Source organism: Arthrobacter gandavensis (assembly GCF_015355785.1).
Classification (GTDB): domain Bacteria; phylum Actinomycetota; class Actinomycetes; order Actinomycetales; family Micrococcaceae; genus Arthrobacter_B; species Arthrobacter_B gandavensis_A.
Window position 1 is genome coordinate 342,038 of sequence record NZ_JADKYW010000003.1, and the last position, 57,671, is coordinate 399,708.

The 57,671-nt window shown below is 65.5% G+C and carries 54 protein-coding genes and 1 tRNA gene (2 of these 55 running past the window's edge); 21 read left to right on the top strand and 34 right to left on the bottom strand.

All coding sequences use genetic code 11. The features are described 5' to 3' along the window. The 4 genes from ITX31_RS02875 to manA all read left to right on the top strand — a co-directional run. Positions 1-17: the 3' end of a 5-(carboxyamino)imidazole ribonucleotide synthase gene (locus tag ITX31_RS02875; RefSeq protein ID WP_194781969.1), read on the top strand. The gene continues 1,156 nt to the left of window position 1, outside the view; the window shows 17 of its 1,173 coding nt (coding positions 1,157-1,173); its start codon lies beyond the left edge, outside the window; it ends in the stop codon at positions 15-17. Further along, a complete protein-coding gene (purE, locus tag ITX31_RS02880) occupies positions 14-541 on the top strand; it encodes a 5-(carboxyamino)imidazole ribonucleotide mutase (protein ID WP_194781970.1) in 528 nt (175 codons plus the stop codon). Before ITX31_RS02875 ends, purE begins: the two co-directional genes overlap by 4 nt. A gap of 9 nt (positions 542-550) precedes the next feature. Continuing rightward, positions 551-2,179 (top strand): LCP family protein, encoded by a 1,629-nt coding sequence (locus ITX31_RS02885; RefSeq protein WP_194781971.1) that lies wholly within the window; start codon positions 551-553, stop codon positions 2,177-2,179. Positions 2,180-2,252: 73 nt separating this feature from the next. After that, entirely contained in the window at positions 2,253-3,572 is a 1,320-nt protein-coding gene (gene manA, locus ITX31_RS02890) for a mannose-6-phosphate isomerase, class I (protein ID WP_194781972.1), read from the top strand. A gap of 15 nt (positions 3,573-3,587) precedes the next feature. Here the strand turns inward: manA and ITX31_RS02895 are convergent, their stop codons facing one another. Continuing rightward, the gene (locus ITX31_RS02895) at positions 3,588-4,613 is read right to left on the bottom strand and encodes a lipid II:glycine glycyltransferase FemX (protein ID WP_194781973.1); all 1,026 of its coding nucleotides are present in this window, start codon (positions 4,611-4,613) and stop codon (positions 3,588-3,590) included. A 126-nt stretch (positions 4,614-4,739) separates the two neighbouring features. On the opposite strand from ITX31_RS02895, the gene ITX31_RS02900 reads away from it, so the two are divergent. Next, positions 4,740-5,594 carry a TspO/MBR family protein gene (locus ITX31_RS02900; protein WP_228528921.1) on the top strand — a complete coding sequence of 285 codons (855 nt, stop codon included), beginning with the start codon at positions 4,740-4,742 and terminating at the stop codon, positions 5,592-5,594. 76 nt (positions 5,595-5,670) lie between these two features. On the opposite strand, the gene glpX is transcribed toward ITX31_RS02900, so the two are convergent. Then, positions 5,671-6,711, bottom strand: a complete 1,041-nt coding sequence (gene glpX, locus ITX31_RS02905; protein ID WP_055240249.1) for a class II fructose-bisphosphatase — start codon at positions 6,709-6,711, stop codon at positions 5,671-5,673. A 198-nt stretch (positions 6,712-6,909) separates the two neighbouring features. Between glpX and ITX31_RS02910 the strand changes: the two genes are divergently transcribed. From ITX31_RS02910 to ITX31_RS02930, 5 genes are all read left to right on the top strand, one after another. Beyond that, positions 6,910-7,497, top strand: a complete 588-nt coding sequence (locus ITX31_RS02910; protein ID WP_323745560.1) for a DUF4245 domain-containing protein — start codon at positions 6,910-6,912, stop codon at positions 7,495-7,497. Positions 7,498-7,580: 83 nt separating this feature from the next. Then, positions 7,581-8,249 (top strand): carbonic anhydrase, encoded by a 669-nt coding sequence (locus ITX31_RS02915; RefSeq protein ID WP_194781975.1) that lies wholly within the window; start codon positions 7,581-7,583, stop codon positions 8,247-8,249. Positions 8,250-8,322: 73 nt separating this feature from the next. Then, positions 8,323-9,744, top strand: a complete 1,422-nt coding sequence (locus ITX31_RS02920; RefSeq protein ID WP_194781976.1) for a class II fumarate hydratase — start codon at positions 8,323-8,325, stop codon at positions 9,742-9,744. A gap of 229 nt (positions 9,745-9,973) precedes the next feature. Continuing rightward, on the top strand, positions 9,974-10,627 hold the full coding sequence (locus ITX31_RS02925) for a TetR/AcrR family transcriptional regulator (protein WP_194781977.1): 654 nt from the start codon (positions 9,974-9,976) through the stop codon (positions 10,625-10,627). Continuing rightward, the gene (locus tag ITX31_RS02930) at positions 10,624-12,345 is read left to right on the top strand and encodes an MDR family MFS transporter (protein WP_194781978.1); all 1,722 of its coding nucleotides are present in this window, start codon (positions 10,624-10,626) and stop codon (positions 12,343-12,345) included. Before ITX31_RS02925 ends, ITX31_RS02930 begins: the two co-directional genes overlap by 4 nt. 144 nt (positions 12,346-12,489) lie before the next feature. Here the strand turns inward: ITX31_RS02930 and ITX31_RS02935 are convergent, their stop codons facing one another. The 5 genes from ITX31_RS02935 to ITX31_RS02955 form a co-directional block, all read right to left on the bottom strand. Then, a complete protein-coding gene (locus ITX31_RS02935; RefSeq protein WP_194781979.1) occupies positions 12,490-12,960 on the bottom strand; it encodes an NUDIX hydrolase in 471 nt (156 codons plus the stop codon). A gap of 4 nt (positions 12,961-12,964) precedes the next feature. Continuing rightward, on the bottom strand, positions 12,965-13,477 hold the full coding sequence (locus ITX31_RS02940; protein ID WP_194781980.1) for an A24 family peptidase: 513 nt from the start codon (positions 13,475-13,477) through the stop codon (positions 12,965-12,967). A gap of 62 nt (positions 13,478-13,539) precedes the next feature. Continuing rightward, the gene (locus ITX31_RS02945) at positions 13,540-14,859 is read right to left on the bottom strand and encodes a PhoH family protein (RefSeq protein WP_228529017.1); all 1,320 of its coding nucleotides are present in this window, start codon (positions 14,857-14,859) and stop codon (positions 13,540-13,542) included. Positions 14,860-15,091: 232 nt separating this feature from the next. Further along, a complete protein-coding gene (locus ITX31_RS02950; RefSeq protein ID WP_194781982.1) occupies positions 15,092-15,784 on the bottom strand; it encodes a YoaK family protein in 693 nt (230 codons plus the stop codon). 14 nt (positions 15,785-15,798) lie between these two features. Further along, on the bottom strand, positions 15,799-16,560 hold the full coding sequence (locus ITX31_RS02955) for an isoprenyl transferase (RefSeq protein ID WP_323745563.1): 762 nt from the start codon (positions 16,558-16,560) through the stop codon (positions 15,799-15,801). Positions 16,561-16,804: 244 nt separating this feature from the next. Here ITX31_RS02955 and trhA point away from each other — a divergent pair, with 244 nt between their 5' ends. Further along, positions 16,805-17,455 (top strand): PAQR family membrane homeostasis protein TrhA, encoded by a 651-nt coding sequence (gene trhA, locus ITX31_RS02960; protein WP_323745588.1) that lies wholly within the window; start codon positions 16,805-16,807, stop codon positions 17,453-17,455. Between the two features lie 41 nt (positions 17,456-17,496). Here the strand turns inward: trhA and ITX31_RS02965 are convergent, their stop codons facing one another. Genes ITX31_RS02965 through mca form a run of 3 tightly spaced genes read right to left on the bottom strand, consistent with a single transcriptional unit; the run spans position 17,497 to position 20,885 of the window. After that, positions 17,497-19,596: a thioredoxin domain-containing protein gene (locus ITX31_RS02965; protein WP_194781985.1), complete on the bottom strand. Its 2,100-nt coding sequence runs from the start codon at positions 19,594-19,596 to the stop codon at positions 17,497-17,499. A gap of 5 nt (positions 19,597-19,601) precedes the next feature. Continuing rightward, on the bottom strand, positions 19,602-19,925 hold the full coding sequence (locus ITX31_RS02970; protein ID WP_194781986.1) for a hypothetical protein: 324 nt from the start codon (positions 19,923-19,925) through the stop codon (positions 19,602-19,604). 51 nt (positions 19,926-19,976) lie between these two features. Next, the gene (gene mca, locus ITX31_RS02975) at positions 19,977-20,885 is read right to left on the bottom strand and encodes a mycothiol conjugate amidase Mca (protein ID WP_194781987.1); all 909 of its coding nucleotides are present in this window, start codon (positions 20,883-20,885) and stop codon (positions 19,977-19,979) included. 60 nt (positions 20,886-20,945) lie between these two features. Between mca and ITX31_RS02980 the strand changes: the two genes are divergently transcribed. Next, the gene (locus ITX31_RS02980) at positions 20,946-21,434 is read left to right on the top strand and encodes a DUF4307 domain-containing protein (protein ID WP_323745564.1); all 489 of its coding nucleotides are present in this window, start codon (positions 20,946-20,948) and stop codon (positions 21,432-21,434) included. Positions 21,435-21,653: 219 nt separating this feature from the next. Beyond that, on the top strand, positions 21,654-22,166 hold the full coding sequence (gene greA / locus ITX31_RS02985; protein ID WP_194781988.1) for a transcription elongation factor GreA: 513 nt from the start codon (positions 21,654-21,656) through the stop codon (positions 22,164-22,166). 13 nt (positions 22,167-22,179) lie between these two features. Here the strand turns inward: greA and ITX31_RS02990 are convergent, their stop codons facing one another. The 6 genes from ITX31_RS02990 to ITX31_RS03015 all read right to left on the bottom strand — a co-directional run bounded on the left by ITX31_RS02990 (position 22,180) and on the right by ITX31_RS03015 (position 28,116). Next, a complete protein-coding gene (locus ITX31_RS02990; protein WP_194781989.1) occupies positions 22,180-22,788 on the bottom strand; it encodes a rhomboid family intramembrane serine protease in 609 nt (202 codons plus the stop codon). 3 nt (positions 22,789-22,791) lie between these two features. Further along, the gene (gene ilvA, locus ITX31_RS02995) at positions 22,792-24,033 is read right to left on the bottom strand and encodes a threonine ammonia-lyase (RefSeq protein ID WP_194781990.1); all 1,242 of its coding nucleotides are present in this window, start codon (positions 24,031-24,033) and stop codon (positions 22,792-22,794) included. Further along, a complete protein-coding gene (locus ITX31_RS03000) occupies positions 24,030-25,301 on the bottom strand; it encodes an AI-2E family transporter (protein WP_194781991.1) in 1,272 nt (423 codons plus the stop codon). The genes ilvA and ITX31_RS03000 overlap by 4 nt, the downstream gene beginning before the upstream one ends. Before the next feature lie 56 nt (positions 25,302-25,357). Continuing rightward, entirely contained in the window at positions 25,358-26,284 is a 927-nt protein-coding gene (locus tag ITX31_RS03005) for an aldose 1-epimerase family protein (protein WP_194781992.1), read from the bottom strand. Positions 26,285-26,330: 46 nt separating this feature from the next. Continuing rightward, positions 26,331-27,047, bottom strand: a complete 717-nt coding sequence (locus tag ITX31_RS03010; RefSeq protein ID WP_194781993.1) for a GAF and ANTAR domain-containing protein — start codon at positions 27,045-27,047, stop codon at positions 26,331-26,333. A gap of 220 nt (positions 27,048-27,267) precedes the next feature. Next, positions 27,268-28,116, bottom strand: a complete 849-nt coding sequence (locus tag ITX31_RS03015) for a Bax inhibitor-1/YccA family membrane protein (RefSeq protein WP_194781994.1) — start codon at positions 28,114-28,116, stop codon at positions 27,268-27,270. A 358-nt stretch (positions 28,117-28,474) separates the two neighbouring features. Here ITX31_RS03015 and ITX31_RS03020 point away from each other — a divergent pair, with 358 nt between their 5' ends. From ITX31_RS03020 to ITX31_RS03035, 4 genes are all read left to right on the top strand, one after another. Continuing rightward, positions 28,475-29,824: a branched-chain amino acid ABC transporter permease gene (locus ITX31_RS03020; RefSeq protein ID WP_416354782.1), complete on the top strand. Its 1,350-nt coding sequence runs from the start codon at positions 28,475-28,477 to the stop codon at positions 29,822-29,824. A 10-nt stretch (positions 29,825-29,834) separates the two neighbouring features. After that, positions 29,835-30,815, top strand: coding sequence for a branched-chain amino acid ABC transporter permease (locus tag ITX31_RS03025; RefSeq protein WP_194781996.1), 981 nt, complete (start codon positions 29,835-29,837; stop codon positions 30,813-30,815). A gap of 179 nt (positions 30,816-30,994) precedes the next feature. Then, a complete protein-coding gene (locus ITX31_RS03030) occupies positions 30,995-31,939 on the top strand; it encodes an ABC transporter ATP-binding protein (RefSeq protein WP_194782366.1) in 945 nt (314 codons plus the stop codon). Beyond that, complete coding sequence (locus tag ITX31_RS03035; protein WP_194781997.1) at positions 31,936-32,682, top strand: ABC transporter ATP-binding protein; 747 nt, start codon at positions 31,936-31,938, stop codon at positions 32,680-32,682. The genes ITX31_RS03030 and ITX31_RS03035 overlap by 4 nt, the downstream gene beginning before the upstream one ends. 143 nt (positions 32,683-32,825) lie before the next feature. Here ITX31_RS03035 and ITX31_RS03040 read toward each other — a convergent pair whose 3' ends face one another. The 18 genes from ITX31_RS03040 to ITX31_RS03125 form a co-directional block, all read right to left on the bottom strand. After that, positions 32,826-34,220: an ABC transporter substrate-binding protein gene (locus tag ITX31_RS03040; protein ID WP_194781998.1), complete on the bottom strand. Its 1,395-nt coding sequence runs from the start codon at positions 34,218-34,220 to the stop codon at positions 32,826-32,828. 190 nt (positions 34,221-34,410) lie between these two features. Next, positions 34,411-34,483 (bottom strand) — tRNA-Leu (locus tag ITX31_RS03045). Between the two features lie 177 nt (positions 34,484-34,660). Then, a complete protein-coding gene (locus ITX31_RS03050) occupies positions 34,661-36,043 on the bottom strand; it encodes an NAD(P)/FAD-dependent oxidoreductase (protein WP_194781999.1) in 1,383 nt (460 codons plus the stop codon). Positions 36,044-36,167: 124 nt separating this feature from the next. After that, a complete protein-coding gene (locus tag ITX31_RS03055) occupies positions 36,168-37,580 on the bottom strand; it encodes a S8 family serine peptidase (RefSeq protein ID WP_194782000.1) in 1,413 nt (470 codons plus the stop codon). 38 nt (positions 37,581-37,618) lie between these two features. Further along, positions 37,619-39,280, bottom strand: a complete 1,662-nt coding sequence (locus ITX31_RS16040) for a DUF501 domain-containing protein (RefSeq protein WP_194782001.1) — start codon at positions 39,278-39,280, stop codon at positions 37,619-37,621. Positions 39,281-39,364: 84 nt separating this feature from the next. Beyond that, a complete protein-coding gene (locus ITX31_RS15740; RefSeq protein WP_228528924.1) occupies positions 39,365-40,138 on the bottom strand; it encodes an FtsB family cell division protein in 774 nt (257 codons plus the stop codon). 171 nt (positions 40,139-40,309) lie between these two features. Further along, entirely contained in the window at positions 40,310-41,590 is a 1,281-nt protein-coding gene (gene eno / locus ITX31_RS03070) for a phosphopyruvate hydratase (protein ID WP_194782002.1), read from the bottom strand. A gap of 116 nt (positions 41,591-41,706) precedes the next feature. After that, positions 41,707-42,396 carry a MazG nucleotide pyrophosphohydrolase domain-containing protein gene (locus ITX31_RS03075; RefSeq protein ID WP_323745565.1) on the bottom strand — a complete coding sequence of 230 codons (690 nt, stop codon included), beginning with the start codon at positions 42,394-42,396 and terminating at the stop codon, positions 41,707-41,709. Next, positions 42,389-43,540, bottom strand: a complete 1,152-nt coding sequence (locus ITX31_RS03080) for an adenosine deaminase (protein WP_323745566.1) — start codon at positions 43,538-43,540, stop codon at positions 42,389-42,391. Before ITX31_RS03080 ends, ITX31_RS03075 begins: the two co-directional genes overlap by 8 nt. A gap of 33 nt (positions 43,541-43,573) precedes the next feature. Then, positions 43,574-44,218 (bottom strand): DedA family protein, encoded by a 645-nt coding sequence (locus ITX31_RS03085; protein ID WP_194782370.1) that lies wholly within the window; start codon positions 44,216-44,218, stop codon positions 43,574-43,576. A 153-nt stretch (positions 44,219-44,371) separates the two neighbouring features. Beyond that, positions 44,372-45,655 (bottom strand): thymidine phosphorylase, encoded by a 1,284-nt coding sequence (locus tag ITX31_RS03090; protein ID WP_194782003.1) that lies wholly within the window; start codon positions 45,653-45,655, stop codon positions 44,372-44,374. Beyond that, positions 45,652-46,074: a cytidine deaminase gene (locus tag ITX31_RS03095; RefSeq protein ID WP_194782004.1), complete on the bottom strand. Its 423-nt coding sequence runs from the start codon at positions 46,072-46,074 to the stop codon at positions 45,652-45,654. The genes ITX31_RS03090 and ITX31_RS03095 overlap by 4 nt, the downstream gene beginning before the upstream one ends. A gap of 35 nt (positions 46,075-46,109) precedes the next feature. After that, positions 46,110-47,399 carry an ABC transporter permease gene (locus tag ITX31_RS03100; RefSeq protein WP_194782005.1) on the bottom strand — a complete coding sequence of 430 codons (1,290 nt, stop codon included), beginning with the start codon at positions 47,397-47,399 and terminating at the stop codon, positions 46,110-46,112. Continuing rightward, positions 47,396-48,763 carry an ABC transporter permease gene (locus ITX31_RS03105; protein WP_194782006.1) on the bottom strand — a complete coding sequence of 456 codons (1,368 nt, stop codon included), beginning with the start codon at positions 48,761-48,763 and terminating at the stop codon, positions 47,396-47,398. Before ITX31_RS03105 ends, ITX31_RS03100 begins: the two co-directional genes overlap by 4 nt. Next, positions 48,760-50,304 (bottom strand): ABC transporter ATP-binding protein, encoded by a 1,545-nt coding sequence (locus ITX31_RS03110; protein WP_194782007.1) that lies wholly within the window; start codon positions 50,302-50,304, stop codon positions 48,760-48,762. The genes ITX31_RS03105 and ITX31_RS03110 overlap by 4 nt, the downstream gene beginning before the upstream one ends. 124 nt (positions 50,305-50,428) lie before the next feature. Continuing rightward, positions 50,429-51,541, bottom strand: a complete 1,113-nt coding sequence (locus ITX31_RS03115; RefSeq protein WP_416354771.1) for a BMP family lipoprotein — start codon at positions 51,539-51,541, stop codon at positions 50,429-50,431. Positions 51,542-51,758: 217 nt separating this feature from the next. After that, positions 51,759-52,955, bottom strand: coding sequence for an amidohydrolase (locus ITX31_RS03120; RefSeq protein ID WP_416354783.1), 1,197 nt, complete (start codon positions 52,953-52,955; stop codon positions 51,759-51,761). A gap of 100 nt (positions 52,956-53,055) precedes the next feature. Beyond that, a complete protein-coding gene (locus ITX31_RS03125; RefSeq protein WP_228528926.1) occupies positions 53,056-54,204 on the bottom strand; it encodes a mannose-1-phosphate guanylyltransferase in 1,149 nt (382 codons plus the stop codon). A 230-nt stretch (positions 54,205-54,434) separates the two neighbouring features. Between ITX31_RS03125 and sdhC the strand changes: the two genes are divergently transcribed. The 4 genes from sdhC to ITX31_RS03145 form a co-directional block, all read left to right on the top strand. Then, entirely contained in the window at positions 54,435-54,815 is a 381-nt protein-coding gene (gene sdhC, locus ITX31_RS03130) for a succinate dehydrogenase, cytochrome b556 subunit (RefSeq protein WP_091606843.1), read from the top strand. A 3-nt stretch (positions 54,816-54,818) separates the two neighbouring features. Beyond that, positions 54,819-55,286, top strand: a complete 468-nt coding sequence (locus tag ITX31_RS03135) for a succinate dehydrogenase hydrophobic membrane anchor subunit (RefSeq protein WP_194782009.1) — start codon at positions 54,819-54,821, stop codon at positions 55,284-55,286. A 64-nt stretch (positions 55,287-55,350) separates the two neighbouring features. Continuing rightward, positions 55,351-57,117 carry a succinate dehydrogenase flavoprotein subunit gene (sdhA, locus tag ITX31_RS03140; protein ID WP_194782010.1) on the top strand — a complete coding sequence of 589 codons (1,767 nt, stop codon included), beginning with the start codon at positions 55,351-55,353 and terminating at the stop codon, positions 57,115-57,117. Then, positions 57,117-57,671 carry the 5' portion of a succinate dehydrogenase iron-sulfur subunit gene (locus ITX31_RS03145; RefSeq protein ID WP_152228750.1) on the top strand. Its footprint extends 222 nt past the window's final position, so only the first 555 of its 777 coding nucleotides appear in the window; the start codon lies at positions 57,117-57,119; its stop codon lies beyond the right edge, outside the window. Before sdhA ends, ITX31_RS03145 begins: the two co-directional genes overlap by 1 nt.

Sequence of the window (57,671 nt, forward strand, 5' to 3'; positions counted from 1 at the left end):
ATGAGGAGAAGGCATGAGCACCGCCAACAAGCCGCTGGTCGGCCTGGTCATGGGGTCGGATTCGGACTGGCCTGTCATGGACGCAGCCGCGGCTGCCCTGGCCGAGTTCGGAATCCCCTACGAAGCCGACGTCGTCTCTGCCCACCGCATGCCCGCGGAAATGATCGCCTACGGCCAGGAAGCCCACCGGCGCGGACTTCGCGTCATCATTGCCGGCGCCGGCGGCGCGGCCCACCTCCCGGGAATGCTCGCCTCCGTCACTCCGCTGCCCGTCATTGGCGTCCCCGTTCCGCTTAAGTACCTTGACGGCATGGATTCCCTCCTCTCCATCGTCCAAATGCCCGCTGGTGTCCCGGTGGCAACGGTGTCCATCGGCGGCGCCCGCAATGCCGGCCTGCTGGCCGTGCGGATGCTGGCCGCCGGCACTGACCCGCTCGCCGCCAGCCTGCAGGAAAAGCTGATCGACTTTGCCGGCGGGCTGCGCCAGACTGCCATGGCCAAGGGCGCGCGCCTTCGCACTTCCGTTTCGGAAAGCGCCTAGGGCAGGCGCATGGCCAGCACAGTGCCAGGTCCATCCGGAGCCGTCTACACTGACCCGGTCCGTTACCCCCAGTCGGCGTCGCCGCACCTGCGCAGTAAACGGGCTTTCCTGCTCCTGTTCCTGACCCTCGTGCTGCCCGGCTCGGCCCAGATTGTTGCGGGAGACCGCAGGCTGGGCCGCACGGCCCTCCGCGTCACTTTCCTGGTGTGGGCAGCGCTGATCGCGGTCGCCGTGGTGGCGGTCACCAACCGGGTCCTGCTGGTGAGCATCTTCACCAACAGCTGGGCCTCGTTCCTGATCATGGCGCTGCTGGCCGGGCTGGCCGTGGGCTGGGCCCTGTTGTTCCTCAACACCTTCCGCATCATCCGCCCGCCGCTGCTGCAGCGGAACATGCGCCCCGCCGTCGCCGGTGCCATGGCCCTGCTCATGGTGCTTACGAGCGGCTCGCTGGCATACGGCGCCTGGCTGCTCAATGTCAGCCGGCAGACCTTTGACAATATCTTCGCGTCCGGGCCTGCCTTTGACCCGGTGGACGGACGCTACAACTTCCTGCTCCTGGGCGGCGACGCCGGTGCTGACCGCACGGGCCTGCGGCCTGACAGCATGTCCGTGTTCAGCGTCGATGCGGACACCGGCCAAATCGTGACGTTCAGCCTTCCCCGCAACTTCCAGAACACCCGGTTCACTGCAGGCTCCCCGCTCTGGCAGGTATTCCCCGAAGGCTACAACTGCGGCGACGAGTGCATCCTGAACAGTCTCTACCCCGTGGTCACCGAGCAGTATCCGGACCTCTATCCGGAGTCCGAAGACCCCGGGGCCGAGGCAATGATGGATGCGGCCGGCGGCATCCTGGGCCTCGAGATCCAGTCCTACGTCATCGTGGACATGGAAGGCTTCTCCAGCCTGATCGATGCCATGGGAGGGGTGAAGATCGACGTCGGAGGCTGGGTTCCCATCACCGCCGGAGAGATCCCCGGCACCAACCGCCATTACCCGCCGGACGGCTGGATCGCGCCCGGAGTCCAGACGATGGACGGTTACACCGCCCTCTGGTACGCCCGTTCACGCGAATTCGTGACCGACTTCCACCGCATTGCGCGCCAGCAGTGCGTCCAGCAGGCAATGGTTGCCCAGCTTGATCCGGCGACCCTGCTGACCCGCTTCCAGGCGATTGCCTCCGCCGGTGAAGAGGTGGTCCACACGGACATTCCGCAGGATCAGCTGGGCAGCTTCGTGGACCTTGCCCTGAAATCCAAGGACCACGAGGTCCAGCGGATGACCATCGGCCCGCCGGACTTCGGCACGGCAGCGGACAACTTTGCAACCTATCCGGACTTCGACCTCATCCACTCCCGGGTGCAGGAGAAGCTGGCCAAGTCCGCTGCTGCCGCGGAAGGGACCGCAGAGGAGCCGGCCCCGGAACCGGTGGAAGACGGCGCGATCGGCTCGTCGGATCCTGCCGAGCCTGAGGCCCCGGCGGAGGCACCGACGGCCCCGGCACCGGAGGAACCCCCCGTTCCCGCCGAAACCGCCGGACCGGAAATCACCGAAGATTACCTCCAGGAACTGGCGCGCATTGGGGACACCGATACGCTGGCCATGCTGCTGGACAACAACGGGGCCTGCAGCGTCGGCTGACCCCGCCGGTTCCTCATCCCCGCCGCGTACCGGTTCATCCGGACCGCGTCCACCACACACCGAAGAGAGAGACATGTATCTGCTTTCAGGCACCCTCCGCCCCTACGCCTGGGGTTCCCTGACGGCCATGGCTGAGCTCTTCGGCCGTGACCCGAGCGGAGAACCCGAAGCCGAACTCTGGTTCGGCGCCCATCCCGGCGCGCCTTCGCCGGTAGTGGGCCAGGAACCTGAGACCCTGGACGAGCTCATTGCCGGAGACCCGGAGCAGCTCCTGGGCAGGGAGACCGTTGCCGTGCACGGTCCGGCCCTGCCGTTCCTTGCGAAGGTGCTTGCTGCCGGATCACCGCTTTCGCTCCAGGTCCATCCCACCCGGGAACAGGCGCAGGCGGGCTTCGCGGCCGAGGAAGCCGCCGGGGTTGACCGCGCAGCGGCAGACCGGAACTACAAGGACGCCAACCACAAACCGGAGATGATCTTCGCGCTGACGGATTTCGAGGCGCTCTGCGGCTTCCGCCCTCCGGAGGACGCCGGCGCTCTGTTCCGCGCCGTCTCCCGGCTGGTCGAGGCAACCGGCAGCCCCGCACCCGAACTGCTGGCCCAGACCGCGCTGGACCTTGAGTCCGGGCGCCCGGAAACCGAACGGCTTGAAAGCGTCTTCCGCCGCCTCATCACCGGAGGCGAGGAAGTCCGCGAGGCTGTAGCCGCCGCGGCCGGTGCCGTCCGGTCCCTGGATGCCGCCGAACGGGCCGAACTCGATCCCGCCGTCGCTGAACTTGGGTCACTGGACGGCTACTACCCCGGAGATCCGGGCGTACTGATATCCCTGCTGCTGAACCGCGTCTCGCTCTCCCCCGGCGAGGCAATCTATCTCCCGGCGGGGAACGTCCACGCGTATCTGCAGGGTCTTGGGGTGGAGGTCATGGCATCCTCGGACAACGTGCTCCGCGGTGGTCTGACGCCCAAGCATGTAGACCTGCAGGAACTGCTGAAGACCATCGATTTCCAGGCCCTGGGCATTCCCCGCGTCGAGGCGGAACTCACCGGGCTGGGCCAGGAACTCTACCGCCCGCCGTTCTCCGAGTTCTCCCTGCAGCGGCTTGAACTCGCGCAGGGCGCAGGTGAGGGAAGCATGTCCGCGGCGGACGTGCCGCTGCTTCAGAACGGTCCAACGCTGGTGATTGCGCTGCGCGGATCCCTGGTCCTGGATTCGCCCAGGCAGGACCTGATCCTGAATCCGGGAGACTGCGCATTCATCGGCGCTGACGAGGCACCGGTGATCGCCAAGCTCGCCTCGCACTCAGCGCAGCACGACGACGGCGCGCTGGCCTTCGCCGTGACGGCCGGGTCCGCAGTACCTGCCGCAGACCCGAACGCTCCCACCCTGCGCATCTAGCCGCGGACCGCCGGCCTAACGGCCCAGGCGGCTCCGGATCGCACCGAGGCCGCCGCGGACCTTCCGCAGCGCCGTCTTGGCCAGCGGCAGGGCGCCGGTGAAGACCGGGTAGAGCGGGGACAGCGGCTTGTCCCAGGTGCCGGCCAGCATGTTCTCATGCTGCGCCCAGCCCATCTTGAACTTTGAAACTCCGTCGTTCAGCAGGCCGTTGAAGTCGTAGCGGGTGATGCCGCGGGCCTTCATCTCCCGGATAGCCAGCCACTTGAGGGCGTAGTTGGCGCGCAGTCGTTCACCCTCTTCGCTCATCCCGCCGTAGAGTTCGAACGCGGTGGAACCGCTGGCGGACAGCCACAGGAAGGCGACCACGTCGCTGCCCTTGAACGCGGCATAAACCGGCGAATCGTCCCCTAGGTTGTCGAAGATATCGAAGTAGTAGGCGTCTTCGTGGATGCCGAAGCCTGCGCGTTCGGCCGTCTGCTTGTAGACTTCCAGGCACTGCTGGACTTCTTCGCGCTTCACCGCGCGGTAGTCCAGCTCTTCCCGCCCGGATTTGCGGATGTACTGCCGGTGCTTCTTGCTCATGGCCGCCAGCAGGTCCGCTTCGTCCTGCTCCAGGTCCAGGATCAGGGTGCGCGGAATCAGGATGGTGTTGGTGCTGGCACGGAACCCGGCACCGGGCAGCGTTCCTGCCGCCGGTGAGTCCGCGTCCCAGTCCGGTTCGATGGTCAGTGCCACGGCGTGGTGTTTCGCCCCGGCGTAGCCGGCGACGGCGGCGAGGAGCTCAGCTTCCCGGCCCGGCACACCCTGCGGACCGCGGGGAATGTAGGCGAGGGAGCGGAAGGGGAACGGCAGCCTGCGCAGCAGCAGCTGGGCCGTGCCCACAACAACTGTCCCGTCCGAAAGCAGGAGCCGCTCGGCCTGCCAGCCATGCTCGGCCTTGGTCTTTCCCCAGCCCCACAACTGCTGCGGGTGTCCGTTGAACTGGTTGACGAGATTGTTCCAGCGGGACGGATCGGTGCAGGGAGTAACGCTCAATGTCATGCCAACCAGCCTACTTTGCTGCCGGCACCGGCTTCGAACGCACGGTTGTTACGGAGAGTTATGGAGCTGAAACCGTGCCCGGTGTAAATCCCCGGAAACCATAAGCATGCTTTGTTAGGCTCGAATATGGCTACTTCGACTCCCAGAACATCCAGTCACTCCGAACCGGCAGGTGCGGCAGGCAAGGGATCGCAAGGCTACGCGGGCAGGGACCTGGCCCGGCAGCTTACGGTCACTGTGTCCTTCATCATCTGCATCGTCGGGTCAGTCATCGGCGTCGGTGTCTTCGGCGGCACCCCCATCGCCGAAGCCGCGGGCGGGGCCCTCAGCGCGGACGCCACCTACCTTGCCCCGGCAAGCCCGGCTTTCTCCATCTGGTCTGTCATCTACACAGGCCTTGGCGCGTATACCATCTACCAGTGGCTGCCCTCACAGCGCGCCTCCGAGCGGCAGCGCCGGCTCGGCTGGCTGGTGTCCGCTTCACTGATCCTGAACGCCGCCTGGATCCTCAGCGTGCAGGCCGGCTCCGTTCCGCTCTCCGTCCTCGTCATCGCGGCTCTGCTGGTGGTGCTGGCACTGATCTTCGCCCGCTACGCCCGCACCCGGCCGGGCAGCCTGCTCGGCGCCGTCGTCGTGGACGGAACGATGGGCCTCTACCTCGGCTGGGTCTGCGTGGCCATCTGCGCCAATATTGCCTCGGCACTGACCGCCGGCGAATTTGACGGCTTTGGCCTGGACCCCATGGTGTGGGCGGGCATCGTGCTGGCTGCTGCTGCCGCCGTCGGCGTTGGCCTCGCCTGGTACGGCCGGGGGCGCCTGGCTCCCGCCGCTGCACTGGCCTGGGGGCTCTCGTGGATTGCGGTCTCCCGGGTGAACGGAGAACTGCTCTCAACGCCAACCGCGGTTATGGCCGCTGCTGCCGCCGCCGTCGTCGTGATGGCGACGGTTGGCGTCCGGGTGGCGGAGATCCGCCGCAGCTAAGCCGCTGGCGATGCCCCCGCGGCAAAGGGGAGGGCCCGGACATTGTCCGGGCCCTCCCCTTGCGGCTTGCGCGCGCTTAGCGCAGGCGGGCGTAAGACTCCCACTTGTGTGACTGGTGCTCGCCGTCAACCATGCGGATGGTTCCGGACTTTGAACGCATCACGATTGACTGCGTGAGGACGCGGTCCTTCTTGTAGCGGACACCGCGCACCAGGTCCCCGTCGGTGATGCCCGTGGCGGCGAAGTAGCAGTTGTCGCTGGTAACCAGGTCATTGGTGGAGAGCACCCGGTCCAGGTCATGGCCGGCGTCGATCGCCTTCTGCTTTTCCTCGTCCGAGGTCGGCCACAGCCGGCCCTGGATGACACCGCCGAGGGTCTTCACGGCACAGGCGGTGATGATGCCTTCCGGGGTGCCGCCAATGCCCATCAGAGCATCGACGTCGGTGCCCTCGCGCGCCGCCGCAATGCCGCCGGCGACGTCGCCGTCCATCAGCATGCGGGTGCGCGCTCCGGCGTCGCGGATTTCCTGGACCAGCGGCTTGTGCCGGTCCCGCTCAAGGATCATGACGTTGAGCTGGTTGATCTTCTTGCCCTTGGCCTTGGCGATCAGGTGCAGGTTCTGCTTGACCGGCAGGCGCAGGTCCACCATGTCCGCGGCTTCGGGACCGGTGACCAGCTTTTCCATGTAGAAGACGGCGGACGGATCGAACATGGTTCCGCGCTCGGCCACTGCAAGCACGGCCAGGGCGTTGTTGATGCCCAGGGCGGTCAGCCGGGTGCCGTCGATCGGGTCCACGGCGACGTCGCAGAGCGCGCCGGTGCCGTCTCCCACATGCTCACCGTTGTAGAGCATGGGAGCTTCGTCCTTTTCGCCCTCACCGATCACCACGACGCCGTTGAAGTGGACGGTGGAGATCAGGGAGCGCATCGCGTCAACGGCAGCGCCGTCGGCAGCGTTCTTGTCGCCGAACCCGACCCAGTGGCCGCCGGCGATGGCGGCTGCTTCCGTGACACGGACCAGTTCGAGCGCGAGGTTCCTGTCCGGCTCGTCGTCGCCGACTGCCAGCGCGGGTGAAAGAGTTGAGTACTGGGCACCTTGGGACACGTCTAACCTCATCTTTGAAATTCGGGCCGCACTGTCCGGAAACTGTCCCCAACGGCGGGCCCGCCTGCTGTTCCTTGCTCCGATCATAGTCGCCAAGTGGTCCGCGCCACCGCCGGCGCCCGGCATTTAACGCCGCCGGAGCACCGGACGGCACCCGCTGCTGCCGGACAGGAATAGGACTTGCCGCCCCGAATAGGCGATCATGGAGGTGTGAGTGAGCAGCAGCAGCCCGAAGAGCACGTTACCCCCACCCTGACCGCCAAGCAGGCCAAGCGGGCCAACGCAACGGTCATTGGAATGCTTATCGCCACCGGAATCACGCTGGCGATCGTGCTGGTTCCGGTACTGCTGAATCCGTACCAGAAGCCGCAGCCGCGCAATGTCGATGTTCAGGCGATCGCCGCCGAAGCCGCGGCCGACGCCGGCTACGATCCCCTGGCACCGGACCTGCCCGAAGGCTGGACGTCCAACTACGCACGCTGGGACTCCGGCGTTAACTCAGGCGTACCGGCCTGGGAAGTGGGATATCTCACCCCGGACACCGAGTTCATCCGCCTCACCCAGACCAATTCCGGCAACCCCACCTGGGTTTCCCAGACCACCCGGGACTCCCTGGTTGCCGGTGAACGAAACGCCGGCGGCGCCACCTGGCAGCTGCGGGACAGCGCCAACGGCGAAGCGCACCTTGTCACCGAAGTGGACGGAATGACCGTGGTGCTCAGCTCCGAAGGAGACCTGTCCTCCGTGGACGTCCTCGCCGAAGCGGTGCTTGCGGACCTGGCAGCTTCCGGCCAGTAGTACCTCGGCACCCGCGCTGCCCGGGCGTGCGACTTCCAGCGGTAACAGACCAGCGAACCCGCTCCGAAGCGCCGTATTCTTGTATGGTGACCGAATTAAACAGCCCCCTTACTGCTCCCACCACTCCGGCCCAGGCCTGGCAGCGCCTGCGCGAAGGCAATGAGCGTTTTGTTGCCGGCACCTCCCGCCATCCGAACCAGGATGCGCCGCGGCGCAGCTCCCTCGTCAACGAGCAGAATCCCTTCGCGGTGATCTTCGGCTGCTCGGACTCACGGCTTGCCGCCGAAATCATCTTCGACCTGGGACTGGGCGATGTTTTTGTTGTCCGCACTGCCGGCCAGGTCACCGACGACGCCGTCCTCGGCTCGCTTGAATACAGCGTGGGCGTGCTGGGCGTCCCGCTGATCGTCATCCTGGGCCATGACAGCTGCGGCGCCGTCACCGCTGCCAAGCACACCGTAGACACCGGATCCATGCCTGCAGGCTACGTCCGGAACCTGGTTGAACGCATCACCCCCTCTGTCCTGGCCGCGCGCCGCAATGGCCTGGAGGACGTCAATGACATGGTCGTGGAGCACACCCGGCAGACCGCTGAGCGGCTGGTGGAGAGCTCCCGCCTGATTTCCGACGCCGTAGCCTCCGGGGAGACCGCCGTCGTCGGCCTTTCCTATCGGCTGGCCGAGGGCCGGGCGGACCTGGTGTCCAGCATCGGCCGGCTGGATCCGGAGACCACAGGCCTCACTGCGGGGTAGCGGACCGGGAAACGCTGCCCCATTCCGACACGCGTTTTCAGCGCCGGCGGGCGCGCCGACTAGGCTGGTAGCCATGACTTCCAACTCCGCTGAATACCGCATTGAACATGACACGATGGGTGAGGTCCGCGTCCCGGTAAACGCCCTTTACCGCGCCCAGACCCAGCGCGCCGTGGAGAACTTCCCGATCTCCGGCAAGCCGCTGGATGAGGCGCATATCGAGGCACTGGCCCGCATCAAGAAGGCTGCCGCCACCGCCAACGCTGAACTGGGAGTGCTCGACGACGAGCGCGCCAAGGCGATTGCCGCTGCGGCTGACGAAGTGGCCGCGGGCCAGCACTACGGCCAGTTCCCGATCGACGTGTTCCAGACCGGCTCCGGCACGTCGTCGAACATGAACACCAACGAGGTCCTGGCTGAAATCGCCACCCGCGCCCTGAAGGCCGCAGGCAGCGAGACCACCGTTCACCCGAACGACCACGTGAACGCCTCGCAGTCCTCCAACGACGTCTTCCCGACCTCCGTCCACGTTGCCGCCACCTCCGCCCTGATCAACAACCTGGTCCCGGCGCTGGAACACCTGGCCGTTTCGCTGGAGCGCAAGGCCGAGGAGTTCAAGGACGTCGTCAAATCCGGCCGCACGCACCTCATGGATGCCACCCCGGTGACCCTGGGCCAGGAATTCGGCGGTTACGCCGCGCAGGTCCGCTACGGCATCGAACGCGTCCAGGCATCCCTGCCCCGCGTAGCCGAGGTTCCGCTGGGCGGCACCGCCGTCGGAACCGGCATCAACACCCCGGCCGGCTTCCCGCAGCGCGTGATCGAGCTGCTCGCCGCGGACACCGGCCTGCCGCTGACCGAAGCGCGGGACCACTTTGAATCCCAGGCCAACCGCGACGCGCTCGTGGAGGTCTCCGGCATGCTGCGCACCATCGCAGTGTCCTTCTCCAAGATCGCCAATGACCTGCGCTGGATGGGCTCCGGCCCCAACACCGGCCTGGGCGAGATCGCCATCCCCGACCTGCAGCCGGGCTCCTCGATCATGCCGGGCAAGGTCAACCCGGTGATCTCCGAGGCCGTCCTGCAGGTTGCCGCCCAGGTTGTGGGCAACGACGCCGCCATCGCCTGGGCGGGCACCTTCGGTTACTTCGAACTGAACGTCGGCATTCCCGTCATCGCTTCGAACCTGCTGGAATCCATCCGACTGCTGGCCAACTCCTCCGTCATCATGGCGGACAAGATGATCGACGGCATCGAAGCCAACGTGGAGCGCGCGCGCTACCTCGCCGAGGCCTCCCCCTCGATCGTCACGCCGCTGAACAAGTACATCGGATACGAGAACGCCGCCAAGATCGCCAAGTTCGCGGTCAAGGAAGGCAAGACCATCCGCCAGGCCGTCACCGAGCTCGGCTTCGTCGAACGCGGCGAGGTCACCGAGGAGCAGCTCGATGCTGCCCTGGACGTCCTCTCCATGACCAAGCCTCCGCAGGCCTAGTTTTCCGCTGCATTCAGGGGGCTGCCCGGCGGGGTGGCCCCCTTTTGCATGCCCGGGACATCTCCGGTGACATCGAGGCCGCCGTTCCCGGATGCCGTGATGTGTGGACACATCTGAGGTCACACTTATGAACGGGAGTAACGATCAGTGGGAACGCCGGTTCCAGCGGACCCCGCCGGCAACCCGGACTGTTTTGCACTTCCATCCTAATCGTGCAAAAGTTTACTTTGTGACAAATAGTGCAGGTTTAGACGGCGGGCTCCGGGAGCGCAAGAGGGCGGCAACCCACAGCGCCATCACCAGCGCAGCGCGTGCCCTCACCGCCGAACACGGCCTGGCCGGGTTCACGGTGGAGGAGCTCTGCGAGCAGGTGGGCATTTCACGGCGCACCTTCTTCAACTATTTCCCGGCAAAGGAAGATGCCGTCCTTGGGGCCCCCGCCGCCCTGCCCGAAGAACTCACCGAACCGTTCATCGCGGCTGGTTCAGCCGGGCCGGAGCTTTCACCAACGCTGCTCAGGGACCTGGTGGACCTCGCCGTGGCCCATATGGAGTCGATGGCCGTTTCCCGCGCAGAGCTCGACCAGTTCAAGGATGCCCTGAACACCGAACCCCGGCTGGTCTTCAAGCTGATGCAGGGAAACCGTGAAGCAGACGAACGCCTGTGCCGCCTCATCGCCCGGCGGGAACACCGTGATCCCGCAGACCCGCAGGTCGCCGCCGTCGCCACGGTCTTCTCGGCCCTGCTTCAGCGGGCCGTCCCCGAGTTCTTCGATCCCGGCAACTCCCGCAGCTACCGCGCGGTCCTGACCTCCGCCGTCGAACCGGCCCGGGCCGCCTTATCCTCCTTCCCTCCCCTCACTGCCAGCAAGGACCCTTCATGACCACCACCGCCGCGCGATCCACAGGACCGCTGCTGCTGACCCAGAAACGGATCTGGATCATCTTCTCCGCCCTCATTGCGGGCATGCTCCTTTCCTCCCTGGACCAGACGATTGTCTCCACCGCCATGCCCACGATCGTCGGTGAGCTTGGCGGCGTCGAACACCAGACCTGGATTACCACCGCCTACCTGCTGGCAACCACGATCGTGATGCCGATCTACGGCAAGTTCGGCGACGTCCTGGGCCGGCGGAACCTGTTCCTCTTCGCCATTGCGCTGTTCACCTTGGCGTCCGTGGGCGCTGCTTTCGCCACGGACTTCTGGATGTTCGTCCTGTTCCGGGCGATCCAGGGCCTGGGCGGCGGCGGCCTGATGATCCTGTCCCAGGCGATCATCGCGGACATTGTTCCGGCTAACGAACGCGGCAAGTACATGGGCCCGCTGGGCGGCATATTCGGCCTCTCCGCAGTTGCCGGTCCCCTGCTGGGCGGTTTCTTCGTTGACCACATGACCTGGCAGTGGGCCTTCTACATCAACATCCCCATCGGCATCGCGGCCTTCCTGATTGCGTTCTTCACCCTCACCCTGCCCAGCAAGAAGGCGCAGAAGCGGATCGACCTTCCCGGCGTCGTCCTGCTGTCCATCGCCACCGCCTGCCTCATCTTCTTCACCGACTTTGGCGGCGACGCGGACCGCGGCTGGACCGATCCGCTGACACTCGCCTTCGGAGCGGGCCTGCTGGCTGCAGCCTTTGCCTTCGTGATGGCCGAACGCCGGGCCGAGGATCCGATCATTCCGCTGAGCCTGTTCAGGAACCCGATCTTCGTGAACAGCACCGCTATCGGCTTCACCCTGGGGATGGGCATGTTCGCCGCGCTGGCTTTCGTCCCAACCTTCCTGCAGATGTCCACCGGGACCTCCGCCGCAGCATCCGGCCTGCTCATGCTGCCGATGATGGTGGGCATGATGGGCACCTCGATCTGGTCCGGCCTGGCCATCACCAAGACCGGCAGGTACAAGAAGTACCCCATTTCCGGCGCCATCCTGGTCCTGGGTGCACTGCTGTGGATGACAATGCTCACCGCCGAAACACCGGTCTGGGTGATCTGCACCCAGCTGTTCGTTTTCGGTGCGGGCCTGGGCCTGATCATGCAGGTAGTGGTGCTGGTGGTGCAGAACTCCGTGCCGGTGGACCAGATCGGTACGGCAACGTCCTCGAACAACTACTTCCGTGAGGTCGGCGCCTCCCTGGGCGTGGCCATCTTCGGTGCCATGTTCACCACCCGCCTCTCGGAGAACCTGATGGGCGTCTTCGAAGGTGCAGGGTTCGACGCCGCTGCCGCCGGCGAGGCGACTGCCACCCTTCAGCCGGCTGCCATGGCCGCCCTGCCGGAGCCCACTAGGGACGGAATAGTCAACGCCTACGCCGAATCCTTGGCACCGGTCTTCTGGTACCTTGTTCCCTTCCTGGCCCTGGCCCTCATTCTCGCCTTCTTCCTGAAGGAGATTCCGCTCTCCGACGTGGCAGGCATGGTCGCACGCGGTGAAGCCGTGGGCGGAGCAGAGGCGGACCGCCTCGAGGCCGAGCGGCTTGCCGGCACGTCAGGCGGGGTTTCTGCTGCAGCCGGCGCATCAGGCGCATCCCCAGCAGATGCCGCTTCCCCGACGCAGGACACTGCGGCGGACAGGGCCTCGGCATCGAAACCTGACCAGCGCTGACCGCTGCTTCATGAGAAAGGCCCCGGGCATCATCCCGGGGCCTTTTCCTTGCACTGCTTCTTTGCTCTGCTTCTGTGCACTGCGTCTTCCGCGGCCTTCAGCTCGGCCGTCTTGTGTCCGTCGAGCTTTTGCGAAGCGAGTGTCCTAGACCTCGAAGACGGGTACTCCGGTGGAGTTGCGCGCCAGCTCCACGAGCATCCGGTGCCGGGGATTGAGGTCCGGCAGTCCGTCGACGGCGAACCAGCCCACCTCGGTGGACTCGTCGTCGTTCACCCGGGCATGGCCGGCCACCCAGGCGCACCGGAACACCAGGTTCAGGAACTGGCAGCGGTCCTGGTTGGGGAACATGATCGGGTCCGTGGTGCCCACATGGATGAGGTGTTCGAGCCGCGCCTGCACGCCGGTCTCTTCCTCCACTTCCCGGAGCAGTCCGGGGCCCGGCTCTTCGCCGGGTTCAAGGATGCCCGTAATAAGTGTCCAGCGGCCGTTGTCCGCCCGCCGGCACAGGAGCACCTCTCCTGCCGGATTGAAGACGACGGCAGCAACCCCGGGAAGCCACAGGAGATCGTGGCCCACTTTCTGGCGCAGGGAATGGATGAAGTCCGGTGTGGGCATGGTTCTACTGTAGGCCAGGCACTGCGAGCGCCAGCAAAGCGCCGGCGAGCATGAACGGGCCAAACGCGATCCGGGTCTTTCCCGTTCCGCGCCGGGATACCACCAGTCCCAGGCCCCACAGCCCGCCCAGCACGAAACCCGCCGCGGCGCCCGCCACCAGGAAGCTCCAGCCCGCAAACCCGAGGTACAGCCCGAGTACGCCGGCCAGCTTCACGTCGCCAAGCCCCAGACCGGACGGGGAAGCCAACCGCAGCAGGAGGTATCCGCTCACCAGCGCCAACCCGCCGAGCGCCATGCCGGCGAACCGCCCTGGATCTCCGGCGTTGAGTGCGGCCGCCCCCAGAAGCACTGCGGAGACCGGATACGCAGGCACTACCAGGCGGTCCGGCAGGCGCCGGGTCCTGATGTCAGCGGCGGTCAGCTTCCCGGCCAGGACCAGCAGGTAGCCGAGCGCCGCTGCGAGCAGCAGCCAGGACAGCCGCGGCCCGGCCCAGTACTCCCCCAGGATCCCCCACATGCGCCCTACGCTACGCGACGGGGCCGGGCTGCGTACCGCGGTCCGGGGCAGCTGTGGACGAACTAGCCAATCGCTCCCTCTTCCAGGAGGTCCGTCACCAGGGCGGCGATCGGTGAACGTTCCGAGCGGGTGAGGGTCATATGTCCAAAGAGCGGGTGGCCCTTGAGCGTCTCCACCACTGCCGCAATGCCGTCATGGCGCCCCACCCGGAGGTTGTCCCGCTGGGCGACGTCGTGCGTCAGGACTACCTTCGAGTTCGAGCCGATGCGGGAGAGTACGGTCAGCAGGACGTTCTTCTCCAGCGACTGCGCTTCATCCACGATTACGAAGCTGTCATGCAGCGACCGACCGCGGATGTGCGTCAGCGGCAGCACCTCCAGCATGCCGCGGTCCAGGACCTCTTCCACCACCTCCCTGGAAACCAGGGCCTCCAGGGTGTCGAAAACCGCCTGGCCCCATGGCCCCATCTTGTCCGCTTCGCTTCCGGGCAGATACCCGAGCTCCTGGCCGCCAACGGGGTACAGCGGACGGAAGACCACCACCTTGCGGTGTTCCTGCCGCTCCAGGACTGCCTCCAGTCCGGCACACAGTGCCAGCGCGGATTTTCCGGTTCCGGCCCTTCCACCCAGAGAGACGATGCCTACCTCCGGGTCCAGGAGCATGTCGATGGCCAGCCGCTGTTCGGCCGACCGTCCGTGGAGGCCAAAGACATCCCTGTCCCCGCGCACCAGCCTCACCTGCTTGTCCGCGCCCAGCCGGCCAAGCGCGGAGGACCGGCCGGAAAGCAGCACCAGTCCGGTGTTGACCGGCAGGTCCGCGGCCTGCGGGATGAACACGGGCTGCTGGTCATAGAGTTCACTGACTTCGACGTCTCCGGTTTCGATTTCCGCCATGCCGGTCCAGCCGGTGTCCCGGACCAGTTCGTTGCGGTATTCGTCCGCGGTGAGCCCTACGGCGGCGGCTTTGACGCGCAGTGGCAGGTCCTTTGAAACCACGGTGATGGTGCGGCCCTCATCGGCCAGGTTCCGGGCCACGGCAAGAATCCGGTTGTCATTCCCTGCTCCCCGGATTCCCAGCGGCAGCACCTCAAGGGAAACGTGGTTCAGTTCCACGCGCAGGGTGCCCCCTGCGTCGCCAACAGGCACCGGCCGGTCCAGGCCGCCGTGTTCCACGCGCAGGTCATCAAGCAGACGCAGGGCAGTCCTGGCAAAATAGCCCAGCTCAGGATCGTTGCGCTTGCTCTCCAGTTCGCTGATGACCACCAGCGGCAGGATCACCTCATGCTCGGCGAAGCGCAGGATTGCCTTCGGATCGGACAGCAGGACAGATGTGTCAAGCACGAATCCCTGGGGATTGCCGCAAGCACCGGCAGTCTGACGCAGGGAATCTCTGGTTACGGCCACGTAGCACTCCAGTCAGGGACCGTAGGCCCCGGATAGCTCGAAGTGTCTTCACCGCAGGCCGGCACGGGACGCCGGGCTGCGGCTTCCTGTGCGTACACACAGCGTGTGAGCATCCGGCCTCCGGTTCCATCAGCATGGGGCTGATCGATACGTACAAGCTACGCCCGCACCCGGGCCACTGGACTCAGGGACACGACGCAGTCCGATTTGTTCACACCGTGTTTACGGTGCTGCCGCTTCCGTCCGCCATGGCTAGCCGTGGCGGTGCCCCGGATGGCCCCCAGGAGGCCGCTGCCGCCGAGGCGAGGGCCACGATCGCCGGCCCAAGGGCGGCCAGTCCCAGCAGCAGGTAGCCGGCACCCCCGCAGAGCGACCCAAGAGTGAGCGATCCCCACAGCAGCAGGTACCGGTGCCAGCCGTTCCGGCGTTCTCCAAAGAGGGCAGCCGTCACCTTCTGTCCCAGCTTGACCAGGGTGCCCGTCATGTAGGTGATACCGATCGAGACTTCCCCGGCCCGCTCGAACACGGCATTGAGCAGTCCCATGGATCCCGCCAGCGCCGGCGCCAGCACCCATTCGGCCCCGGGCACCGCGGTGCTGGCCCAGGCGGCTCCGAGGACAGCGGCGGACACGATGCAGATCGCCGGCCGGCGGTGCCTGTCCATGATCCGGCGCAGTGCGGACGCGGCTACCACGCCCAGGAAGAATGCGGCGATTAGTTCGAAGGCCTGCACGAACCCGCTAAGGGACAGATGTGCCACGGAGGCACCGGCACGCGTGGAGTTGCCGGTCATGAAGGAGACAAAATAGCCGCCCAGGTGAAGGAAGCCGACGGCGTCAACGTAGCCTGCGGTCCAGGCAAGGCCGGAAGCCAGGGCAATTTCCGAACGGGTGTGCGTCAGCATAGGGGGTTGGACGGTCAGGACCCGAAACGTCGCTGGCGGCTGGCGTAATCCCGCAGTGCCCGCAGGAAGTCAACCCGGCGGAAGTCCGGCCAGAGGGCTTCGCAGAAGTAGAACTCGCTGTAGGCACTTTGCCACATGAGGAAGCCGGAGAGCCGCTGCTCGCCGGACGTGCGGATCACCAGTTCCGGATCCGGCTGGCCCCGGGTGTAGAGGTACTCGGAGATCTGTGCGTCACTGAGCTCGGCCGTAATCTCCTCGATCGGCTTGCCCCGGGACTGCGCGTCCCGCAGCAGCTCCTTGACCGCGTCGACGATTTCGCGCCGGCCTCCGTAGCCAATGGCCACGTTTACATGCAGGCCGGTTGCCGAGGCCGTTGCCTCGCCGAGCCGCTCGAGCTGGCAGGTGAGCTCAGGGGGCAGGATGTCCAGTGCGCCCACCGGATGGACGCGCAGGTCATCCTTCTCCCCCAACCGGTCCAGGGTGTTAGCGATGATCCCCAGCAGCGGCTCCAACTCATCAGGATCACGGTTAAGGTTGTCTGTGGAGAGCATGTACAGGGTCACAACCCGCACGCCGAGTTCCTCACACCAGCCCAGGAACTCAAGGATTTTGTCAGCTCCGGCCTGGTGCCCGTCCGACGTCGGTGCCCCGGCAAGCTTCGCCCAGCGGCGGTTGCCGTCAACCATCACGCCAATGTGTTCCGGGATGCGGTCGTTCACCAGGCTGCGGCGCAGGCGGCGTTCGTAATAGGCGTAAACCACACCGGGAAAGCGCACGGGTGACTCACCTGCCAATCGGTCTGAACGGATCCGCGGAACGCGGTAGCTTCTTTTCTCTAGGCTACCGCGCACCGGCTCCCGTCCCGTGCAGGCAGTCGCCGAGGCACAGGCTACCGGAAAGTAACCTACCGGGTCGTAAGTTAGGATTGGCACCATGAGTTCATTCCCGGAACGAGTACCTGCCCAGCAGGATCCGGAGTCCCGCCAAGCGCCGGGACCGCTGGAGTCAGCAGTTGAAACGGTGGCAGAGGCCCTCGACGTCAAACCCCGCCTGCGGGGCTGGCTGCATGCCGGCGCAGCGCCGCTGGCCCTGGCAGCGGGCATAGTCCTGGTGGCCCTTGCCCCTACCCCCGGCACCCGGATCGCCTCTGCGGTGTACGCACTCACCGGCATCCTGCTGTTTGGCGTCTCGGCTGTCTACCACCGCGGCAACTGGAGCCCGAAGGTCAAGACAGTCCTGAAGCGGCTGGACCACACGAACATCATGCTCGTGATTGCCGGTTCCTATACTCCCCTGGCATGGTCACTGCTGCCGCGGGAAAAGGCTGCGGTGCTGCTGATCCTCATCTGGAGCGGGGCGCTGGCGGGCATCGCTTTCCGGCTGCTCTGGCTGCACGCGCCGCGGTGGCTGTACACCCCGGTCTACATCGCCCTGGGCTGCGCCGCCGTCTTCTACATTCCCGATTTCTGGGCCGTCAACACGCCCGCTGCGATTCTGGTGATTGCCGGCGGCGCCGCCTACATTGCCGGCGCCGTCATCTACGCCATGAAGCGCCCCAACCCTTCCATCAACTGGTTTGGCTTCCACGAGATCTTCCACGCCTTCACGCTGGCCGGCTTCTCCTGCCATTTCGTGGCCATTCTGATGGCCGTGACCTCCGTCCAGGCCTAGGTCAGGTTCAGGGACAGTTCAGGATCAGGGACGGACCCGGCCTAGATGCCGGCTCTAAGCTCGGCTTCCAGCTCCTGAGCCGAGTCCACCGGCCGGCGGCAGACCATACCGCGGCACACGTAGGCCAGGGCCGGCGCCCGCGTTTCCCGTCCCTGCAGGAGCCCGACGCCGCCGGCCTCCCCGTGGGCGATGACCAGTCCCGGACCGCCGGCACTGCGGCCCGCCGAAAGCAGCCCGGCAACGGCCGCGGGGTCCGTTCCGGTGACCGCCAGTTCCTGCGGCCCGCCAAGGATGGACTGCTGCACGGACATGGACCATCCCACGGCCTGCGGCAGAGCAGGCCCTGCGCGCCGCACATGGACCGTGAGTCCTTCGGCAAGGTCGCGGTGGCGGCCCGGCCCGCCGTAGGACGCGGAGGTCAGCAGTACTCCGGCCAGCAAAGCGGTTCCACTCGGCACCGCGTCGTCCAGTGGATTCGCAGCTGAATATCCGCCCTGCGCATGCCGAACCTGTTCCGATTCACGGGCGGTGTCGGATAGCCCTTCCGGTCCCAGGAAGCGTTCGACGGCGGCGGCCGCCAGGTCCTGCGCCGCGTTGTGCCAACCCGGGTTGCCCGTCGCGGCGTACAGCGCGAACAGCCCCTCCGCCACACCCGCGTAGTCCTCCAGCAGGCCTTCGATGCCCTGTGCCTGGCCGTCGCTTGAAACCCGGCGCAGTATCCCGCCGTCCCAGTGCACATCCAGGAGGTACCGCGCCGCAGCCTCGGCCGCGGGCAGCATCCAGTCTTCAGCCATGCCCGCATCCGCCAGTGCCAGCGCCGCATCTGCCAGGCCGGCGACCGCCAGGCCGTTCCAGCCCGCCACCACCTTTCCATCGCGTTCCGGCTGAGGGCGCTGCGATCGTACCGCCGCCAGCACCATCCGAGCCTCGTCCCAGATCCCGGCCTGGGCTTCATCGGGTACCGCCCTGAGCCTTAGCGTGCTGCCCGGAAGGCGATGCGAGGCGCCGTCGTCGGCGTCGAGGTCCAGCAGGTCAAGCGCTGCGGACCCGGTACCCAGGGCTGCCTCGAGCTGGGACCGGGTGAAGACGTAGGTTGCGCCCTCCACCCGGTGTCCGTCCACCAGGGTGTCGGCATCAAGGGAGGAGGCGAAGCCACCTCCCGGCACGGCCAGCTCGGCTGCCATCCAGCCAGCTGTCCCCCGGGTCACGCGCAGTGCCAGTGACTTGAGGTCGGCACTGGCCGCTTGGCGGGAAAAATGTGCGTAGATCCGCAGCAGCTGCGCGTTGTCATAAAGCATCTTCTCGAAGTGCGGAACCTGCCAGCGGCGGTCAACGGCATACCGGGCAAACCCGCCGCCGACGTGGTCGTAGATCCCGCCGAGCGCCATCGCGGTCAGGGTGCGTTCGGCAAGCGCCGCCGCGGTGCCCGAGCCCGGTGCGCTGCTGTGGGCATAGGCGAGCAAAAAACGCAGCAGCGGTGACGGCGGGAACTTCGGTGCACCGCCGAATCCGCCGAACTCGGTGTCCTCCGCTGCTGCCAGTGCCTCGACGGCGGCTTCCAGTGCCCGGGCGGAATCATCAGCTCCATTCGGGGGCACTGCCGCGGCGGAGAGGTTCCCCACCAGGTTCCGGTTCGCGGCCTGGTTGGAGGCAAGATGGGCGGCTATCTGCTCGGCGCTGCGTTCAACCTCGCTGCGGCGGTCCCGCCAGGCACCGGCTACTGCCTCCAGCACCTGCCTGAAGGACGGCGTGCCCTGCAGCTGCCGGGGCGGAAAGTATGTCCCGGCATAGTAGGTCCTGCCGTCCGGGAGGGTGAAAACGCTCATCGGCCAGCCGCCCTGGCCCGTCAGAGCCTGGGTCGCGGCCATGTAGGCGGAGTCGACGTCGGGACGTTCTTCCCGGTCCACCTTGATGCTGACGAAGTCCCGGTTAAGGATCCGGGCAATCTCCGGGTCCTCGAAGGATTCGTGCGCCATGACGTGGCACCAGTGGCATGCCGCGTACCCGATCGAAATGAAAACGGGTACATCCCGCCGGCGTGCTTCCGCAAAGGCGGCGTCGCCGAACGGCCACCAGTCCACCGGATTTCCGGCATGCTGGCGCAGGTAGGCGGAGGCCTGGTTCTTCAGCCGCTCCGCCACAGGGACTATCCCGCCGGGTTGGAGCTCGAGCGGCGGGGATCAGCGCCGTCGGCCGGCGCTTCGGCGGTCTCCACAGCCGTTTCGGCTCCGCCCTCCGCAGAGCCGCCGCCGGCAGGTTCCCCGCCTTCGCCGGTGACCTGGGAGCGGTACCGCACGCGCCGGATCCGCTTGACCATGTCCCGGATCAGGAACACTACGCACAGGGCCAGGAACAGCGTCGCCAGGAAGCCCAGCAGGCCGGGGGTGATGTCCCCTTCCTCGAGGCCGGGCTTCAGGTCCCCCTCGATCGGGGACGTGACGGTGAGGGTGAGGCTGTACAGCAGGTTCACGGAGTTTCTCTCTCTTGGCAGAAGGCGGCGCCGGGGCGCCGGATCTGCCTTCTATCGTATGCCAGCAAAGAGGTCTGTTTCAGGCACCTGTGACGGGACCCGGGTTTCGATCAGCGAATAGTCTTCCCACGGCCATACCCGCCGCTGCATGTCGGTGCTTACCGCGAAGAAGAATCCTTCGGGGTCCACCTGGGTGCGGTGGGCCTTCAGTGCCTCGTCACGCGCGGCGAAGTACTCTCCGCAGTCGATCTGCGTGGTGGTGGGATGCAGCGGAGCCGGAGGCTGGTTGCCCTCGCTGTCCGTTTCCAGCCAGGCGGCAAGGCGTTCCGCGTACGGTGATTCAAGTCCTGCCCCGGTCAGCGCGTCATGCAGGACGCGGAAGCGTTCCGGGTTGAACCCACGGTCGTAGTAGAGCTTCAGCGGTTCCCAGGGGGCGCCGGTGTCCGGGTACTTCCCGGCGTCACCGGCGGCATTGAATGCCTCCACCGCAACCTTGTGCGCCATGATGTGGTCGGGGTGCGGGTAACCGCCGTTTTCGTCGTAGCTGATGATCACATGGGGGCGGAACTCCCGAACCAGTTTCACCAGCGGCGCGGCCGCTGTCTCAAGCGGACGCAGGGCGAAGCACCCGGCGGGCAGGTCCGGCAGCGGGTCTCCTTCGGGCAGTCCGGAGTCCATGAAGCCCAGCCAGCGGTGCTCAATGCCCAAAGCTGCCTGGGATGCGGCCATTTCGCTGCGGCGCAGGCCGGCGAGGTCGCGCTTGGCAGCGGGGATGTCGGCGGCGGCGGGATTGAGCACGTCTCCGCGTTCTCCGCCCGTGCAGGTGGCAACCATCACGCGCACCCCCTGAGCGGCGTAGGAAGCCATCGTGGCCGCACCCTTGCTGGCCTCGTCATCGGGATGGGCATGAACCGCCAGCAGGCGCAGTTCTCCGGGCACTGAATTGGTTTCGCTGGACAACGCGGCTACTCCTGACAGCCGGCGGAACGCGCCGACAAGAATGTTCGATAAAATGAAACGGTGAGCACTGAGGACAGCAATCCGGATACCACTGGGGATAGCACTGCCGGTGTAACGGCCCCCCGGCGCCCAGCGGACGGTCTGTCGTCCGAGACAAGATTAGCCAATCGATATGGCGCACCCAAGCCGGGGCTGAGCGCACGCGCCAAGATCGTCCTCGGCTCACTGGCCGGGGCCGCCGCCGTCGGTGCCGTGATCTTCATGGCCATTCCGTCCGGAACAGGAACGCTGACCTCCAAGGACGTCGGATTCACCATCCCCGACGCGTCGTCCGCCGTCGTCGATTTCAACGTCACCAGGCCCGCGGACGCGACCGTTGACTGCGCCGTGCAGGTCTTGAGCGACAGTTACGCGGTGGTCGGATGGAAGACGGTCCGGATCCCGCCGTCGGAGGATACTACGGTGTCCCTGAGCACCTCGATGCGGACCGACTCCCTGGGCGTCACAGGCGGCGTCAATGCGTGCTGGATTGTGGAGCAGGATTCCTAGCCGCTTGCAGCAGCCGGTACGCGCTACGGGAGAATCCCGGTCCGCATGTCTTGGGTTTATGGCTCCTGGTGACTAGTATGGAGGCTACGTTATGCCCCGCCCAGGTGATCGCCGGATGAGAATCCGAGCAAACCGGTCACCGTCCGGCGGGGTCTTTGCTTGTTAGGCCTTCAGCCGTCAGGCAATTTCAGCCAAGCCGAACCAGATGGATGAGTTCGGATGTCATATAAGGAGAGACCCGTGTCTACCAACAGCGCATCTGTCGCCTGGCTCACGCAAGAGTCTTACGACCGCCTGAAGGCGGAGCTGGACCACCTTTCCGGCCCGGGCCGGACTGAGATCGTTGCCCGAATCGAACAGGCACGGTCTGAAGGCGACCTCAAGGAGAACGGCGGCTACCACGCTGCCAAGGAAGAGCAGGGCAAGGCTGAAGCCCGCATCCGCCAGCTGACGCAGCTCCTCGAAAACGCGCACGTCGGTGAGGCGCCGGCGGACGACGGCGTGGTGGAGCCCGGCATGCTGGTGGAGGCCCGGATTGCAGGGGACCTCGAGCGGTTCCTGCTCGGCAGCCGCGAAATCGCAGGCGACAGTGACATCGATGTCTACAGCGAGAAGTCGCCGCTGGGTACTGCCATCAACGGCCTGCGGGCCGGAGATTCGGCGTCCTACACCGCGCCGAACGGCAAGAGCATCGCCGTGGAGATCGTCTCGGCCACGCCGTACACCGGCTAAGCCGCATGGCTGCTTAGGAACGGGTCCGCCATCCGGCGGGCCCGTTCCTGTTTTCCGGGCCCTTCTGCACGCCGGTCCTTGACCTCCGCAGCAGGACGGCGGCTGTCACTCCCCCGGCTGCGCCGAAGAGGTGGGACTGCCAGGACACACCGGCAGCCGTCGGCAGCACGCCCCACAGCAGGGATCCGTAGATCAGGAACAGCACCCCGCCCAGCAGGATCTGCATCAGGTCCCGGTTGTAGAAGCCGCGGACCATCAGGTAGGCGAACAAGCCGAAAACCACGCCGGAAACTCCGATGGTCAGTCCGCCGCCGAAGAGCCATACCCCGATGCCTGACGCCGCCCAGCAGATCGCCAGCACTGCCCCGAACCGGCGCAGCCCTTCCAGCAGCACGAGGAACGCGAACGCCAGCAGCGGCAGGGAGTTGCTGACCAGGTGCCCGGTGCCGGCGTGCAGCAGCGGAGCGAACAGGATGCCGTCCAGGCCCTCCAGCTGCCGCGGCAGGATTCCCAGGCCCCGCAGCAGCGTGGCCTGGAACGGCAGGGTCAGGAAGTACAGGATCCAGAGGCCCGCCGTGAAGCACGCGGCAACCAGCAGTGCGCTCTTTGCCCGCTGCTTCATGGCTTAGCCGTGGAGGACTACGGGTTGGAAGCCTTCGGCCCGCAGGTTCTGCAGCACCTTCTCACAGTGCTCATGACCCTTGGTTTCCATGTTGATGGTGATTGCCACATCGCCCATGCTGATCGATCCTCCAACCCTGGTGTGGTCCACTCCGGTGACGTTGGCATCGGATTCGGCGATAATCCGTGAAATCGTTGCCAGCGAGCCCGGACGGTCATCCAGCAGCATCCGCACAACAAGGTAGCGGCCGGCGGCTGCGAGGCCGCGCTGGATAACTTTCAGCATAAGCATCGGGTCGATGTTTCCGCCCGAGAGGATCACTGCCGTGGTACCGGGATTCTGGATTTTTCCGTCGAGCAGCGCTGCAACGCCCACCGCTCCGGCAGGTTCCACCACCAGCTTCGCGCGTTCAAGCAGGAAGATCAAGGCACGTGCCAGTGAGTCTTCACTGACCGTGACGACGTCGTCCACCAGTTCCTTGATGATCGAGAAGGGCAGCTGGCCCGGGCGGCCCACGGCGATGCCGTCAGCGATGGTGGAAACCTTGCTCAGCGGCACCAGGGCGTCTGCTGCCAGCGACGGCGGGTAGGCGGCGGCGTTCTCGGCCTGGACACCAATGATCCGTACTTCGCGGCCCAGTTCCCTGGCACGTTCCTTGATTGCGACGGCGACGCCGGCCAGCAGCCCTCCGCCGCCGACGCCCATCAGCACGGTGTCCAGATGCGGGATCTGTTCCAGCAGTTCAAGACCCAGGGTTCCCTGTCCGGCCACGATGTCCACATTGTCGAAGGGGTGCACGAACACGGCACCGGTTTCGTCGGCATAGCGCTGGGCTTCTGCCAGTGCCTCGTCCACGTTGTGGCCGTGCAGCACCACTTCGGCACCGTGGCCCTGGGTGGCAGCGAGCTTCGGAAGGGCTACGCCCAATGGCATGAAGATGCGGGCTTTGATGCCCAGCCGTGCCGCGGCGACGGCGACGCCCTGGGCGTGGTTGCCTGCCGATGCGGCCACGACGCCGCGTGCCTTCTGTTCCTCGCTGAGCTTGGCCATCCGGACATAGGCGCCGCGCACCTTAAAGGACCCTGCCCGCTGGAGGTTCTCACATTTAAGGTAAACCTCGGACCCGGTGAGCCGTCCCAGCGCCCGGGACTGCTCGATCGGAGTGTGGGCAATGACCCCGTCCAGCAGCTTTGCGGCCGCGTGGATGTCGTCAAGGGTTACCGGCAGCTGGGGTGAATCGGTCAACGTGGGTTCTCTTCTGTGGTTGAGGCTGGTTCTTTGTCCTGGTCTGCGCCGGGACGGAGGACTGCGAGGTCCTCGTCTTTTTCATCGGTTTCGGGTTCCGGAGGTGACGCACCCGGCGGCCCGAACTCGGCGTCCCGCTCGAGCAGCGGGTCCTGTTCCCACTGCCGGCCGGCAATGTAGCGCACCGTGGCATTCAGGATAGCCATGAGGGGAACCGCGAACAGTGCGCCGGGAATGCCGGCAACGAGGCTGCCGCCGGTGACGGCCAGAATGACGGCAAGCGGATGCAGGGAGACGGCTTTGCCCATGATCAGCGGCTGGAGGATGTGCGATTCGATCTGCTGGACCACCAGGACGATGATGAGCATGATGACGGCGTTGGGCCAGCCGTTGGCTACCAGCGCCAGCAGCACTGCGATCCCGCCGGTGACAAACGCACCGATCAGCGGGATGAAGGAACCCAGGAAAACCAGGACAGCGAGGGGAAGCGCGAGCGGCACACCGATCAGCGCTGCCCCTCCGCCGATGCCGACGGCGTCGATAAACGCCACCACGAGCTGGACGCGGACGTAGTTGGTCATGGATTCCCAGCCGCGCATGCCTGCGCCAAATGCCGCGGGCCGCGCACGCCGCGGCATCAGTCCCGCGGTGAACCGCCAGATCTTGCGTCCGTCGAGCAGGAAGAAGACCAGGGCGAACAGCGTCAGCAGTATTCCGGCGGCGAAGTGCCCGGCGCTGGCGCCGACGCTGACGGCGCCGGAGAGGATGCTGGCGGTGTTGTCCTGCAGGGCTGAGGTTGCTTCGTTGATCAGGTCGTCGATCTGGGTTGAGGTTACCCGCAGCGGGCCGTCCGCCAGCCACCCCTGAACCTGGTCAAAGCCGGTCAGTACCTCGCCCCAGAGGTCCCGGAAGCCCAGCGCCAGCTGGCGGCCCACGAGGGTCAGTGCGGCGACGATCAGGCCCAGGAAGGAGACGATGGTGACGGCGACGGCAAGACCGGAAGGAACTTTGTTCCTGCGCAGCCAGGAGCTGACCGGCGCCAGCAGCCCGGCCAGCAGCGCCGCCACCATCAGCGGAATGATCAGCAGGGAGAAGTGTCCAAGCAGCCAGACCAGTCCCGCGCTGACGATCAGCACAACCCCGAGCCTCCAGGCCCAGGACGCGCTGACGCGCAGCGCGTAGGGAACGTCGTCGCCAGCACGGTTGGCACGCACCGCTGCGGCCTGCACGGCCTTGGGCGCGGCAACCCTGCGCGCATGGGGTCTCATAGGCTCATCTTTCCATAGTCGACTGGTCGTTCCCTGACCTTTACGGCGCTCCCGGATCAAAGGGCAGCCAGGATTCCCCACTCGGCACTGAACCCCGTACCGGGCGCCAGCCAGCGCAGTCCCTCGCCGGAATTGAAACAGTTGGCCGGCGCCGTCATTGGCTCCAGGGCAACCGCGCAGTCCCGGCCCGGAAACTTGTCGGTGACGAAGACATGGACATAGCCGAATTCCGCTTCTGCCCAGAGTTGGACGCTCCGCCCGTCGGGGGCAGTGAGCCGGTGGCGGTGGAGCCCGTCGCGCAGGTAGAGGTCCGTAAACGCGGCGTCCAGCTGCAGCTCTCCTGCCCGTTTGCCGGAGCGCAGGTCCTCCCTGCCGGCTGCGAGCACCCTGCCGTTGGGAATCAGGGCGGCATCCGTGCTGAGCCGTGTCCCTGCGTCGACGTGCAGAACGAGATCCTCACTGGGCACATCACCCAGGCGAAGGAATGGATGGGCACCCAGCGCGAACGGGGCGCTCCGCGTGCCGAGGTTCCTCAGCCCCTGGCGGACCCGCAGTCCGCCGTCGGCGTCGAGGCTGTACCGGGCCTCATGGATGAGGTGGAAGGGGTAGCCGTGCTGGGGAAAGATTTCGGCGCTGAGCAGCACTGACTCGCCGGTGCTCTCCACGAGGCCGTAGCCGGTGTTCCGAAGCAGCCCGTGGATTGCGTTCTGCAACTTGGGTTCCGTGATGTCCAGCTGCTGCTCCTCTCCGTCCAGCTGCCAGCGCGCTCCGGCGATCCGGTTGGCCCACGGCGCGAGGAGGATGCCTGCGGCCGACGGCGCAATACTCTCGTCCGGGAAGGTTTCCACCAGCTGCGTCCCGCCTACGCTGTAGCTGCGGAGCCCCCCGCCCAGGGAGGCGACGACGGCGGCTGCATCGCCTCTTTCCAGGCGGTATTGAGTTCCCGTAGCCGGCAGAGCTGCATCCGTGGTCCCAAGAGTCATCTTCTTAGCCTAGACCCGGCACCGCCCTCCACCGCCGGCGCGCACCTCATTCCTCGAAGTGTGTCCTGACCCGGTCGCTGACGGCGGCCACGATTCCGGCGGCTACGCTGTGGATCTTGATGTTGCGGGTATTCGAGACACTCCGCAGGATCTCCACCGCTGCGTCCTGGCTGCAGTTGTTCTGGGCCATGATGATGCCGACGGCAATGTTCACCACGGTCCGGGATTCGAGTGCTGCCCGCAGGTTCCGCGCCCGGAACAGGTGGTTGTCGATCCGCAGGGCCAGCCGCAGGGTCCGGGAGGCTTCGGCAGCCGTCTTTTCCACCAGCCGCAGGGTCGAGGGCTGGAACAGGTGCGGACGCGGCGAGAAAGCACACAGCACACCCCTTGCTGCGCCTTCGAGCGCCAGCGGAACCGCGGCCAGGCTCCGCAGGCCCTCGTCGGCGCCCTCGCCCGAAAACCCGTGCCAGCGCCGCTCGCTCCAGACATCGGGAACAACCACGGAGGCCCCGGTGGAGATCGCCTCCTCTGCCGGGCCTTCCGCAGCGAACACCTGCCCGGCAATCCCGGCTGACCGGTCGTCGCTGTGGCCCTCGGCCCGGAGGCGGCGGGGACGGTCGATCAGCAGTGAGCAGCCCAGTATCCGGGCACCAAGAAGTGTGAGTGTCAGAACAGCCAGTTCGGACAGGTATGCCTCCAGTTCTTCAGCCCCCAACAGGAGCTCCTGGAATGCAGCAGCAGGTTCCACAGGCACCTCAGTCACGATTTCCCCCTCGATCGTAAAGACCGGATACTACGGATTCGGCGCTGGTGGTTGAAGCGAAACCACCCGGTTTCCGGCATTCTCCGGGCCTTTGGTGTGCGGCGGCGCTTTCCTGCGGCTGCGCAGCAAGGCCTGAAGGCAGACAAAAAGCGGGACCGCAGCTTTTCAGCTGCGGTCCCGCCAGTGTTTAAGTTGCCGTTGCTGTGTCCGGCCTTTTGTTCTAGTCGCTGCCGCGCAGGATCGCGAGGATGCGGATGATTTCCACGTACAGCCAGACGAGGGTGACGGTCAGTCCGAATGCGGCGGTCCACGAATAGCGCTGCGGCGCACCGGCTTGCACGCCCTGCTCGATGGAGGTGAAGTCCATGATCAGGGAGAAGGCGGCGAGACCAACGGCCAGCAGGCCAATGATGACGCCCAGCGGAATGCCTGCGATCTCCACGCCGCGGACGCCCCACGGATCATCGACGACGCCGAAGATCATCAGGCCGACGTTCACCAGCGAGAACACTGCGTAGCCAATGATCGCGATCATGAAGAAGCGCACGGCTTTGGGGGTTGCCCGCACCTTGCCGCTCTTGAACAGGAACAGGGTCACGGCAAAGACTGCCAGGGTCCCGACGACGGCCTGCAGGCCGATTCCCGGGTACATTGCGTCCAGCACCGCGGTCAGGGCGCCGAGGAACATGCCTTCGAGGAGCGCGTAGCCGAGGATCAGCGCGGGTACCGGCTCACGCTTGAAGGCGTTGACCAGTCCCAGGACGAAACCGCCCAGCGCGCCGACGATCATCAGCAGGCCGGCCGCGCCGGGCAGCACGAAGACGGGGATCGCAGCGCCCAGCAGGACAACTGCCAGGCAGCCGAGGGTCTTCATGATGACGTCGTCGTACGTCATCCGCCCTGTCTCCCGCGGACCGGCCGCAGGTGCTGAGTAAAGATTCTGCAGGTCCTGCGAGCTCATTGGATCCTGGCCCGCGAAGGGGCCGCCTGCAGGAACGGTGGGCGCTCCGCCGCGGGTTTGGGAACGGAAATTCTTTCCGTTGAAAACCGGGTTGCCGCCTAGTGCCATGAAAGTGTCCTCCGTCTTGGGGGGCTTGGTTAACGTTCAGCCTACCAATGGGAACGTACGGGCCGCGAGGAAGATTCCTGCCCCGGCCGGCGCGTTTGGTAACGGTTTGGTACGCGCAGGGGCCAAAACGTCCCCGGGACTTCCATAATGAATCACCCCCGGCGGAGTCGTTACCGGATCGCGACACAACGTCACACAATCGGTCACCCGACCGAAACAATCGCCGGGTAGCATGATCACCATTCGTGACTCACATCACAAGGTCACATATAAATTGCGCCGACAAACGACGCATATATACCCCCGGCGGAGGTAATTCACTTTGGGAAGAATATCGGCACTCGCCCGGTATATGGGGATGCTAGCGGCGGTGGTCGGCGTATTCGCCGGCCTGCTGCTTGCCGCCCCAGCCGTGCATGCAACGACAGCTCCACCCCCGGCATCGGAATCCCCGGGGCCGCAGAGCAGTACCGAGGCAACAGCGCAGGACTCCGAAGGCTCCGGAGGGGACGAAACATCGAACGGCGCCGAGTTCCAGGACCGCATCAGCGGTGTCCTGCGCAACGCCGGCGCACCGGTTGCCGGAGTCACCATTAGAGCAAGCGGCAACGGTTACGAGGCGGAAACCGAAACCGCAGAGAACGGATCCTGGTCCATAGGAGTGCCCGAACAGGGTGCGTACGAAGTGGAACTGGATGAATCCACCCTTCCCGGGGGTGTGGCACTTGCCGAGGGCCAGCAGAACCCCCGCACCGTGACTTTCGCCGGCACGTCGAACATCACCACGCTCTTCCTCCTGGGCGAAGGCATTGTCCTGCAGGGCGACACCTTCGGAACCAAGCTCATGGAACGGGCCGTCGCCGGACTCAGCTTCGGCCTGCTGCTGGCGCTGAGCGCCGTCGGCCTCTCCCTGATTTTCGGCACCACCGGCCTGACGAACTTCGCCCACGGCGAGATGGTCACCTTCGGCGCGGTCCTCGCCTTCGGCTTCTCAGCACTTGGCCTGCCGCTCTGGCTGGCCCTGGCACTGGCCGTGGCCGGCGGTGCCGGGCTGGGCTATGTCCAGGACGCCGGATTGTGGAAACCGCTGCGCAGGCGCGGAACCGGCCTCGTCCCCATGATGATCGTGAGCATCGGCCTGGCGCTGGCCCTGCGCTACACCATCCTCTTCTTCTTTGGCGGGGCAACCCAGCAGCTTCCGGCATCGCAGAGCCCCATGCTCGAACTGGGACCGATCTCCATCTCGCGGAACAACCTTGTCTCGCTCATTGTCTCGCTGGTCGTGATCCTCATCGTGGCCGCCCTTCTGCTGCGCACACGGATCGGCAAGGCCACCCGCGCCGTCGCCGACAACCCGCCGCTGGCTGCCGCCTCCGGCATCGACGTCGACCGCGTCATCCGCATTGTCTGGATGGCAGGCGGCGCGCTGGCCGCACTCGGCGGCATCCTCTGGGCGTATTACCGCCCCGGCGTCTCCTTCAACATGGGCCAGCAGATCCTCCTGCTGATCTTCGCTTCCGTGACCCTCGGCGGTTTGGGCACCGTCTTCGGCGCCCTGATCGGCTCGATCATCGTGGGTCTCTTCGTGGAGATCTCCACCCTCTGGCTCGAGGCGGACCTGAAGTACGTCGGCGCGCTGCTCATCATGATTCTCGTCCTCCTGGTTCGGCCGCAGGGTATCCTCGGCCGCCGAGAGCGCATAGGTTAGGGGCCTCGACATGGACTTTGGAAACATCCTGCTGGGTGCAGTCAACGAATTCTTCACACCCACCACCGCGGCCTATGCGCTGGCAGCCCTCGGCCTTGCCGTGCACTTCGGCTACACCGGCCTGCTGAACTTCGGCCAGGCCGGCTTCATGGCGATCGGAGCCTACGGCTTCGCCATCCCCACCCTGAGTTTCAATGCTCCCCTGCCCGTTGCGCTGCTGATCGCGATGCTCGCATCCATCGCGTTCGCGGTGCTCCTCGGCCTGCCAACGCTGCGCCTGCGGGCGGACTACCTGGCAATCGTGACCATCGCCGCCGCGGAAATCGTCCGCTATGTGGTGACCACCAACGGCCTCACGGAAGTGACCGGGTCTGCAAACGGCCTGGCCGCATTCGAGGGCGGTTTCTACTCACTCAACCCCTTCGCACCCGGGCAGTACAACCTGGGTCCGTTCAGCCTGAACGAACGTGACCTCTGGATCCGCGTGGTTGCCTGGACCGTCGTCGCGCTGGCATGCCTGGTGATCTGGCTGCTGGTACGCAGCCCCTGGGGCCGTGTGGTCAAGGGCATCCGTGAGGATGAGAACGCCGTCCGCTCGCTGGGCAAGAACGTTTACGCCTACAAGATGCAGGCACTGATCATCGGCGGCATGCTCGGGTCGCTCGCAGGCATCATCTTCACGCTCCCCCGCGGAGCCGTGCAGCCGGCAAACTACGGCACGGAGCTGACGTTCTTCCTGTACACGGCGCTGCTGCTCGGCGGAATGTCCACGGTGCTTGGTCCGGTGATCGGCGCGATGATCTTCTGGGCCGTGCTCTCCCTGACCCAGGGGCTGCTCTATGGGGCAATAGAGTCCGGGGCGATCACTTTCCTGAACACTACCCAGGCCGGGCAGCTGCGTTACATCCTTGTAGGTGTAGCGCTCATGCTGCTGATGATCTTCAGGCCGCAGGGCGTTCTGGGCAACAAGAAGGAGCTGTCATTCGCATGAGCCACCAAGCAGAGAGCCCGCAGCAGCCGCGCCGGTCCGGTGCCCACGCCGCCGAACCCGGGGCAGAAACCGTGCCGGCCGGGGCGGCGCCGGCGAAGGCAGCCCCGTTGGATGCAGCACCGTTGGATGCACCACCGGCGGAGCCGGACCAGCAGGCAGGCTGGTCAGGCAACCAATACATGGAAGATGACCGCCCGATCGCCGCCGGCGACGTCGGTCCCGGATGCCGCAAGCGGGATCCCATCCTGGTGGCCTCCAACGTGACCCGCACCTACGGCGGAATCCATGCCGTCGACGTCGAACACGTCGAGGTGCCGCGGAACAAGATCACCGCCCTGATTGGCCCGAACGGCGCCGGCAAGACCACGCTGTTCAACCTGCTCACGGGCTTCGACACCCCGCAGTCCGGGGAGTGGAAGTTCGAGGACCGGGACCTGGCCGGTGTGTCCGCTTACAAGGTGGCGCGCCTGGGCATGGTCCGTACCTTCCAGCTGACGAAGGTCATGGGCAAGCTGACCGTGCTGGAGAACATGCGCCTTGGCGCCAGCGAGCAGCCTGGAGAAGCCCTGCGGCGGGCACTGTTCCGGCCGCTTTGGAAGAAGCGGGAAAACGAAATCACCGAGCAGGCTGACGCCCTGCTGGCGAAATTCAAACTCGACACCAAGCGCAGCGACTACGCCGCTTCACTTTCCGGCGGCCAGCGCAAGCTGCTTGAAATGGCACGGGCGCTGATGGTCAATCCCAAGCTGGTGATGCTGGATGAGCCCATGGCGGGTGTGAACCCTGCGCTGACGCAGTCGCTGCTGGACCACATCAAGAACCTGAAGGCCGAAGGCATGAGCGTTCTCTTCGTGGAACATGACATGCATATGGTCCGGCACATCGCCGACTGGGTGATCGTGATGGCCGAGGGCAAGGTAGTGGCCGAGGGGCCGCCGTCAGAGGTCATGAAGGACCAGGCCGTGATCGATGCCTACCTCGGTGCGCACCATGACGTGGACCTTGGCGACTCTGAAGGTTTCGAAAAGCTGGAAGCGGTCCTTGAGAAGGATCCCGGCTCAGACATACAGGGTGGTGAGGGGCTTGCCCCCGTGACCATCCAGGAACGTGAGGACAGAGCATGAGCGCTGCGAATTTCGAGGGCGACTCTGTCGTCAAGGTGACCGACCTGGTGGCCGGCTACCTTCCGGGAGTCAACATCCTCAACGGGTGTTCGATCGAGGCCCGCCGCGGGGAGCTGATCGGGATAATCGGACCAAACGGCGCCGGCAAGTCCACACTGCTCAAGGCGATGTTCGGCCTGGTGAAGGTCCATTCCGGAACGGTCATGGTGCGCGGCCAGGACCTCACCGGGTTGAAGGCGAACAAGCTGGTTACCCGCGGCGTGGGCTTCGTGCCGCAGACCAACAACGTGTTCGCTTCGCTGACCATTGAAGAGAACCTGCAGATGGGCCTCTACCAGCAGCCGAAGAACTTCAAGGAACGCTTCGAGTTCGTGGCGGACCTGTTCCCGGAGCTGAAGAAGCGGCGCAGCCAGCGGGCAGGCTCCCTGTCCGGCGGTGAACGGCAGATGGTTGCCATGGGGCGGGCCCTCATGATGGAACCGGCCGTGCTGCTGCTGGATGAGCCTTCGGCCGGCCTCTCCCCCGTGAAACAGGATGAAACTTTCCTGCGGGTCCATGAGATCAACCGTGCGGGTGTCTCCGTGATCATGGTGGAGCAGAACGCGCGCCGCTGCCTGCAGATCTGCGACCGCGCCTACGTGCTGGACCAGGGCAAGGACGCGTACACCGGCACCGGGCGGGAGCTGATGAAGGATCCCAAGGTCATCCAGCTGTACCTGGGGACCCTTGCCGATACGGCGTAAGTCCTACGCAGAAGTGCCCGTCCGGAGTTTCGGTTCCGGACGGGCACTTTGCTTTTAAGCCGCCGGAGGCGCACGGCGAAGGGCCCCCGCCGGAGCAGGGGCCCTTCGAGTGGTGCGGTGGTGAGTGTGGTGTATCGGACCGCCTAGAGCTTGCCCACCTCGGAGCGGCTCGGAACCGGCTTGTTGTCCGCGTCGAACTGGTAGATACCGATGTACGCCTCGGTCGGGTCACCGTTCTCATCGAAGCTGATGGGTCCGGAGTAGCCGTCGTAGTCGATGTCTCCGCCGCCGCGCAGGATGGTCACGCAGCCCGCGAAGTCGAAGCACTTCTCACCATCGGACGAAACACCCGGCAGTTCGGCGGCAATTGCCTGGCCGTCAGTGCTGCCGGCTGCTTCTGAAGCCAGGGCCAGCAGGGTCACGGCGTCATAGCTTTCACCGGCATACGCCCAGTCTTTCAGGGCCGGATCCACCCCCAGCAGCGCTTCCTTGAAGTTGTCTGACGCGAACGGACCCGGGATGGTGCCCTGGGCGCCTTCAAGCGTTCCTGCTTCGAGGTCCGCGCTGTAGTCGGAGGTATTGCCGTCCACGAAGAAGAGCTGTGACGGGTCAACGCCCTTGCCGGTGAGCAGCGGTGCAATGCTCTTGGCCTGGTCGAAGCTGATGACCACGATTGCATCCGGGTTAGCGGCGGTGACGGTGTCCACCTGGCTGCTGAACTGCGAGTCGCCTTCATTGAACATCGATTCTGCGACTACCTGGCCGCCTGCGGCCTCAACCGAGCCCTTGATGTTGGACTGCAGCCCGGTGCCGTAAGCATCGTTAAGGACAATCATGCCCACGGTCTGGGCGCCGCACTCCATGATGTAGTTGCCCAGGGTACGGCCCTGGAGAACGTCGGAGGGAGCAGTGCGCCAGTAAAGGCCGTTGTCGTCCCAGTCGGTGAAGTCCGGCGACGTATTGGCGGGCGAGAACTGGATGACGCCGGCGCCGGTGATCTGGTTGATGACAGTCTTGGAAACACCGGAGGAAGCGGCACCGATGATGGCGCTGACATCCTGGCCCAGCAGGTCGGTGACGGACTGGGTGGCGATGTCCGTGGTGGTGTCGCCGGAGTCGCGGTGGACTACCTCAACCGGCTGGCCCAGGACGCCGCCGGCTGCATTGATTTCTTCAACGGCGAGATCGACGCCGGCAATTTCCGGCGGGCCGAGGAAGGCGAGGGCGCCTGTGGTCGGCAGCAGGGTCCCGAGTTTGAGCGGGGCATCCGTGGTGCCCGTGGAGGCGGGGACCGCTGAGGGGTCGCCCTTCTCTCCGGGATCCTCGCCGGTGCCTCCCTGGCTCTCCGGGCAGGAAAGGACCGAACTGTTTGCTGCTGACGAAGAATCCTCGGACGGTGAGGAGTCGGTTCCGGAGTCGCCGCCGCTGCCGCAGGCTGAAGCGAACAGGGCTACGCCCAAGCCCAGTGCTGCCATCCTTGCTGCGCGGCCGTACCCATCCCCGAGGCCAAGCGGCCCGGTCTTGCGAAGTGCAGTCATGTAGTTTTTCTCCCCGATCGAAAGGCGGGTGCCTTTGATGCTGTCATCAGGTGTTCCTGATAAGAGAAAAAGCTAATGGAATTATGTGACGAAGATAAGAGCTTCCGGTTACAGCCTTGTAACACTCATCACACTCGAGACCGGCATGTTGCACGATGCTCAAACGCGTGGTTTAAGATAGTTCACTTTGTACCCCAGGTGGGACTCGAACCCACAACACAAGGATTTTAAGTCCTCTGCCTCTGCCATTGGGCTACTGGGGCGCCCGCACGCGTGAAGGCCGGCAGCGTGCCGGGCCCAAGCGCATAAACCAGCCTACTTTAGCGCCGCTCGAGCGCAGAAACCGCCCGGTTACAAGCTGCTGCCGCTCTCCTCAACCGCCAGCGGCGGCCGCCTGGATCTCTCCGGACGGCCGCCGCTGTATGGCAGGTTAGCTGATGTTACTTGGCAGCAGGCTTCTTGGCCGGCGTTGCCGCCTCCACAAACGCCTTGCGCGGGGTCTTTAGGTGCAGCAGCTGGGTGAAGTCGCGGCCCCAGACGAAGTTCAGCACCCAGCCGGAGACAACGCGGAACTTGCGCTCGAACATCGGCATCGCCATGCCGTGGTAACCGCGGTGTGCCAGCCAGGCCGGGAGGCCCTTCATGCCGAAGCCCATAATGTTGGCAACGCCCTTGTACTGTCCCATGCCCGCGACTGCGCCGAGGTTCTTGTGGCGGTATTCGACAACCTGGCCCTCGCCGTAGCGGTCGGCAAGCAGGTTCTTGGCCAGACGCTTGGCCTGGCGGACTGCGTGCTGCGCGTTCGGAACGCAGAAGCCGCCTACGCCGCCGCCGGTGAGGTCCGGAACAGCGGAAACGTCGCCGGCCGCCCAGGCGCCTTCGAGGGGGCCGTCGTCGCCGGTGATCCGCAGTTCGGCGTTGGCACGCACTCGGCCGCGGTCGTCGATCGGGAAGTCGGTGGCGCGGACCACCGGGTTGGCCTGCACACCGGCAGTCCAGATGAGGGTGTCTGCTTCGAACTCACCGGCCGGGGACTTGTCCGCCATGTTGATGAGCTTCAGCAGGCCGCCTTCGGCGCTGGCGAGCGAGGTGTTGAGCAGCACTTCGATGCCGCGCTCACGCATGGAGGAGACAACCCATTCAGCCTGGTCCGGCTTGACCTCGGGCATCACGCGGCCCATGGCCTCGATCATGACGAAGCGCAGGTCTTCCCGCTTGAGGCGGTTGTTCTCGCGCACGGCTCCGCGTGCCATGTCTTCGATTTCGGTGAGGGTCTCGATGCCGGCGAAGCCGCCGCCGACGACGACGAAGGTCAGTGCGCGGGCGCGGGCCGCCTGGTCCGTCATCAGGGACGCGGTCTCGATGCGCTCGAGCACCTGGTTCCGCATTTCAACTGCTTCTTCGATGGTCTTCATGCCGATGCCGGCCTCAGCGAGGCCCGGAATCGGGAAGGTGCGCGTCACGGAACCAGCGGCCATGACGACGTCGCGGTAGCTGAGTTCGAATGGTGCGCCGCCGTCTGCCGGCTCAACCGTTGCGGTGTGCGTGGCGTGGTTGATGGCCACGACCTTGCCGGAGATCAGCTCGGTGTCCTTGAGGTGCATGCGGTGGGAAACAACCGCGTTACGCGCGTTGATGGTGCCTGCGGCAACCTCGGGAAGGAAGGGCTGGTAGGTCATGTACGGCAGCGGATCCACTACCGTAACGATCCCGCCGTTGGCCTTGACCTTCTTTTGGAGGTTCTTGGCTACGTACAGACCGACGTAGCCACCGCCAACCACCAGAACGCGGGGACGATCAGAGAATTGTGTTTGCGATGCCATGGGCAACATCCTACCCGACTTGTGAAAGTCTTCACTAAGTCGCACGGATAGATTTCACGACCCTTCGCCGCAGCCGGCTGCGGCCCACCCGCAGGGGGTGCAAAGGCAGCCTGCGGGCAGGCCGCTAGGGCTGCGGGGCCTTCGCTGCCGGGCGTCCAAGGTCATCTTTCGGGGCCTCGTCTTCCGGGGCGGATGCTGCGTCCGGCGCGCCGGCCCGGGAAGATCGCTTCACCCGGAGGACAGCCAGGGCGCCGCCGGCACCCACCACGAGGATCAGGCCGCTGAAGCCGAGGACCAGTCCGGCTGGGAGCGGGTCGTTCCCTGCCTGGGGGTCTGCTGCTTCGGGAACCTGCGGCTCCGGAATATCCGGAAGACTTTGGCCCGGCGCTGGCGCAGGCGCTTCCGCGCTCGGTGCTTCGCCGCGGCGGTGGATCCGGATCCACTCTTCGATGGTCCCCAGCGGGTTGCCCGCTACGGCCGGCACGTCAGTATTGAGCGCCGCGGCTGCGTCTACTATGCCGTAGCCGTACAGCGTATCCCGGCCCGGGGCCCCGCTGTCCTTGGCGGTAGTAATGATCCGGTTGATTACCTGTGCGGCCGTGAGCTCCGGATAGGCAGAACGGATCAGGGCCGCGACGCCGGACACCAGTGGAGCAGCAGCCGAGGTCCCGGACCACTCGGCATACCGGGAGGGTCCGCCGGGCAGTCCGCCCACGAGGTGTTCGGCGGGCGCTGCCACACCGATGCTGATGCCTTCCGAAGATGAATCCCAGCTGGCCCGTCCCTGCCGGTCAAGTCCGGCAACAGTCAGGACACCCGGAATGGTTGCGGGTGCACCCACCTGGGTCATGCCGACGCCGCGGTTTCCGGCGGCCGCCACAATAACGACGTCGTTCTGCTCGGCGTAGAGGAAGGCCTCGTCCCAGCTCTCCGGCCATGAGGTCGACGACGACCCCAGGGACATGTTGATGACCTTGGCGCCGTTGTCCACGGCCCAGCGGACAGCGTTGGGCAGCTGGTCGTCAATCGGAATGCCGCCGGGGTTGGAACCGCCGATCCAGGCGGACACGGAGAGGACTTCCGCTTTGGGAGCCACTCCCATGATGCCGTCCGGACCGTTTCCGGGACCTGAATACTCCTCGGCTTCTTTGTCCTTGTCCTGGTCTTTTTCCTTGTCGTCACCTTTGTCGGCCTCGGCGGCGTGCCCGCGGCCGGCCAGGAGGGTGGCAACCAGGGTGCCGTGCTCGGGGTTGACGCCCAGGCCCCGGGCGCCGGCAGGATCTCCGGAGCCGGAGACATCCGCTCCCCCGGTAACCGCTCCGGCGAGGTCGGGATGGCTTGTGTCAATGCCGGTGTCGATGACCGCGACCTTGACGCCTTCGCCCTGCGACGTCTTCCAGGCTTCGGTGATTCCATAATCTGCGAGCCAATACTGCTTGTCCCGCCATTCGTCCGCGTGTGCGGCCTGCGGCACGGCCAGCTGGAAGAGGATCACGGCGGCGAGGGAGAACGTCCCTGCACCGGCAGCACGCTTCATTGCGGCGCCCCGGTTCCGGCGCCGTCCTGCTTTCCCGCTCACCGCAGTGCGCTCAGGGCTATGCCGTCAAGGATGTCGTGTTCCGAGGTGATCGCAGAGTCCACGCGCCCGTCAGTCAGTTCTTCCATCCGGTCCACGATGGTCTGCCAAATCAGCGCGCCGGCACCGATGACGTCCACGCGCCCGGGGTGCATGTACGGCAGGTCTTCGCGTTCCGCGCGGCTGAGGTGCAGCAGGGAGGAAGCCGCCTGGTCTACCGCCTGGCTGCTGAGTTCAGTGCCGTGAATCGCCTCGGAGGAGTACTTCGGCAGCTTCAGTGCATGTGCGGTCACTGTGGTAATGGTTCCGGCCACGCCAATCAGCCGGTCAGCGGTAGCCAGCGGGACGCTTTGGAGGACCTGCGCGATCATGTCCAGGACGTCGCCGCGGGCAAGGGCGATCTCCGCCTCCGTGGGCGGGTCGGAGACGAGGTGGCGTTCGGTGAACCGGACACAGCCCATGTCCGTGCTCTTGGCGGCGAGCACTTCGCCGTCAACGCCCAGGACAAATTCGGTGGAGCCGCCGCCCAGGTCGACGACGAGGGTCCGGGCCCCTGATTCGCCGGCCAGTACGCTTGCGGCTCCGGCGAAGGAAAGGGCCGCTTCTTCGTCACCGGAGATGACCTCGGGTTCAACACCCAGCCGGGCTCGGATACCGTCGGTAAATTCCTCGCGGTTCTCGGCGTCACGGGTCGCGGAAGTGGCAGCGAAGCGGACTTTCTGCGCACCGTGTTCACGGATCAGCCCGGCGTATTCGTCAGTGGCCGCAAAGGTGCGTTCAAGTGCGGCGTCAGAGAGGCGTCCGGTGGCGTCAACGCCTTCCCCGAGACGGACGATGCGCATCAGGCGCACTACGTCGGTGAGCCGGGTGGCCCCGTTTTCCGTCCGTGCGTCGGCGATGAGGAGGCGGATCGAGTTGGTGCCGCAATCCACTGCCGCTACCCGGACAACCCCGTCCGGGCCGCCTGTTTCTTCGAGGTGTTCCATGCTGTCCTCCTGCTCCCCCGCCGCCTGCCGCTCAACCTGCAGGGCCGCACGCCGGGCCGCCCGTTTCCGGTCCAGTTCCTGAGCGGAGAGGCCCTGGGTCTTGGTGTGGCGGCTTAGGTCGCGCGAGGGTGCAGGACTACTAGTGTCCCATGCGCCGACACAATAGCACCGGTCCCCGGTCCACCACTCGGAGATGGCGTCCAGCGCCTCGTCCCCCAGCGGGTTGACGCCCTGGCCGGCGGCCAGCGAGTGGCCTACGAGGACATGCAGGCACTTCACGCGGGTGGGCATGCCGCCTGCCGAAACGCCGTCGATCTCTGGAACGGGCCCCGTACCTGTACGCTCACCAATCTCGTCGCGGACCTCCAGGTAAGCCTCGTGTGCCTGCCGGTACCGTTCGGCAAGTTCCGGGTCCTGTTCAAGCCGCGCGGTCATTTCCGCCATGAGGCCGGCGGCCTCGAGACGGGAAACTGCAGCGGTGATGACCGGGTGGGTGAGATAGTACGTGGTGGGGAAGGGAATCCCGTTGCCCAGGCGCGGGGCGGTGGTAGCCACCAGCGGGTTCCCGCAGACGCAGCGGGCCCCGATTTCGACGACGTCGCGGACCGGACGGCCAAGCTGACGGCTCAGGGTCTCCAGGTCTTCCCGGGTCGGGGTGAGCTGCTCAGGGGTCATACCGGAAGGTCCTTCCTCGGGGTCCGCACCGGACCCAAAATGATGATGTTTCAATCCACCAGCCTACTGTGCCCGGCGGACGGGTCAGGGCGCGGTGGCGGAGCGGACCACTGAATCCCAGAGTGCATCAACCCACCGGAGGTCCTGCGGAGCCTGCGCTGCGGCCTCTTCGACGTCCTCCACGCTGTTTTCGCCCTTGACGAGGTAGCGGGTCTCCCCCGGCATCACCAGGAAGATGCGTTCCCGGGCCTGAGCCTTAATGAAGGCCGGGTCTTCCCAGCGGGACAGCGCTTCCTGGAGTTCCTGTCCGGCCTCCTGTTCGCGGGCGATTTCAGCCTCCAGCGCCGCAATCTCCGAACGCTGCTGCAGGAAGGTGCGGACCGACGGCGCCAGCAGCACGGTGATGACAACCATCACGATGCCCAGGGCAAGCAGCCGCCCGGAAAACGACTTCGCGGGCACCGGTTTCAGGGTAGGTTCGTCCCGGGTGAGAGCGGGCGTGGTGTCGGGAGCCGGAACGTCCCGGCGGATTTCCGCGGCCAGTTCCTGGCGGGCGGCGGCGCGGGCCTCTGACGGATCTGCGGGTTGGGCTTTTGCCGGCCTCGCAAGCTTCCCCGGTTTGCGGCCGGACGTCCCGGCGGATTCAGCCCGGCTGCCGGCGGTACCGGTTTTCAGCGGGCGCACGGGAGATGAAACAGTCCCCGGGGGCGGCGTCGTCCGGCTTGTCCTGGCCCCGGACGGGTCCTGGGAACCGGCGGCGCGTTCTTCCCCGGCTTTCTCCCCGGCCGAGGCGGAGCGCCGCGGAGCTGCGCCGGCCTGGCCGGCGGGCCTGGGTACCTTCGGGCGTCGGGTGGACATGCTGCTCCTGTCTTGTGCGGGCTCTTCCGGATTCCTGCCTGCCGGGCGGTGCCCCCAGCCCCGGGAAGGATTAAGTCCGGGAAAGGACCGTGCAGGGAAGGACCGTGCAGGACCGAAAACAGCACCGGCGGGCACCCCCACTATCGAGGGTACCCACCGGAGGCGGTGTTGCTAGGCCGTGAAACGCGGGAACGCGCTGCGTCCTGCGTAGCGCGCGGCGTCGTCGAGCTCTTCTTCGATGCGCAGCAGCTGGTTGTACTTCGCTACGCGCTCGGAGCGGGCCGGGGCGCCGGTCTTGATCTGGCCTGCGTTGGTGGCAACGCAGATGTCCGCAATCGTGGTGTCTTCGGTCTCGCCGGAACGGTGCGAGGTGATGGTGGTGTAGCCGGCGCGCTGGGCCATGGTGATGGCGTCCAGTGTCTCGGACAGGGTGCCGATCTGGTTGACCTTGACCAGCAGGGAGTTGGCGGCGTTTTCCTTAATGCCGGTCTCCAGGCGGGCCGGGTTGGTGACGAACAGGTCGTCGCCGACCAGCTGCACCTTGTCGCCGATGCTGGCGGTGAGGGCCTTCCAGCCCTCCCAGTCGTTCTCATCCAGCGGGTCTTCGATGGAGACGAGCGGGTAGTCCCGGACCAGTTCCTCGTAGTACGCGGACATTTCGGCGGCCGTACGGTTCTGGCCTTCGAAGACGTACGCGCCGTCCTTGTAGAACTCGGAGGAGGCAACGTCCAGGGCCAGGGCAATGTCACGGCCGGGCTCGTAGCCGGCGCGCTTGATGGCCTCCAGGATCAGGTCCAGGGCCGCACGGTTGGACGGGAGGTTCGGCGCGAAGCCGCCTTCGTCGCCGAGGCCGGTGGACAGGCCCTGTTCCTTCAGCACGGACTTGAGGTTGTGGTAGACCTCGACACCCCAGCGCAGGCCCTCGGAGTAGGTGTCGGCACCCAGCGGAACGATCATGAATTCCTGGATGTCGACGTCGGAATCCGCGTGGGATCCGCCGTTCAGGATGTTCATCAGCGGGACGGGCAGGATGTGCGCGTTCGGGCCGCCCAGGTAGCGGTAGAGCGGCAGGGCGGCAGACTCGGCGGCTGCCCGGGCCACGGCGAGGGAGACGCCGAGGATGGCATTGGCTCCCAGGCCCGACTTGTTCTCGGTTCCGTCCAGGTCCATCATTGCCTGGTCGATGGCGCGCTGGTCTGCAGCGTCAAAGCCCAGCAGGGCCGGCTGGATCTGGTCGATCACGGCTTCCACGGCCTGGAGCACGCCCTTGCCCTGGTAGCGGTCCTTCTCCCCGTCACGGCGCTCGTTCGCTTCAAAGGCACCGGTGGAAGCACCGGAGGGCACTGCTGCACGGCCGAAGGTGTCGTCGTCGAGCAGCACCTCGACCTCGACGGTCGGATTTCCGCGGGAATCGAGGATCTCGCGTGCGTGAATGGCATCAATGATGGCCATGGGAATGCTCCTGTTCATTGGAACTTGGGTTGGTAATACAGCCAGGCCTATGACGGGGACCACGCTGTCTGGTCCAAGCCTAGTTGAATCCGGCTTGGGAGTAAGGGTTAGGGGGCTCAATCGGCGGTGCCGGGGCCCTGAGCCGCGTAACGGCGCACGGCCCGGCGCAGGGCGGCTTCGGGATCCAGGCCTCTTTCGGCGGCGCGTCGGACGGTTTCGAACAGGATGTCGCCCAGCTCCTCGTCGCTCTCGAAGTCCGGCAGCCCGGAGACGCTTTCGGGCACCCTGAGCCCGGCGCGGCGGGCGCGTTCCTGGGTCTTGGCGGCCAGCGCCAACGCCGGAAGGGCAGCGGGAATGCCTTCGAAGGGGGTGCTGCGGTGCTTTTCGGTCTTCTTCACCGCGTCCCAGGCACGCTCGATGTCCGCCGTGTCCGAGGTGGTGGAGTCCTGCAGCGATCCGTCGGCGCGGAACACGTGTGGATTGCGGCGGATCATTTTCTCCGTCAGCCCTGTGACGACGTCCGAAATCGAGAAGCTGCCCGTCTCCTCCTGTAGGCGGGCGTGCAGCAGCACCTGGAAGAGGAGGTCCCCCAGTTCCCCGCTGAGTTCCTGCGCGTCCTCGGCCCGGGTATGCCCGGATTCCACTGCTTCGATGACCTCGTAGCTCTCCTCAAGCAGGTACTCGAGGAGGGATTCGTGGGTCAGGGCCCCGGTCCAGGGACAGCGTTCGCGCAGCTGGGCAACAACCCGGGCCAGGCGGGAAAACTCCCGGCCCAGGTTGCTGCCGCCGTTCGGGGAATCAGTCACGTGCGCCGCTGAAGCCTTCGGTGATGTACTCGGCGAGCACCGCCCGTTCTTCCAGCGGAAGGAACGCGGCGTTGGCTGCGTTCAGGGTCAGCTCCAGCAGATCGTCCAGGCCGTAGCCGAAGGTGGTGGTCAGCAGCTCGAATTCGTCGGTCAGGCTGACGCCGCTCATGAGCCGGTTGTCCGTGTTGACGGTAACAACAAAACCGGTCTGGAACAGCAGGTCGATCGGGTGGGACTCGATGTCCGGTCCGAAGGACTCGACGGCGCCGGTCTGCAGGTTTGAGGACGGGCAGATCTCCAGCGGGATCCCCCGGTCGCGGACCCACGCCGCCACATCCCCCAGGGTGACCATGCCCACCGAGCTGTCCTCGCCGGCGTCGGGCGCTTCCTCGTCTTCAAAGTCGACTTCGATGTCCTCGGCGATCCGCACGCCGTGGCCCAGCCGCAGCGCGCGGCCGTGGACCAGGGCATCGGTGATGCTTTCAACACCGGCGGCCTCGCCTGCGTGCACTGTGACCGGGAACATCTGCTCGGCCAGGTAGGTGAAGGCATCCTTGAACCGGGAGGGCGGGAAGCCGTCCTCGGCCCCTGCAATGTCGAAGCCTACGGCTCCGCGGTCCCGGTGCCGGACGGCGAGTTCGGCGATTTCCATGCCGCGGTCGCCGTGGCGCATGGCGGTGATCAGCTGGCCAACCTGGATCAGGCTGCCGGCGGCCTCCGCGGCCTGCACGCCTGCTTCGAGGCCTTCCTGCACGGCTTCGACGGCTTCGTCCAGGCTGAGGCCGGCGGCCAGGTGCTGCTCCGGCGCCCAGCGGACTTCGGCATACACGACGCCGTCTTCAACGAGGTCCTCGACGAACTCTCGGGCAACGCGGGCCAGGCCTTCGCGGGTCTGCATGACGGCAATGGTGTGGTCGAAGGTCTCCAGGTAGCGGACCAGGGAACCGGAGTTGGCGGATTCGCGGAACCACTCCCCGAGGGCAACGGGGTCTGTGGACGGCAGCGTGTGTCCAACGGCTTCGGCAAGCTCCACGATGGTGGCCGGGCGCAGCCCGCCGTCGAGGTGGTCGTGCAGCGAAACCTTGGGCAGGACACGGATGTCGAAGCTGGAAAGGGCAGCGGGATTAGTAATGGGCTCAGTCACACGCCAACTCTACGTGAGGGGCACCCGGAGCGCTCAAGGCTCGGACTTGACGCCCTCTTCCAGCGGCTGGCTGGTGCGGATGGGGGTTGGCCCGCGCAGTTTGGCTATGATCCGGTCGATGATCAGGCCAAGCACCAGGGCAACGGCGATCGCGACGACGACGGCGAGCAGGTGGTTTTCCTTGAACCAGGCTCCGGCGAGGGCCCCGATCGCAACGGAGTACGCGGCCCAGAGGACTGCCGACATCCCCGTCAGCGCCACGAACATGCGCCGCGGATAGCGGGTGGCGCCGGCGGTCAGGTTGACCACCACCCGGCCAACCGGAATGAACCGCGCAATCAGGATCAGGGATACGGCACGCTTCTCCAGCTCGCGGCCGGCCCAGACGAAACCGCGCTGCATCCGCGGTCCGCGCATCCACCTGTACCTGTCGGTGCGCAGTGTGCGGCCCAAAGCGTAGGCGATGTTGTCCCCAACAAAAGCACCCGCTGCGGCGGAGACAAAGATCAGCCAGGCGTTGGGGCCGCCTTCGAGAAAGACGAGGGCGGAAAGTCCAACAACCAGTGACTCGCTCGGGATGGGCGGGAAGAACCCGTCAAGCAGGCAACAGGCGAAGAGCACCAGGTAAACCCAGGGGGCTCCGGAGTAGGTCAGGACAAAGTCATTGATGGTGTCCATTACGGCGTTTAGAACGTCCAATGGGCGGCACTCCTCGGGTCGGTGTCTGTCATCTACAACGATGCCACTTTTGAATCAGTGCCCGTCACCGGGCATGTCCCCTAAAACACCCTGAGCAACCCTGCCTGAGCCCTGAGTCCCCTGCCTCCCCTGCTAGCTGATCCGGTCGATGATCAGCGGCTGGATGCCCGAAGCCTGGGAAGCGATAACGGCTGCCCCCTCGAGGGCTTCCTTTGCCCGCTCGAACTTCTCCGGGGTGTCCGTCAGCAGCGTCATGAGCGGCTGGCCGGCCTGAACCGTGTCTCCGGGCTTGGCGTGCAGGCGTACGCCCGCCCCGGCCTGCACGGCGTCTTCCTTCCGCGCGCGTCCGGCCCCGAGCCGCCAGGCAGCAACGCCGACGGAGAGGGCATCAAGCTCAGTGAGCACGCCGTCTGCGGCGGCCTTGATGGTCTCCGATTCCCTCGCCACAGGCAGTTCAGCGTCCGGGTCCCCGCCCTGGGCGGAGATCATCCGGCGCCAAACATCCATGGCACGTCCGTCCTGCAGCGCTGCCGCCGGATCGGCGTCGGGCTGGCCCGCCGCTGCGAGCATCTCCTTCGCCAGTGCCACGGTCAGCTCCACGACGTCGGAAGGGCCGCCTCCTGCGAGCACCTCCACGGACTCCTGGACTTCGATGGCGTTGCCCGCGGTCAGACCCAGCGGAGTGGACATGTTGGTGAGCAACGCCACAGTGTTTACACCGGCGTCTTTACCCAGTGTGACCATGGTCCGGGCCAGTTCACGGGCGTCGTCGGCATTCTTCATGAACGCGCCGGAGCCCACCTTGACATCCAGGACCAGCGAGCCGGTTCCTTCGGCGATCTTCTTGCTCATGATCGAAGAGGCAATCAGCGGGATGGCTTCCACCGTTGCGGTCACGTCTCGCAGGGCGTAGAGCTTCTTGTCCGCCGGGGCCAAGCCCGCCCCGGCAGCACAGATCACTGCGCCGACGTCGGCCAGCTGGGACATCATCTCGTCGTTGCTGAGCGCCGCTCGCCAGCCGGGAATGGCTTCGAGCTTGTCCAGTGTCCCGCCGGTGTGGCCCAGGCCGCGGCCGGAGAGCTGCGGCACGGCCACGCCGAAGACTGCGACGAGCGGGGCCAGCGGCAGGGTGATCTTGTCCCCCACGCCGCCGGTCGAGTGCTTGTCCGACGTCGGCTTGCCCAGCGAGGAGAAGTCCATCCGCTCGCCCGAGGCGATCATCGCCGCCGTCCAGCGGGAGATTTCCTCCCGGTTCATCCCGTTGAGGAGGATGGCCATGTTGAGGGCGGCCATCTGCTCGTCTGCGATGACGCCCCGGGTGTAGGCGTCGATGGTCCAGTCGATCTGTTCCGGGCTGAGTGTGCCCCGGTCCCGCTTGACGCGGATGATGTCAACGGTGTCAAAGCGCTCGCTCATTTGCCTGCCTGCCCTTCCAGGTGCTGCGGCCCGAAAGCATCGGGCAGCACTTCGTCCATGGTACGGATGCCGCTGACGGTCAGCAGCTGCATGCCCGGTGCCCTGAATTCATAGAGCAGCTGGCGGCAGCGCCCGCACGGCATGAGGATTTCGCCTCCGCCGTCTACGCAGGTGAAGGCAACCAGACGTCCGCCGCCGGTCATGTTCAGCTGGCTGATCATGGAGCATTCGGCGCACAAGGTCAGGCCGTAGCTGGCGTTCTCGATGTTGCAGCCGGAAACAATCCGGCCGTCATCGGTCAGCGCCGCTGCTCCCACGGGGTAGCGGGAGTAGGGAACGTAGGCGTGGGCCATGGCCGAGCGGGCGGCTGCCTGCAGGATGTCCCAGTCGATTTCAGGCGCAGGGGTGGCTGCGTTCATCTATGTGTCCTTTTGTCCGTTTGGAGGGGCGGGGATCAGCTCTTGATGTAGGGAATGCCGCTGGCTGCCGGCGCCCTGGACTTACCGACCACACCGGCGACGGCGAAGATGGTCACCACGTAGGGCAGCATAGCCAGGAACTGGTTCGGCACCGGGGTGCCGAGCAGGCTGAGTACGGACTGCAGGTTGGAGGCGAAACCGAACAGCAGCGCGGCGAACAGTGCGCCAATCGGATTCCAGCGGCCGAGGATCAGCGCGGCAAGGGCAATGTAGCCCTGGCCGGAGGTCATGTCCCGGTTGAAGGAGGACACTGAAACGAGGGTGAAGAAGGCACCGCCGACGCCGGCAACCGCACCTGCGAGCAGGACGTTCCAGAACCGCATGCGGTTCACGTTGATGCCCACGGTGTCCGCCGCCTTGGGGTGCTCGCCCACGGCACGGGTCCGCAGCCCCCATTTGGTGTGGAAGAGGCCGAAGTAGATGGCCGCGACGGCAATGTACATCAGGTAGCCTATGACGGACTGATCGAACAGGATCGGGCCCAGGATCGGAATATCCGAAAGCACCGGGATTGCGATCTTGTCCAGGCGCGGAGGCGAGTTCCACTTGGCCGAGTCCGCACTGAGCACGGTGGAGAAGAGGAAGCCTGTCAGGCCGGAGACAAGCACGTTCAGCACGACGCCGACGATCACCTGGTTCACGATGTACTTGATGCTGAACACCGCGAGCACCAGGGAAACCAGGACACCGGCAACGGCCGCGGCGAACAGGCCCACGAAGGCGTTGCCGGACAGCGAGCCTGCCACGGCGGCGGCAAAGGCACCGAAAAGCAGCTGGCCTTCAATGGCAATGTTCACGACGCCGGAGCGCTCACACAGCACGCCGGACAGCGAGCCGAAGATCAGCGGGAACGCCAGCGTGAAGGACCCGGCCAGCAGGCCGTACAGTGCAACGCTGGGGCTGCGGGCACTGCCCACGGCCCAGGTGAGGAACGCGGCAATGAAGAACACGGCGAACACCGTGATCAGCCAGCCGGGGACGTGCTGGTACCGGTTGACCAGGATAAAGGCGTATGCGGCCGACGCCAGGAGGACCACCGTAGCGATCCAGCCCAGGACGGGTGCTGACACGACGATTTCGGGCAGCTGGATGGCTGCGTTGGCGTCCGTCAGGCGGAACGTCACGTCGCTGGACGGCGAGCCCAGCCCGAACATGATGAATCCGAGGATCGCCAGGACGCCCAGGATGACCGGGGTTTTCCAGCTGCGGATCGGTTTCACGTCTGCCGGCTGGCCCTTGGAGGCGAGAGTTGTTGCGGTGCTCATGCTGCTCCTTGCGCTGCATCGGCTTTTTTGGACATGCGCTTCCCGGAGGTCTTGAAAGCCCCGGGCGGCGGGATCCGGAACAGGGACCGGACCAGCGGAGGTGCGGCGATGAACAGGACAATGAGCGACTGCACCACCAGCACAATGTCGATGTTGGTTCCGGTACTGGTCTGCATGGTGACGCCGCCGGCACGGAACGCGCCAAAGAGCAGGCCGGCTGCGAAGGTTCCCCAGGGTGAGGACCGGCCCAGCAGCGCCACGGTGATGGCGTCAAAGCCGAAGCTAGCTGCAACACCGGAGGTGAGCACCTTCTCGGTGCCCGATACCTGTGCCACCCCGGCCAGGCCGGCCAGTGCACCGGCAATGAGCATCACGATGACGTAGCCCTTGGTGGTGTTGATGCCGGCGTTCCGGGCGGCTGCGGGGTTGGCGCCGACTGCGCGCAGTTCGAAGCCAACGGTGGAGCGGTTCAGCAGCCACCAGATGAACACCGTGGCGGCAATCGCCATGATGAAGCCCCAGTGCAGGCGGAAGCCGGAGCCGAACAGCGGCGGGAACATGGCGGTGGAGTCCAGCTGGGGGCTGATCGGGTTGGTCGAGCCGGGACGCTGGAACCCGGGAGTGGTGAGCAGGAAGAGCACCAGCTGGATCGCGATGTAGTTGAGCATGATCGTCACGATCACCTCGTGGGCTCCGGTCCGGGCCTTCAGCAGCCCGGCAATGCCGCCCCAGAGGGCGCCGCCGAGCGCACCGGCAAGAATCACGATCAGCAGGTGCAGGCCAACGGGCAGGTGCCAGCTGAAGCCGACCCACGCTGCGAGCGTGGCACCGATCAGGATCTGGCCCTGCGCACCGATGTTGAACAGTCCGGCGCGGAAAGCGAGGGCGACGCCGAGCCCGGCGCAGATCAGCGGGGTTGCCACTGTCAGTGTCTGGGTCAGCGGGTAGATCATGCGCGAGAAGGTGTCGGCCTCGAAGTTGAAGACCGAGCCCTGGAAAAGCGCGATGTAGGCACCCGATGCCGCGGACCAGGCAGCGCCCAGCATGTCGCCCGGACGGCTGAAGAAGTAACCCGCCGATTCCGCGACCTCTTCGTCGGTGAGGGCGATAAGCAGCCCGCCGACAACCAGTGCCATCAGCACGGACAGCACCGAGACCAGCGCGTTGCCCGTGACGATGCGGCGGAGCACCGACTCGCTGCCCGTTTCGGGATGGAGCTCGGTCCCGGCGACGGGTACGGCAGGCGGCGGCAGTGCCCCGCCTGCGGTTTCGGCAGCGTTCAGCAGCCGTGTTTCGTCAGCGGCAGCCTCCTCTTTCCGGGCCTCTGGATCGCCCTGCTGCCTGCTTGCTTCCTCCGGGCTCACTGCGCCCCTCCCTCGTTCTCGCTCTGGTGCGAAAGTGCGTCTTCAGCGCTCATGCCGGCCATCATCAGGCCCAGCACGTCGCGCGAGGTGTTCCCCGGGACAATTCCCATGACCTTGCCGCTGTACAGCACGGCGATCCGGTCTGCCAGTTCAAGGACCTCGTCCAGTTCCGTGGAAACGATCATCACCGGGGTTCCGCCGTCACGCTCAGCAACGATCCGCTTGTGCAGGAACTCGATGGATCCGACGTCGACGCCGCGGGTGGGCTGCGAGGCAATGAACAGGGACAGGGGCCGGGACAGTTCCCGGGCCATGACCACCTTCTGCTGGTTGCCGCCGGACAGGGTGCCGGCGGCGGCCTCCGCCGACTGCGTACGGATGTCGAATTCGTCGATCTTCTCCGCGGCGTTGGCGGCGACCACGGCAGGGCGCATGGACAACCCCTTGGCGAACGGAGTCTTGTGGTAGCGGTTCAGGACCAGGTTCTCGGCAACGCTGAACGTTCCCACCAGACCGTCCACGTTCCGGTCCTCGGGCACGAAGCCCACTCCGGCGTCGATGATCTGGGCCACGCGCTTGCCCACCAGCTCTTCGCCGTCGAGCGCGATGGAACCCGTGACATGCTCCTGTAGGCCCATGATGGCCTCAGTCAGTTCCGTCTGGCCATTGCCCTGGACTCCGGCAACCGCGAGGATCTCGCCCTTGGCGATCTCGAAGCTGATGTGGTCCACCACAGCCTGGCCGGTGTCCGAAAGCACTACCAGGTCACGGACCTGGAAAGTGGCCGCTCCGGGCTGCGCCGGTTCCTTCTGCAGGTTCAGGCTCACTGAGCGGCCCACCATCATGGAGGCCAGTTCCGTGGTCGAAGCGCTCGGCGGGGCGTCGCCCACCACCTTGCCGCGGCGGATCACGGTAATCACGTCGGAGACGGCCTTGACCTCGCGCAGCTTGTGGGAAATGAAGACTACGGACTTACCGTCGTCACAGAGCTGGCGCATGATCGCCAGCAGTTCGTCAGTCTCCCGCGGAGTCAGCACAGCCGTGGGCTCATCGAGGATCAGGACTTCAGCGTCCCGAATCAGGGCCTTGATGATTTCAACGCGCTGCTGCACGCCAACCGGCAGGTCTTCCACCACGGCGTCGGGATCAACGTCGAACCCGTACTGTTCGGAAATCTGGCGGATGCGTGAGCGGGTGGTTTCAAGGTTCAGCGAGCCGCCGGCGCGGGTTGTCTCGTTGCCAAGTGCCACGTTCTCCGCGACGGTGAAGACGGGAACCAGCATGAAGTGCTGGTGCACCATGCCGATTCCGGCCGCCATGGCATCACCGGGACCCGAGAAGACAACGGGTTTGCCGTTGACTAGGATTTCGCCCTCCGTGGGTTCGTAGAGGCCGTAGAGGACGTTCATGAGCGTTGATTTGCCGGCCCCGTTCTCACCGAGCAGGCTGTGAACCTGCCCCGGCTCGATCACCAGGTCTATGTGGTCGTTGGCAACCAGAGTGCCGAAGCGCTTGGTGATGCCTTTGAGTTCGAGTTTCACAACCCCAACCAATCTGTTTGTGTCTGAGTGTTTGGGTACTCCTAGAAAGGTAGGGTACCCGGAACAGAACGGACCGCTGTTCGTCCGGCTGGACGAACAGCGGTCCGGTTGATGCGGCCTGGCCCTACTTCGGGCTGGCTGCGGATTCTACGGTGATTTCACCGGAGATGATCTTGGCCTTGATCTCGTCCACTGCGCTCTTGACGTCGGCAGGAACAGCGTCTTCCTGGTCGTGGTACGGAGCCAGGGTAACGCCGCCGTTTTCGAGGGTGCCGATGTACGGGGAAGCGTCGAAGTTGCCCTCGACGTCCTGGGTGATGACCTCTTCAACGGCCTCGCCCATGAGCTTCATGACGGAGGTGAGGATGTATTCCTTGCCGGTGCCTGCGGTCTCATAACCGTCGGAGTCGACCCAGATCACCTTGTTGGCGCCGCCGCCTGCGTTGGCTTCGACGACGGCGTCGAGCGTGCCGGTGCCAACCGGACCGGCAACCGGCATGATGATGTCCGCGCCCTCGTTGATGAAGTTCTCGGTGGTGGTCTTTCCCGCACCGGTGTCGGTGAAGTTGCCGATGAAGGAGCCGGTCTGGTCTGCCTTGTTCCAGCCCAGGACCTCGACGTCGGCGCCGTTCTCCTCGTTGTAGTAGGCAACGCCGTCAGCGAAGCCGTCCATGAAGATGGTCACGGTGGGGATGTTGATGCCGCCGTAGGTAGCTACCTTGCCGGTCTCCGACGTGCCGGCAGCTACGTAGCCGGCCAGGAAAGCTGCCTGGGCGGTGTCGTAGATGATGGGCTTGACGTTGTCCAGCTCGATGGAGTTGTCATCGATGATGGCGAAGTGGCTGTCAGGGTTGGCCTCCGCCACTTCCTTGGTAGCGTCGGCCAGGAGGAAGCCAACGGTGACGGTGATGTTGCAGCCGTTCTGGACCACCATTGAATCCAGGTTCGGACCGAAGTCGGTCTCTGACTGTGACTCAGCGGTCTTGATCTCGATGCCAAGATCGGTTTCGGCAGCCTTCAGGCCTTCGAAGCCGGACTGGTTGAACGAGCGGTCATCGAAACCGCCGGAGTCTGAAACCATGCAGGCCAGGAAATCGCCGTTGGCGCTTGCCTCACCGCTGGATGCGGAGTCTTCTTCCGGGGCGGCTCCGCAGCCGGCCAGCAGAAGCGCCGATGCGCCCAGCATGGCGGCGGACACACCGGCATTGCGCTTGAAGCCGCGCGGGAAATTCTTCAATGTTCCTCCAGAAAAGAAAAGTGTTCCACCGCCCCGGCTGCGGCCTGGCCCAACGGACGGAAGGGCCTTCGCAGGGAACGTGTGGTGCGCGCTCCTTCCCTCATGGAGCGCAGCAAGACCTAACCATAGTGCATGTGTCCCACGGCACTAAGCGATGCGGCGGTCTGGGCAACATTGTTTACATGTTGTTATCAATCGGAGGGTTGTGGCGGCCGGATCAGTGCCGCAGGCCCCGGGCTGCGCGGACAGCCGCAGCGGCCATGACCGAGACGCCGCAGCTGATCGCCAGTTCGTCCGGGTTGTAGTCCCCGCGGTGCAGGTCGAAGGTTTCCCCGCCCGGTGTGCGGGTGCCCAGGCGCATCATCGCCCCCGGGATGGCCTGGGTCATCCAGGCGAAATCTTCGCCGCCCATGGACTGCGGGGTCAGGACAACGGAGTCCTCCCCCAGCTCTGCCCTGGCCGAGGCTTCGATCAGGCCGGTCTCGGCCTCGGAGTTAATGACCGGGGGCACACCGCGGGTGTGTTCCAGGGCCACGTCCACTCCGTAGGGCGCGGCAACTTCGCGAACGACGTCGTCGAGCAGTTCACCGGCGGCGTGCCACGCCTCGGCGTCCAGGCAGCGCATGGTCCCGGCCATGAAACCGTGGCCGGGAATCGCATTCGGTGCCGACCCGGCGTGGATCTGCCCCCAGACCACGGAGACGCCGCTGCGGACGTCGATCCGGCGCGAAAGAATGGCAGGCACGCTGACGGCGATCTGGCTTAGCGCAAAGACGAGGTCCTGGGTCAGGTGCGGACGCGAGGTGTGCCCGCCCTGTCCGGAGAGCTCGATGCGGATGGTGTCCGAAGCGGAGGTGATGGCACCAATACGCGTGCCAACCTGTCCCACGTCGACCCGCGGATCGCAGTGCAGGGCCAGGATCCGCGGCACTCCGGAAAGCACTCCCTGTTCAATGACGGACAGGGCGCCGCCGGGCATGACCTCTTCGGCCGGCTGGAAAATCACCCGGATCCGCCCGCCCAGGGATCCTTCGGCGTCGAGCTTCGCCAGCACCCGGGCCGCACCGAGCATCACAGTGGTGTGGATGTCGTGACCGCAGGCGTGCGCAATCCCGGTGTTCACCGACGCGTAGGGAAGGGAGGTCTCCTCCAGCACCGGCAGGGCATCGATGTCCGCACGCAGCGCCAGGCCGATCGGCCCGTCTCCGATGTCTACGTAGGCGCCCGTGTTTTCAAGCCGCCTGGGCCGCAGGCCTGCCGCTTCCAGTGTTTCGACAATCCTGTCCGTGGTCCGGAACTCCTTGTGCGAGAGTTCAGGATGCGAATGCAGATCCCGCCGGAAATCGATCAGCTCACCCAGGATTGGGGCAACACTGCCCCGGATTGACGGAACGGGTGAGCTGCTAAGTGGGATTGTCTGCACATATTCAAGGTTAGCCAACCTGTGCTGGTCTGCGGGAACCGTGTGACTTTAAGACTCCCCACGGCCCAGGAACGCGGCCGTTGGTCAGGATTCAGAGGACGTCGGTGTCTCCGCTGGCCTTGAGGTGTTCAACCGCTTTCTTTACCTCCTGGGCGTGATCCTTCGTGGTGACCAGCAGGGCGTCCGGAGTGTCCACAATCACCACATCCTCGATTCCGATCAGCGCAATAACGCGCTTGGTGTCGGACACGACAATCCCGGAAGCGTCCTCGGAGTACACCCGCGCTCCTTCGCCCATCACGGTCAGCTCGCTGTTTTCCGCGGCCGGGTTCAGCCGACCGATGGCGGCGAAGTCTCCGACGTCGTCCCAGCTGAAGATTCCAGGAATCATGGCCACGTCGCCGGCTGCGGCGGCGGGCTCGGCCACCGCATAGTCAATGGCGGTCTTGGGCAGGGTCGGCCAGACCCTCAGCACCACTTCGCGGCGGTTCTCGGTATCCCACGCTTCGGCAATTTCCATCAGGCCGGCGTGCAGCTCCGGCTCATTGTCCAGCAGGTGCTTGAGCATCAGCGCCACCGGTGCCACGAACATGCCGGCATTCCAGCTGTAGTTGCCGCTGCGCAGGTAGCCGCGGGCCGTATCCTCGGAGGGCTTCTCGACGAACTCCACGACGGAATGGGCGCTCGGCGCACCTTCGATCTCCATCGGCTCTCCGGCCTTGATGTAGCCAAAGCCCGTGGAGGGATGGGTGGGGTGGATGCCGATGGTGACGATGTAACCCTGGGCGGCAGTGTGAATGGCCTCGCGGACCGCCTCCTGGAAGACTTCCACCGGGGTGATGACCTGGTCGGCGGCGAAGGATCCCATGATGATCGAAGGATCCCGGTGGTAGAGGATCGCAGCCGCCAGTCCAATCGCGGCCGCAGAGTCCTTGGGCTCGTTTTCAAGCACAAGGTCCTCCCGCTGGATCTCCGGCAGCTGGGCCAGCACGGCGGAGCGGTGGAGCTGCCCGGTGACTACCATCACCCGGTCATTGCTCAGGGGAGCCAGCCTGTCATAGGTCGCCCGAATCAGGGTTGAGCCGGAACCGGTGAGGTCATGCAGGAACTTCGGTGCGGCGGCCCGGGAGAGCGGCCACAGGCGCGTGCCCACGCCGCCGGCCGGAATCACGCCGTAGAAGCGGTCAAAGACGTCGGCACCGGCCGGTTCCGGGTTCACATTTGTCATTTCAGTACTCATCAGTGCCAAGGTTAGCTGAGAGTCCCCACGGCCAGGTTCGCGGACACGAGTACGCACTGCGGGCGGCACGCGTGTCGAGTGTAAGCCAGGTCACACAGTAGGGGAACCTAAATTGATCCCGCTGCGGGCGGGACCTAGATTATGCTTGAGCTTATAAAGTGCTCTCGCACCGGCGTCATCACTGCGTGGAAGACGCGCTAGCGCCGCTGCGATGCAGGGAGGAATATTCAGTGTCGAAGTTACCAGCAGGCACGCTTTACCGCGGCCGCGAAGGCCAGTGGTCATGGGTGGCCCATCGGATTACTGGCGTGGTGATCTTCTTCTTCCTTTTGGTCCATGTTCTTGATACCTCGCTGGTGCGCGTGTCACCCGAGGCCTACAACGTGGTCATCGGAGCGTACAAGAACCCGATCATGGGCCTCGGTGAGCTCGGCCTCGTTGCCGCCATCGTTTTCCACGCCTTCAATGGCCTCCGGGTGATTCTTATCGACTTCTGGAAGAAGGGCCCCAAGTACCAGCGCCAGATGCTGTGGGGGGTCGTCGGCCTGTGGGCCGTGACCATGATCGGCTTCTCCATCCGCCACCTTCCCATCGTTTTCGGGGGTCACTAAGCCATGAGCACTCCTTCAATTGACGCTCCCCGGGCCGGCCGCATCTCCCCGCGGTACACCCGCAACGGGTCCGGCAAGGGCAACTTCGAGATGATCGCATGGCTCTTCATGCGCATCTCCGGCGCCCTGCTCGTCATCCTCATCTTCACGCACCTTTTCATCAACCTGATGGTCGGCGACGGCATCAAGGCCATCGACTTCGGCTTCGTTGCCGGCAAGTGGGCCTCCCCGCTCTGGCAGATCTGGGACCTGGTGATGCTGTGGCTCGCCATGCTCCACGGCACCAACGGCGTGCGCACCATCATCAATGACTACGCCGAGAAGAACTCCACCCGCATGTGGCTCAAGACGGTGCTGTATTCCGCAACCGTCGTCATCATCGTGCTTGGCACCCTCGTGATCTTCACCTTTGATCCGTGCCCGCCCAACGCGACGCTGGACCAGCTGCCGTCCTTCTGCCCCGCTCCCTAGCCCGGCAGGCACCGCAGCAACTCCCTAAGAGCCACACACAGTTTCAACAGAAAGAGCATCTGGTATGCAGGTCCACAAGTACGACGTCGTCATTGTCGGCGCCGGCGGCGCCGGTATGCGTGCCGCCATCGAATCCGGACAGCGCGCCCGGACGGCGGTACTGACCAAGCTGTACCCCACGCGTTCCCACACCGGAGCAGCGCAGGGCGGCATGTGCGCAGCACTGGCCAACGTAGAAGAAGACAACTGGGAATGGCACACCTTTGACACGGTCAAGGGCGGTGACTACCTGGTGGACCAGGATGCCGCCGAGGTGATGGCCAAGGAAGCCATCGACGCCGTACTGGACCTGGAGAAGATGGGTCTGCCGTTCAACCGCACGCCCGAAGGCCGGATCGACCAGCGCCGTTTCGGCGGCCACACCCGTGACCACGGCAAGGCCCCCGTCCGCCGCGCCTGCTACGCCGCAGACCGCACCGGCCACATGATCCTGCAGACCCTGTACCAAAACTGCGTCAAGCACAACGTTGAGTTCTACAACGAGTACTACGTCCTTGACCTGCTGACCGTCGAAGACAGCTTCGGCCAGAAGCGTGTTGCCGGCGTCGTCTCCTATGACCTCGCGACCGGCGAACTGCACGTCTTCCAGGCCAAGTCCGTGGTCTTCGCCTCCGGCGGCGCGGGCAAGGTCTTCAAGACCACCTCCAATGCCCACACCCTCACCGGTGACGGCATGGGCATCGCGTTCCGCAAGGGCATTCCGCTGGAAGACATGGAGTTCATCCAGTTCCACCCGACCGGCCTCGCCGGCCTGGGCATCCTGCTGTCCGAGGCTGCCCGCGGTGAGGGTGCGATCCTGCGCAACTCCGAGGGTGAGCGCTTCATGGAGCGCTACGCCCCCACCATCAAGGACCTCGCCCCGCGTGACATCGTGGCACGCTCCATGGCCAACGAGGTCCGTGAAGGACGCGGCTGCGGCCCGAATAAGGACTACGTCCTGCTGGACCTGACGCACCTGGAACCGGCGCACATTGACGCCAAGCTTCCGGACATCACTGAGTTCGCGCGCACCTACCTGGGTGTGGAGCCGTACACGGAACCGGTACCCGTCTTCCCGACTGCGCACTACGTCATGGGCGGAATCCCGACCAACATCAAGGCCGAGGTTCTCCAGGACAATGACACCGTCATTCCGGGCCTGTACGCCGCCGGTGAGGTTGCCTGTGTGTCCGTCCACGGTTCAAACCGCCTGGGCACCAACTCGCTGCTGGACATCAACGTGTTCGGCAAGCGTGCCGGTATCTATGCTGCCGAGTACGCCCTGCAGGCGGACTTCGTTGACCTGCCGGAAGACCCGGAAGCTGACACGATTGCCCTGCTGGATGTTGTCCGCAACTCCGAGGGCACCGAACGTGTCTCCGAGATCCGCCGCGACCTCCAGAACACCATGGACGCAAACATGCAGGTGTTCCGCACGGCCGAGACGATCAACCAGACGCTCTCCGACATTGCTGCTCTCGAAGAGCGCTACAAGAAGATCAACGTCCAGGACAAGGGCAAGCGCTTCAATCTTGACCTGCTGGAAGCCGTAGAGCTCGGTTTCCTCCTGGAGCTGGCCAAGGTCATGTCCGTGGCAGCCCTGCACCGCGAGGAATCGCGCGGCGGCCACTTCCGTGAGGACTTCCCGGAGCGCGATGACGACAAGTTCATGCTGCACTCCATGGCCTACAAGGTCGATGAAGCCGACAACGCCGAGCACACGGCCGGCATCCGGCTCGATACCAAGCCGGTTATTTTCACGCGCTACGAGCCGATGGTGAGGAAGTACTAATGACAACGGAAGTCGCTGAGCCGGCCTCGAAGATTGACCTGGCCGAATCCACTGCCGGTGAGATTCCCTCCTTCGACATCACGCTGAAGGTACGCCGCTACAACCCGGAAATCTCCGACGAGGCCCACTGGGACGAGTGGACCCTGACCATGTACGGCACGGACCGTGTGCTGGATGCCCTGCACAAGGTCAAGTGGGAGCACGACGGCACTGTTTCGTTCCGCCGTTCCTGCGCCCATGGCGTCTGCGGCTCCGATGCCATGCGCATCAACGGCCGCAACCGCCTGGCCTGCAAGACCCTGCTGAAGGACCTGGACACGTCCAAGCCCATTCTCGTCGAGCCCATCAAGGGCCTGCCGGTGGAGAAGGACCTGATCGTGGACATGGAGCCGTTCTTCCAGTCCTATCGCGAGATCATGCCGTTCCTCGTGTCCAAGGGCCACGAGCCCACCAAGGAACGCCTGCAGTCCGCTGAGGACCGCGAGCGTTTTGACGACACCACCAAGTGCATCCTCTGCGCTGCCTGCACGTCCTCCTGCCCGGTCTTCTGGACC

Coding starts and splice junctions, on each gene's coding strand:
- ITX31_RS03025 (WP_194781996.1), top strand. CDS start 29,835: ATGGACTTTGGAAACATCCTGCTGGGTGCAGTCAACGAATTCTTCACA.
- ITX31_RS02940 (WP_194781980.1), bottom strand. CDS start 13,477: ATGTGGGGGATCCTGGGGGAGTACTGGGCCGGGCCGCGGCTGTCCTGG.
- ITX31_RS02895 (WP_194781973.1), bottom strand. CDS start 4,613: ATGACATTGAGCGTTACTCCCTGCACCGATCCGTCCCGCTGGAACAAT.
- glpX (WP_055240249.1), bottom strand. CDS start 6,711: ATGAGGTTAGACGTGTCCCAAGGTGCCCAGTACTCAACTCTTTCACCC.
- ITX31_RS03100 (WP_194782005.1), bottom strand. CDS start 47,399: ATGAGCACCGCAACAACTCTCGCCTCCAAGGGCCAGCCGGCAGACGTG.
- ITX31_RS03125 (WP_228528926.1), bottom strand. CDS start 54,204: ATGAGTACTGAAATGACAAATGTGAACCCGGAACCGGCCGGTGCCGAC.
- ITX31_RS02900 (WP_228528921.1), top strand. CDS start 4,740: ATGGCTACTTCGACTCCCAGAACATCCAGTCACTCCGAACCGGCAGGT.
- ITX31_RS02915 (WP_194781975.1), top strand. CDS start 7,581: ATGGTGACCGAATTAAACAGCCCCCTTACTGCTCCCACCACTCCGGCC.
- purE (WP_194781970.1), top strand. CDS start 14: ATGAGCACCGCCAACAAGCCGCTGGTCGGCCTGGTCATGGGGTCGGAT.
- ITX31_RS03040 (WP_194781998.1), bottom strand. CDS start 34,220: ATGACTGCACTTCGCAAGACCGGGCCGCTTGGCCTCGGGGATGGGTAC.
- ITX31_RS02990 (WP_194781989.1), bottom strand. CDS start 22,788: ATGAAGCAGCGGGCAAAGAGCGCACTGCTGGTTGCCGCGTGCTTCACG.
- ITX31_RS02935 (WP_194781979.1), bottom strand. CDS start 12,960: ATGCCCACACCGGACTTCATCCATTCCCTGCGCCAGAAAGTGGGCCAC.
- ITX31_RS02885 (WP_194781971.1), top strand. CDS start 551: ATGGCCAGCACAGTGCCAGGTCCATCCGGAGCCGTCTACACTGACCCG.
- ITX31_RS02930 (WP_194781978.1), top strand. CDS start 10,624: ATGACCACCACCGCCGCGCGATCCACAGGACCGCTGCTGCTGACCCAG.
- ITX31_RS03035 (WP_194781997.1), top strand. CDS start 31,936: ATGAGCGCTGCGAATTTCGAGGGCGACTCTGTCGTCAAGGTGACCGAC.
- ITX31_RS02920 (WP_194781976.1), top strand. CDS start 8,323: ATGACTTCCAACTCCGCTGAATACCGCATTGAACATGACACGATGGGT.
- ITX31_RS03015 (WP_194781994.1), bottom strand. CDS start 28,116: ATGGCACTAGGCGGCAACCCGGTTTTCAACGGAAAGAATTTCCGTTCC.
- ITX31_RS03095 (WP_194782004.1), bottom strand. CDS start 46,074: ATGAACGCAGCCACCCCTGCGCCTGAAATCGACTGGGACATCCTGCAG.
- ITX31_RS03090 (WP_194782003.1), bottom strand. CDS start 45,655: ATGAGCGAGCGCTTTGACACCGTTGACATCATCCGCGTCAAGCGGGAC.
- ITX31_RS03020 (WP_416354782.1), top strand. CDS start 28,475: ATGCTAGCGGCGGTGGTCGGCGTATTCGCCGGCCTGCTGCTTGCCGCC.
- ITX31_RS03030 (WP_194782366.1), top strand. CDS start 30,995: ATGGAAGATGACCGCCCGATCGCCGCCGGCGACGTCGGTCCCGGATGC.
- ITX31_RS03055 (WP_194782000.1), bottom strand. CDS start 37,580: ATGAAGCGTGCTGCCGGTGCAGGGACGTTCTCCCTCGCCGCCGTGATC.
- ITX31_RS16040 (WP_194782001.1), bottom strand. CDS start 39,280: ATGACCCCTGAGCAGCTCACCCCGACCCGGGAAGACCTGGAGACCCTG.
- ITX31_RS03135 (WP_194782009.1), top strand. CDS start 54,819: ATGAGCACTCCTTCAATTGACGCTCCCCGGGCCGGCCGCATCTCCCCG.
- ITX31_RS03050 (WP_194781999.1), bottom strand. CDS start 36,043: ATGGCATCGCAAACACAATTCTCTGATCGTCCCCGCGTTCTGGTGGTT.
- sdhA (WP_194782010.1), top strand. CDS start 55,351: ATGCAGGTCCACAAGTACGACGTCGTCATTGTCGGCGCCGGCGGCGCC.
- ITX31_RS03005 (WP_194781992.1), bottom strand. CDS start 26,284: ATGACTCTTGGGACCACGGATGCAGCTCTGCCGGCTACGGGAACTCAA.
- manA (WP_194781972.1), top strand. CDS start 2,253: ATGTATCTGCTTTCAGGCACCCTCCGCCCCTACGCCTGGGGTTCCCTG.
- greA (WP_194781988.1), top strand. CDS start 21,654: ATGTCATATAAGGAGAGACCCGTGTCTACCAACAGCGCATCTGTCGCC.
- ITX31_RS15740 (WP_228528924.1), bottom strand. CDS start 40,138: ATGTCCACCCGACGCCCGAAGGTACCCAGGCCCGCCGGCCAGGCCGGC.
- ITX31_RS03000 (WP_194781991.1), bottom strand. CDS start 25,301: ATGAGACCCCATGCGCGCAGGGTTGCCGCGCCCAAGGCCGTGCAGGCC.
- eno (WP_194782002.1), bottom strand. CDS start 41,590: ATGGCCATCATTGATGCCATTCACGCACGCGAGATCCTCGATTCCCGC.
- ITX31_RS03085 (WP_194782370.1), bottom strand. CDS start 44,218: ATGGACACCATCAATGACTTTGTCCTGACCTACTCCGGAGCCCCCTGG.
- ITX31_RS02950 (WP_194781982.1), bottom strand. CDS start 15,784: ATGCTGACGCACACCCGTTCGGAAATTGCCCTGGCTTCCGGCCTTGCC.